Raw genomic sequence first — 57671 nt, forward strand, 5'->3', positions numbered from 1 at the left:
GTGGAGTACGAAGAACGAGCTACCGGTAATTAAATCGTCCGTTTTATTGGGGGAACCTCAGAGTCGCGTGGGTGTGGTGATCTGCTGGAACAGCGGGCCGCGACGTTGACAACCAGGTCACAAGTACCTGTATACAGCGACTCCGACCCCGATGGATTGAGGGGTCGGAGTCGCGCGGGTGTGGTGATTTGCTGGAACAACGGGCCGCGACGTTGACGACCAGGTCAAATGTACCTGTAGACAGCGACTCCGACCCCGATGGATTCTGGAACAGCGGGCCGTGACGTTGGCGACCAGGTCAAAAGTACCTGTAGACAGCGACTCCGACCCCGATGGATTGAAATGCATCTGTAGGCAGCGACTCCGACCTCGCTGAATCCAATTCACTCCGCGACCTTCGCGTCTCGGCGCCTCTGCGTTGAGCTGTTAAAACCCATGCAGATATGGACATCGCATTACACCTGATCCATCCTACTGGTTCGCTTATAAAAACGCAGACGGTTGGCATTGGTGACCACCGTTACAGAAGACATGGCCATTGCAGCGCCGGCGACCACCGGGTTGAGGAGGATGTCCATGAGCGGGTAAAGTACGCCAGCAGCCACGGGGATGCCGAGACTGTTATAGACAAAGGCACCGAACAGGTTCTGGCGGATATTGCGCACCGTCGCCCGCGAGATACCAATCGCATCACTGACGCTCTGTAGTGAACCGCGGATCAGTGTCACATCAGCGCTCTCAATGGCAACATCGGTACCGGTGCCAATAGCAAAACCCACATCCGCCTGGGCCAGGGCCGGGGCATCATTAATGCCGTCACCCACCATGCCGACGATTTCACCCCTCTTCTGCAGGGCGATGACCTGGGTGGCCTTGTCCTGCGGCAGGACCTCGGCAAGCACCGTATCGACGCCGACCTGTTTTGCTACCGCCTCGGCCGTGGCACGATTGTCACCGGTCAGCATGACCACATGTAAACCCAGTTGATGCAGCTTATCAATCGCAGCTTTTGAATCTGCCTTTATCGGGTCACTGACCGCGATAATGCCGACGGCCTGTCCGTCGATGGCAAGGAACATCGGCGTCTGGGCCTGGCCCGCCATGTCCGCCGCCATATTTAACAACTCGTCGAGATCGATGTTGCGGCTTTCCATCAGGCGCTGGTTGCCAAATAAAAGTGTTTTGCCGTCAAGCGTTGCCCGGACACCCTGACCGGTGATGGCCTCGAAGCCCTCGACCTCCTGTAAATCCAGTGACCGCTCCCTTGCTGAAGTCAGGACAGCCTCGGCCAGCGGGTGCTCGGAACCCCGTTCCAGGCTGGCGGCCATCGTCAACAGGTCAGACTCTGTATGCTCACCCAGGACCTTTATCGCCGTTACCTGTGGACTGCCCGCCGTGACCGTACCGGTCTTGTCGAGGACCACCGTGGTTAGCCGGCCGGCCTGTTGCAGGGCATCACCGTTGCGGATCAGGATGCCGAATTCGGCGGCCTTGCCAACGCCGACCATGATCGAGATCGGTGTCGCCAGACCCAGAGCGCAGGGACAGGCAATGATCAGCACCGTCATGGTGACGACCAGCATGTAACTGATCTTCGGATCCGGGCCGACGTTATACCAGGCCAGGGCTGTCACTACGGCGATGATTAACACCGTTGGCACAAAGATGGCCGAGATACGGTCGGCGAGGCGGCCGATTGCCGGTTTGGAATTCTGGGCGGTACGCACCATGTCAATGATCTGCGCGAGCATGGTCTCGCTACCGATCTTCTTCGCCTGCATGAGGAAACTGCCGGTCTTGTTCAGGCTGCCACCGACCACCTCGTCGCCTACCTGTTTACTCACGGGAATGGGTTCGCCGGTAAGCATCGACTCATCGACACTGGAATGACCGTCGATGAGTACACCATCGACCGGGATCTTTTCCCCGGGCCGCACCCGCAGGGTTTCTTCCAGGCCGACTTCTTCGATGGGAATGTCCGACTCTTTGCCGTCACGGATCACACGCGCAGTTTTTGGCTGCAACCCGATAAGGCGCTTGATCGCCTCCGAGGTCTTGCCGCGCGCACGCATCTCGAGTGCCGAACCAAAATTGATCAGGGCGATGATAATGGCTGCCGCTTCAAAGTAGACATGCTGTGCTGAAAGCGGCACGAGGGACGGCCAGAGGCTGATCAACATCGAATACAACCAGGCGCTGCCTGTACCCAGTGCGATCAGGGTATCCATGTTGGCGTTATGATTCCGAAAGGACTTCCATGCCCCCTTGAAGAAATTTCTGCCCGAGTAATAGAGCACAAACAGGGTGATCAGGCCAACACCGATCCAGAAAGGCTGGTGTCCGGCAAGATCAGGCATTTTACCCAGCAACCCGGAGATAAACAGCGGCCCACCAACCACTGCCGCGACCAGGCTCTTGCGAATGAACTGCCGGAACTGCACATATTCCCCGGCCTCTTTGCTCTCGGCATCCTCGGCAGTCTTTAACTCGGCCGCCTCGTAACCGGCATCGGCCACGGCCTTAATCAAGGCGTCCACGGCAACATTACCCTGCACCTCAGCGGTATGCTCGGCAAAGTTCACACCCGCAGCGTCAACGCCGGCGACCTGTTGCAGTGCCTTTTCCACGCTCGCCACGCAACCGGCACAGCTCATGCCGCCTATAGACAGACGTATAGTTTTCGGTTTAGTCATAATGGTATGTAAATAACGTTTGCCCTGATAAGAGGCGACAGTGGAATGACGGCGTGATGATAATTGACCTGCCCTCTTCGGCAAGGCACAGGTCCGGGCAATACGCTGTCGCCGCCACGGCAAGCACAATAACGGCGATGGCTAGGCCGGCACAGCAGGATAACCGGCATCGGTGACCGCTTTCGCCAGCACCCCGGCATCGGCCTGGCCGGTGATCACGGCGCTGGCATTATCGAGGCTGACCTCAACCGACTCGACGCCGGCCTGTGCTCGCAGGACCTGCTCGACAGTCGCCACGCAACCACCGCATTTCATACCTGATATGCTGAGCCTTGTCTCGGCCATGACATTTTCTCCCGGTTGATTATTTCAAGGCGTCACGCACACGTTCTAGCTTTTCCTTTACCTGGCCGGCGAGTGCTTCAACTTCCGGGCGGTTAACCAGCTGCAGGACAGCGGCCGGGTCCATGAAGGCCACGGTAACAGAGCCATTCTCTTCTTCACGTACCAGCACGTTACAAGGCAGCAACAGACCGATATCCGGTTCGGCATCGATGGCCTGGTTGGCGAGTCCCGGGTTACAGGCACCCAGGATGGTATAGGGACGCTTGTCGATATCGAGTTTCTTTTTCAGGGTGGCCTTGACATCGATCTCGGTCAAGACGCCGAAACCTTCCTTTTGCAACTCTTCGGTGACGCGAGTGATTGCATCGTCAAACTTGTCCGTAACTGTGACTGAAAAACCGTACATATCGTTCTCCTGAAAAATATTGAAAATAATGAGGCAGATGCCAGACCTGCAAGTGTACCGCCTCGGACGAGAGACTCAATGCCTAATCGTCCTTGCCGCCTTTTCCTGTCAACAAACTCACGATGACAAGGATAATCAAGCCCCAGAACAGCAGGCCAAATCCCCAGTGCCCCAGACCAAAAGTAAACCAGATGCTGTCATGCATAATATTTCTCCTTCATTGTTTACGTTTACGTGCCCGTTGATCGATGTCATACCATGCTGCATAGGCCTCGTCGGGCCATTGCGACTGAAACCAGGCAATCACGGCATTGATGTCCGCGTCGCTGAGCTTGTCCTTCCAGGCAGGCATACTGCCGCCGATAGCCTGCGTGCCGTGGCGAATCGTATAGCGCAGGGCTCTTAGCGGGTGATGCCAGGTATGCCCGCCGCCTGTCAGCGGCGGCGGCGGAAAGCGGTCATCAGCATCACGCTGTCGCCAGTTCGGCGCGCCTTCACCCTTGACGCCATGACAGGCCGCGCAATTCTGCTCGTAGACCTCGGCACCACGCCTTAACTGCGCGATGTCAAAATTACGTGCAGGCACCGCAGGCTCCTGTGTTGGCGGTGTCGCAGGCTGTTGTGCTGTCTCATTTTTAGCGTCGTTGGCGGGTTGACCGCAGGCCACCAACAGCACACTGGCCGCGATGACTATAACCATTTGTCTCATATCTTTGCCTCTTCAAGTCCACGCCGCTTCCAGACCAGGAAGACGGCCGGGATGACCACCAGGGTCAGCAAGGTGGCGGTAACCATACCCCCGACCATGGGTGCCGCAATGCGGCTCATGACCTCGGAGCCGGTCCCCCCACCGAGCATAATCGGCAGCAGGCCGGCAATGATCGCCGCCACGGTCATCATGATCGGGCGTACGCGTAACAGCGCCCCTTCGATAACCGCCTCGCGTAATTCAGCCAGGCTCATGACGCGACCGGCATCAATAGCCTGGTTCCGTTTCTGGTTGTAGGCGATATTGAGGTAGACCAGCATGAGCACGCCGATCTCGACCGCCACCCCGGCGAGAGCAATAAAGCCCACGCCAACGGCTACCGAGAGATTGTACTCCAGCAGGTAGAGTAACCAGCCGCCGCCGACCAGCGCGACAGGCAGGGTCCCCATAATAATGAATACCTCGATGAAGTTCCTGAAGTTCAGATACAACAACAGCATGATAATGGCCAGCGTCAATGGCCCGACAATGGTCAGCTTGTTGATGGCCCGTTCCATGTATTCGTACTGACCCGACCAGCTGATCGAATAACCGGCCGGCAGCTTCACACCATTGGCTACGGCAAGTTTGGCCTCATTCACATAGGAGGCAATATCACTGCTATCGATCGAGACATAGATCCAGCCATTCAGGCGTGCATTTTCACTCTTGATCATAGCCGGGCCACCTTCGATCTCGATACTCGCGACTTGTGATAGCGGCACATGCGCGCCCATCGGTGTTACCAGTGGCAGGTTACGGATCTTCTCCAGCGAGTCACGCACACCCTGCGGGTAACGGATATTCACCGGGTAACGCTCCAGGCCTTCCACTGACTGGGTGACGTTCAGGCCGCCGACCGCGGTACTGACGACATCCTGGATATCCATGATGTTCAGTCCCAGGCGGGCACTGGCAACGCGATCAATATCTATCGTGACATAACGGCCACCGGCAACGCGCTCGGCATACACTGAGGCGGTTCCCGGTACCTTATTCATAACCGCCTCGATGTCCTTGCCGATATCCTGGATCACATTCAGGTCAGGGCCGGCGACCTTGATACCGATCGGGGTCTTGATACCGGTTGCAAGCATATCGATACGCACCTTGATCGGCGGTAGCCACGAGTTGGCCATGCTCGGGTATTTCACAAGACTATCCAGCTCCCGAACGATATCTTCGCGCGTCATTCCTTCACGCCATTGCTCTTCCGGTTTTAACTGAATGATGGTTTCGATCATGGTCAGTGGTGCCGGGTCGGTCGCGGTATCGGCACGCCCGACCTTGCCGAATACCGATTTCACTTCAGGCAGGGTACGGATCAATTTGTCAGTCTGCTGCAGGATTTCGCCGGCCTTACCAATCGATACGGCAGGAAAGGTTGACGGCATGTATAACAAATCGCCTTCATCCAGTGTCGGCATGAATTCGCCCCCCAGTTTCGTGACCGGCCAGATACCGATGACAGTTATCAGCAGGCCTGCCAGCAGCACTGATTTGGGTCGCCGTAAGACAAAGTTAATCACCGGTTTGTAGGTGGCCACCAGCACACGGTTCACCGGGTTCTTGTGCTCCGGCGTGATGTGCCCACGAATTAACAAACCCATGAGCACCGGCACCAGCGTGATCGACAATGCCGCCGCCGCCGCCATCGCATAGGTCTTGGTATAGGCCAGCGGCGCGAACATCCGCCCCTCCTGCGCCTCGAGGGTAAACACCGGCAGGAAGCTCAGGGTAATAATCAAGAGCGAGAAGAATAACGGTGGGCCGACTTCCGAGGCGGCATCACCCATGATCCGCCAACGGTTCTTGTCGGTCAGTTCTTCTTTCTCGAGGTGCTTGTGCACATTCTCGACCATGACAATCGCCGCATCGACCATCGCCCCGATCGCAATGGCAATGCCGCCAAGCGACATGATGTTGGCGTTAATGCCCTGTGACTCCATGACGATGAAGGCCGCCAGAATGCCGACCGGCAAACTGATAATAATCACCAGTGCGGAGCGGAAGTGAAACAGAAACAGGGCACACACGAGGGCCACAACGATAAACTCTTCAATGAGTTTGTAATTGAGATTACTGACTGCCCGTTCAATCAGGGAGGAACGGTCATAGGTCGTGACAATCTCGACACCCGCCGGTAAGCCGCTCTGCAACTGCCTGAGCTTATCCTTCACACCCTGGATCGTGGTCAGGGCGTTTTCACCAAAGCGCATAATGATGATGCCGCCAACGACTTCACCCTCGCCGTTGAGTTCAGCAATCCCCCGCCGCATCTGTGGACCAATGCGAATATCGGCAACATCCTTGAGCAGGATTGGCGTGCCCTGCTCGTTCATGCCCAGCGGTACACTTTCCAGATCCTCGACACCCGTGATGTAGCCGGTGGCGCGTACCATGTACTCGGCCTCGGCCATCTCGATCACTGCGCCCCCGACCTCCTGATTGGCACGCTGGATCGCATTTTTCACCCTGGCCAGCGGAATGTTATAGGCGCGTAACCGGTTCGGGTCGAGCACAACCTGGTACTGGCGCACCATGCCGCCGATCGTGGCGACCTCGGATACTCCCGGCACGGTCTGCAACTCGTATTTCAGGAACCAGTCCTGCAGACTGCGCAACTGGGCAAGGTCATTCTTGCCGGTGCGATCGACCAGCGCATATTCATAGATCCAGCCCACACCGGTAGCATCCGGCCCCAGTGCCGGGCGTGCCTGCCGGGGCAGGCGCGATTCGACCTGGCTCAGGTATTCGAGCACCCGCGAGCGCGCCCAATATGGGTCAGTGCCATCCTTGAATATGATGTAGACATACGAATCACCGAAGAAGGAATAGCCGCGCACCGTGACCGCGCCCGGCACCGACAACATGGCCGTGGTCAGGGGATACGTCACCTGGTCCTCGACCACCTGCGGAGCCTGCCCCGGATAAGTCGTCTTGATGATGACCTGTACGTCGGACAGATCCGGGATCGCGTCAAGCGGGGTCTTCTTGACCGCATACACACCCCAGCCAATCAACATGGCGGTCAACAACAGGACCAGGAAGCGGTTGGCAATAGACCATCTGATTATTTTTCCGATCATAGCCGCGCCCCTTATTCCGCAACCGGGCGGATGGCTTCGATAATATAGGTATCGTCTTTCTCAACCATATCGAATTCAATCACCTGCCCCGGCTGCAAGCCCTCCAGGCTCACCGCCTCATCAACGCGAAAGTCCATGGTCATGTCCGGCCAGCCCAGCGCGGGAATCGGTTCATGCGACACATTGATCTTTTTCTCATCCGGCATAAGTTCACGCAACACGCCCTTGCCGGTGATGGTTTTTGAATCCGGCATGTTCTCTTGCATATCCATATCGGTCTGCGTTTCCGGCTCACTCATGCGGTTCAGGCCGGCCTTGATGCTAGCCTCGGAGTCGAGCAGGAACTGCGCCGAAGTCACCACTTCTTCATGACCCTTGAGCCCTTTCCGAATTTCAACACGCCCACCGGATTCTATACCGCTGACCACATCGCGGGGGACAAAACGGCCTTCACCAAGACTGATGATGACGCGTTCGCCTTCACCGGTACGGATCAGGGCCTCGCGCGGGATGCTCACCACATCCTGTTCCGCGCCACCGAAAACTGTGACATTGACGAACATGTTCGGTTTCAGGGATTCATCGGGGTTTTCAAAACGCAGACGTGCCCGTAAGGTGCGCGTCTTCGGGTCAAGACTCGGGTAGACGTATTCCACCGTGCCTTCCCAGGTGCGTCCAGGCAGGTAAGAGACGGTGATCTCGGCGGGTTTACCCGCTTTCACCCAGTTGGCCTGACGCTCGAAGACCTCGACCTGAATCCAGATAGTGGACAGGTCAGCGAGGGCCATTATTTCCATCTGCGGTTTGACGAACATGCCTTCGCGCGCATTGAGTTTGGCGACAATGCCATCCTGGCTGGCGCGTATCTTAATCAGCTGTTCGGCCTTCCGGGTCTTTTTGATCATGTCGATCTGTTGCTCGTCAACACCGAGTGCACGCAGGCGGTCATGTGACGCGGCCAGCAAGCGCTGGTTATTACTCCGCAGGGCCTGCAGGTATTCATCCTGGGCATTGACCAGTGTCGGCGAGTACAGTTCGAACAACAGGTCGCCTTTTTTGACACGCGCACCTTGCGACTTCACAACAAGCGTGTTGATCCAGCCTTCGGTCCGCAGGTGCACATGGCTGATCCTGTTCTCATCAAAGTCAACATAACCGACCGTATCAACGCGCTTCCAGAGTTTTCCACGCTCGGCTTTTGCTGTTCTTACGCCCAGATTTTGAACAATCGCCGGTGAGATGGTAATGGCGTTATCATCGCCGCCTTCCTCACCGTAGAACGGGATCAAGTCCATACCCATCGGTGACTTGCCCGGACCCTCCTGACGAAAGTTAGGGTCCATTGGTGCGACCCAATAAAGAATCTTTTTCTCTTTTGGTTTCTCGGCTTCTTTTTCGACCAGTGTCATACCGCAGATCGGGCAGTTGCCCGGTTCATCCTGCACAATGTTCGAGTGCATCGGGCAGACATACTTCGGGTCGAAGTGTTTCTCCGCATGTTCGATGGCCGTTTCCTCCTGCATGCCGTCAGCAGCCGGTGCCTGGTCGCTGCTATCACAGGCCACCAGTGAAACAGACAGCGCTATGGCACTGATCAGTAATGTGTATCGCTTTATCATTGTGTGCATTATTCTTCTCCAGCCAGGTAAAGCAGGCGCGCCTGCGCCTTGGCGGCATCAACATGGATGCGCATTGCCTTGAGGTGAGTCTCCAGTTCAGTGATCTTTGCCCGCATCAGGGTCGGGAAATCAGTTGCATCATTCTGGTAAGCCAGTAAAGAGGCTTCGCTGTTTGCTGTGGCCTGGCCGATCAGCGTCTGCCGATAACGTTGCAGTCGCTGGGACAGGCGCTGCCAGGTCACGTATTCCTTTTCAAGCTGGCTCTGCATGGCGCGCAACCTGTCATCGTATTGCAACCTGGCCGCACCCTCACGGTGCTGCGCGGCGGCCAGGCGACGATCCTGGCGTTTGTTCGTAAAGATAGGCAGATCGAATGTCACCGTTGCCGCGAGCAAGTCTGCCCGCTCCGAACCATCCATGTTATTCCCGTTCCTCGCTCCGTAATCGATACCGACAGTCCAGGCAGGTTTGTAGGCCTCACGGGCGAGAGAAACATTTTTCCGGTTCGTATCGATATGGGCCTGTTGTATGCGCAGGGCCGGGTGTTGGGGCAGGCTTGCCTGAAGCCGGGCCAGGCTCGGCGGTTCAGGCAGCCGCGGGATGTCATCCGGTAGTTCGCGTTGTGCATCGGCACCGAGCCATTTTGCCAGGGCGGCACGGGCAGTCTCCTGCTTTTGCCGGATATCGGTAAGGCGATCCTCAAGCAGGCCAAGTTCCAGATCGGCACGCAGCACATCCTGCTGGTTGCGCCGGCCGGCGGCATACTGCGACTCGGTAATATCAAGCATCTCGCTGAACAGGCGCTTGTTGGCCGCGACAATGCGTTCGGCACGCCGCCAGTAAAACGTCTCGTACCAGTTTGCCCGTACATCGCGTCTCAGTTTGCGCGTTTCATCCGCTACCCTGGCGCGTTCGCCACCTGCCTGAACGCGGGTCCGCTGGTTGCGCAGTTCCAGCGTGTCGCCGCGCGGAATCGCCTGCTGCACACCGAAGCGTAATTGCGCCATGGGTTCCTGCTTCCGGTCGAATGTATCGGTAGGGAAATTGAACAGGCTGACTTTCGCCTTCGGGTCGGGCAACTGGCCATCGGCAATCGCCGCCTCATCCAGCGCCTGCGCCGTAGCATCGATATTACCGAGCATCGGGTCGCCCTGTATGGCAAGCTGCTCGGCCTCTTCCAAAGACAGGACATCGGCATGGGCGGGCAGGCTATTCGCCATCAAGCCAATGGCAATGAGCAGGCTGATGAGCTGGTACAGCCGCAAACAGCGGGTACGATTGGTAAACATAATCTTGACTCCACAACAAAACACGAATCATGCCGCGAACGGCATTCGCTTTGTTACACGTATGACAACGTGTAATCGTTATGAAGTCAGGCTTTGGGAGGACGGAACTCGGTGTGCTGGACGATACCGTGAATCGACGTCGTCAGCGCATCGACTGAAGACTCAGGGCTTGTCGGGACAAACTGGAAGATACTGTTGATGCCGGGGCTGATATGGGCACTGGCACAACTGACCTTGCATTGCTCGGGACATTCGCAGTTATCCTGCCCCATGCTGTGATCCATGCTTGCCGCATCATGCTGCATATCATGGCCGGCATGCATATCCATCATCTCGCACTTCATCCCGGCATCGTCGAGCACTGCGATCTCGGCCGCGACAAACTGTAACGGGGCCACCAGCAGGGATAACATCAACCAGCAATGTGCGAAAAATCTCAGCATAATAATCTTAATATACCATCCAAAAAGGGACTGTACAGTCTAACGAGCAACTTTTCTGACTCCGGCTCCTGCCACAAGTTCCGTTCAGGCCTGTCCGGCTATAGCTCCAGCTCATCGAGGCCCGTCTCCATGTCACCATGATTGAGGCGGATGCGCGTTTTGACATTGCCCGGTGAGTTGGCGTTTCTCAGAGCCTCAGCGGTGCTCACCTTGCCCTCAGCATACAGGTCATAGACGGCCTGATCGAAGCTTTTCATGTTCTTGTCGCCACTTTCATCCATGGCCTTCTTGATCTTTTCCATTTCGCCATGCTGTATCAGGTCAGAAATATGCGGCGTGTTCAGCATAACCTCTACCGCCGGCAGGCGTTTGCCATCCTTCCCCGTAAGCAGCCGCTGCGAGACGATTGCCCGCAGGTTCAGTGACAGATCCTCATAGAGCTGCCGGTGCGCGCTGTCCGGGAAGAAATTCAGGATACGTTCCAGGGTCAGGTAGGCATTGGTCGCGTGCAGGGTGGCGATGCACAGGTGGCCGGTTTGCGCATAGGCCATTGCTTGCTGCATGGTCTCCATATCGCGGATTTCACCGATCATAATCACGTCCGGGGCTTCGCGCATGGCGTTTCTCAGTGCATGTGCATAGCTGCGGGTATCGGTACCCACTTCACGCTGATCAATCACTGACTGCTGATGTTCATGCATGAACTCAATCGGATCCTCAATGGTCAGAATGTGTCCGGTCCGGGTCTTGTTCCGGCGGTCAATCATCGAGGCCAGCGTGGTTGACTTGCCGGAACCGCTCGAGCCCACCACCAGGATCAAACCTCGCGGCTCCATGATGAGTTCATTAAGAATGTCCGGCAGGTTGAGTTCAGCGATTGTCGGGATAGCCGTCTTGATACGGCGGATCACCATGCTGACTTCGCCGCGCTGCCTGAAAACATTGACGCGAAAACGGCCAACCCCGCTTGCTGAAAAGGCCAGGTTCATTTCAAACTCAGCCTCGAATTCCTGAATTTGATCCGTGGACATAATGCTGTAGGCCAGGGTCTTGACGTCGCCGGGCTGCAGGCGGCTTTCGGTAAGCGGATTTAGCAGGCCTTCGACTTTTGCATTCACCTGGGCGCCGACGCTGAAGAACAGGTCTGATGCTTCCATATCCACCATGACTTTAAGGAAGGATTCGAGGTTCATAATTATTACCTTTGCTGGCCGGGAAGGCCCTTACACATTGACGATACGCTATCCGTTCGTATTCATAAACGTCTATACTATGTCCGCAGCAACGGGTACTGCAGAATCTTGCCAGACTCCTCCAGCACGAAGTCCTTGAAGGCCCGTGCCACGGGAGACAGGCGCTTGCCCTTGCGCTGGACAATATACCAGTGTCGCAAAATCGGGAACGACTCCACATCCAGAACCACCAGGCGCTGCATCTCCAGTTCCAGCTCCAGCGTGTGCAGGGAAACAATTCCCAGGCCCAGGCCGGCCTGCACAGCCTGCTTGATGGCCTCGTTGGAACTCATTTCCATCGCTGTCGTCAGCTGCGCACGCTTTTCAGCAAAAAACCGCTCCATGGCGATCCGCGTGCCCGAACCGGGTTCACGCATGATAAAGGTCTCTTCCTGCAGGCGCTGGATCGTGATGGCCTTCTTCCCGGCCAGCGCGTGATCCGGGGGCGCAATCACGACCAGCGGATTTTCCATGAAGGCCTCGGCTTCCAGTTCCAGCTTTTGTGGCGGCAACCCCATAATGACCATATCCGAGTCATTGGCCTCGAGGTGTGAAATGAGGCCTTCGCGATTCGTCACATCCAGGTTTACGGTGACCGCCTCGTGGCGGGCACTGAAAACGGCCAGCAAGCGGGGGGCGAAATAATTCGCCGTACTGGCGACAGCGATCATCAGGCGCCCGCGCCGCACCCCTTTCAAATCCTCGAGAATCTGTTCCGTCTCGTCAAGCTGGTTATCGACAATCCTGCTGGCCTGATACAGTTCATGCCCAGCTTCGGTCAAAAAGATCTTTTTCCCCAGTTGCTCGAACAGGGCAATGCCAAGGTTGCTCTCTAATTGCTTTATTTGCATGGAGACACCGGGCTGTGACAGATATAATTCCTCGGCCGCGCGGGTATAGCTCTTGAGTCGCCCCACCGCTTCAAAAACACGCAATTGGCGTAATGTGACATTCATGATTTGCCGCCTATAACCATAAGTATTTACTTATCGTTTCAATCAAAACTTATGAGTGTTAATTATGCACTATTGGGCATATATTTCCCAGCCTCAGGTAGTGGAGAGAAAAATAACCTTAAGAATTAATGGTTTATTTTGCCAAAAGGTGCGCCGAACCGCGCCACCTTGTCCACCAGAGACACTGTTTTTTTATCGACCATCAGGAGGCCTACCATGGCTACAAAAGGTTATAGCGCGGGTGTAAAAGAATACCGTGAAACATATTGGATGCCCGATTACACACCAAAAGACACCGATCTTCTGGCCTGTTTTAAAATCACCCCCCAGGAAGGCGTGCCGCGTGAAGAAGTCGCTGCTGCTGTTGCCGCTGAATCTTCAACCGGTACCTGGACCACGGTCTGGACTGACCTGCTGACTGACCTGGATTATTACAAGGGTCGTGCCTACGCCATCGAAGACGTACCCGGTGATGACACCTGCTTCTACGCATTCGTTGCTTACCCAATCGACCTGTTCGAAGAAGGCTCGGTTGTCAACGTACTGACCTCACTGGTCGGTAACGTATTCGGCTTCAAGGCCCTGCGTGCCCTGCGCCTGGAAGACATTCGCTTCCCGGTTGCCTACGTTATGACCTGTAATGGACCGCCCCAGGGTATCCAGGTTGAACGTGACCTGCTGAACAAATACGGTCGTCCTCTGCTGGGTTGTACCATCAAGCCCAAGCTCGGCCTGTCTGCGAAGAACTACGGTCGCGCCTGTTATGAAGGTCTGCGTGGTGGTCTGGACTTCACCAAGGACGACGAAAACGTCAACTCACAGCCGTTCATGCGCTGGCGTCACCGTTTCGACTTCGTTATGGAAGCCATCCAGAAGGCCGAGGCCGAAACCGGCGAGCGTAAGGGTCATTACCTGAACGTTACTGCCCCGACCGCCGATGAAATGATGCGTCGTGCTGAATACGCGAAAGAAATCGGCGCGCCGATCATCATGCATGACTACCTGACCGGTGGTCTGTCTGCCAACACCCAGCTCGCTCAGTGGTGTCAGAACAACGGCATGCTGCTGCACATTCACCGCGCCATGCACGCCGTGCTTGACCGTAACCCGCACCACGGTATCCACTTCCGCGTACTCACCAAGGTTCTGCGTCTTTCTGGTGGTGACCACCTGCACTCCGGTACGGTTGTGGGCAAGCTGGAAGGCGACCGCGATGCAACCCTGGGCTGGATCGACATCATGCGCGATTCATACATCAAGGAAGACCGTTCACGCGGTATCTTCTTCGACCAGGATTGGGGCGCCATGCCAGGCGTGATCCCGGTTGCTTCCGGTGGTATCCATGTATGGCACATGCCTGCACTGGTTAGCATCTTCGGCGATGATTCCTGCCTGCAGTTCGGTGGCGGCACACTGGGTCACCCATGGGGCAACGCTGCTGGTGCGGCTGCCAACCGTGTTGCGGTTGAAGCCTGTGTTGAAGCACGTAACGCTGGTCACGAACTTGAGGTCGAAGGTAAGGAAATCCTTACTAATGCTGCCAAGCACAGCCCGGAACTCAAGATGGCCATGGAAACATGGAAAGAAATCAAATTCGAATTTGATACGGTTGACAAGATCGACGTCGCGCATAAATAAGCGACTTGTTATTGATCATCAGCGGCAAGGTGCCCGATTTTATACCCGGTACCTTGCCGCACGATCCAGTCATACGAATTTAAATTTTTTGGAGTAAATCACTATGAGTGAAGTACAAGATTACAATTCAAGCCTGAGCGATGCTGCCCAGAGCCGTAAATATGAAACCTTTTCCTACCTGCCGCCTTTGAGCAAGGAATCAACACGCGCACAGATCCAGTACATTGTTGATAAAGGCTGGAACCCGGGTATCGAACACACTGAACCGGAAAATGCACGTAGCAACTACTGGTACATGTGGAAACTGCCAATGTTCGGCGAAACCGATGTGGATGCTATCCTGGCTGAACTCGAAGCCTGCCACAAGGCACATCCGGACAACCATGTTCGTCTGCTGGGCTTTGATAACTTTGCACAGTCCGCAGGTACGGCAATGGTAGTTTACCGCGGTAAGTCAGTTTAGTTCCGCAGGGTAATATGATGCATAAAGCCCCTGCCCAACAGAATACGGACAGGGGCTTTTTTTTTGCACCGACAATTAAAAGTCACAAACGACATTAACTGGAATAACCAATGAGCAAACCAAATAAGTACGTAGGCATCAATAATGATCTCAATGGAGGCATGACGACCATTGGCAAGATTATTCGTGATGCGTGGGTATTTGGCCTGATACCAGAATCTGAAACATGTGAAGGCTGGAATCTGGCCCAGATTGACGGGCTGTTACAGAAAGTAAATGCTGAATGGGACAAGTATGGTTGTCTGGTCAGTCACCTGCCTGAAGACTTGCGTCGCCGTCATGAAGAATTCCATGACGCAGCCATTGCCAATGCCAGGGCGGTGGGCTGGAGTGGTGAAGTTGAAACCGATGATGAAAAATGATGGCTGTGGTTAGCCCTATATTGCAAAGAGGTGAGATATGTCTTCTATAGATATTGCACAATACAAAATTCAAACAGAGCCTTACTACCAGACGGTTGCAGATGAAACTGCCTTGTACGAAGCCGCTTACGAGGTGCGCATGCCGATGATGCTGAAAGGCCCGACCGGCTGTGGCAAATCCCGTTTTGTCGAGTACATGGCATGGAAACTCGGCAAACCGCTGATTACCGTTGCCTGTAATGAAGACATGACAGCCTCTGACCTGGTCGGTCGCTTCCTGCTCGATAAGGAAGGTACCAAGTGGCAGGATGGTCCTCTCACCACGGCTGCGCGTCTCGGCGCCATCTGTTATCTCGATGAGGTCGTCGAGGCCCGCCAGGACACCACGGTAGTCATTCACCCGCTGACTGATCACCGCCGGACATTGCCACTCGACAAGAAAGGCGAACTCATTGAGGCACACCCTGATTTTCAACTGGTGATCTCCTATAACCCCGGCTACCAGAGCCTGATGAAGGACCTGAAACAGTCCACCAAGCAACGCTTTGGGGGCCTGAACTTCGACTACCCGGAAGAAAAAATCGAAACCGAGATCGTGGCCAGGGAATCAGGGATTGATAGCGATACCGCCCACAAGCTGGTGCAGATTGCCCACCGGGCCCGCAACCTTAAAGGTCATGGCCTGGATGAAGGTATCTCCACCCGCCTGCTCGTCTATGCGGGAAACCTGATCAATAAAGGTGTGGAACCGGTCGCCGCCTGTAGCATGACCATGGTGACGCCGCTGACCGATGACCCAGACATGCGCGATACCCTGAACGCCGCTGTACAAACGTTTTTTGGTTAACACACGACCCGGAGAGGCGAAGACGGCAAGCGCATATAACCGTTCCTGTGATTTTGTCTTCGCGTGCTGAACATCTTGACGTTAGAGATTGTTATTAAATGTCGATAAAACTTGAAGATTACGAAGACCAGCTGCAAGACGCGGCACCAGAGATCCGGGACGTACTTGAGGGTACGTTCTCGGAAGCCTCCCATGTCATGTCGCCCGCTGGCCTGCAGAATTACCTGGATGGCGCCAAAAGCCTGTGTGGTCTGGGGCGTGGCACGGATCTGGTGGTTTCTTACCTGCAGAATATGCCCCTCGTGGTCAAGGAGTGCGGTGAAGATATCATCACCGACTGCATTACTGCAGCCATGAAACTGGCCTCAATGACCTCGGGCGAAGTCATCTCGCTGCTGTTCAGCAGCTTGCCAACGGCCTCTCGCCGTCTTGGTGATGCTGAACTGCTCCGCGGCTACCTGACATTGATCCATCAGCTATCTTCAACCGCGTCACGTGGCGTACGCCCGATGCTTAACCACATCGATGAGCTGTTATCGAAACTGACCCTGAGTGGTCTGCGCCGCTGGGCAAACTTTGGCGCCCAGGCTTATCGCCGTGATTTTAATAATCTAACGTCTTATTTCAATCTGGAGTCACAAGACAGCCTGGCAATGCTGCAAAAAGAACGCCGTGGCACCTTGTTTATTGATGTCCAGCGCAAACTGAATTTCTACCTGCGCGCACTCTGGGCCCGGGATTTCTTCCTGCGCCCGACCGGCGCCGACTACACCGACTTTCGCCCCTATATCGAGGCGCACATTGTGCACATGCCGGACGCAGTCGATGCCGTAGGCGAGGTCTCCGGCCTGGAGCTGTACCGGGCCACGGCCGCACACATGGCTGCACATATCTGTTATACCACTGCGCCGATTTCAACCGAACAGCTGAGCCCCGCGCAAATGTTCTTTATCGGCTTTATTGAAGATGCCCGTATCGAATACAAAGCCATTCAGGAATTCCCCGGCATGAAGAAACTCTGGCATGCACTTTTGAATGAAGAAGCCGAAGACGATGTAGAGCATCCCACCATGCGTGTCCTTGAGCACGTCGCCCTGATGTTGCTGGATTCATCGGTGAAAAGTGATGACCAGGAACTGAACCGCTTCTGCGAAGACTTCCATGCACGCATTGACGAGGAACAGGACAATAACCAGTTCTCCTGGCACCAGGGGCTGGAGCTGTTTAACCTGTTTTCGAGCCGCAAAGCCGTGCCCAGCCTGCGTATCCTGGAACGTATCGCCATACACTACCGTGATGACAATCGCTTTATCTGGGAATTCGAGGAATTCACCTTCGATACCATGAACGAGTATATTTCCACCCATCAGCGCCAGGTACGCAAGACCGTGAGTGTTGTGGAAATGGCCAACGAGGTTGACTGTGAACTGGCCGGTGACGATGCGCAGGAAATCTGGACCTGTGAAACAGAAATGTTTCCTTACGAAGACGATCTTGAGACCACCAAAAGCTTCAATGAAATGTGGGGTAAGGAAGCCATCTCTGAACCTTTCCACTATCCGGAATGGGATTACCAGATTCAATTACACCGACCCGACTGGGTGAGCGTGTACGAACGTCGCCAGCCCAAGGGCGATCCCGTCATGATCGAAAAGATCCTGGCGGAGTACAAGCCAATTGCTCACCGTATCAAGCAGATTATTGACCTGCTCACACCTGAAGGGGTTCAGCGGGTACGCAATATGGAAGATGGTGACGAGATCGACATCAATGCCGCCATCGATGCCATGATTGCCATTCGCATGGGCGAACAGCCCAATACGCGGATCACGATGCGTAATGTATTAAAGAATCGTGATCTGTCTGTCGTGGTGCTGATGGACCTCTCGGAATCGACCAATGAGAAGATCGGTGGGTCGGACAAGACCGTACTGGAACTCACCCGCGAGGCCGCCACCCTGGTTGCCACCGCAATCGATGGTATCGGTGATCCCTTCGCCCTGCACGGCTTCGCCTCTGATGGTCGTCATGACGTGCAGTACTACCGTTTCAAGGACTTTACCCAGCACTTTGATGATGATGCCAGGTCGCGCCTGGCCGGTATGCAGGGTGGTTTATCGACTCGCATGGGCGCAGCCATGCGCCATGCCGGCCAGCACCTGTTAAAACAACCAGAGCGGCGGAAATTGTTACTGCTTGTGACTGATGGTGAGCCGGCGGACATTGATGAGCGGGATCCGCAACACCTGCGTCACGACACCAAAAAGGCCGTGGAAGAACTCTATAGCAAGGGTGTCCTGTCCTATTGCCTGACGCTCGACCCGAATGCCGACAGTTACGTGAAACGTATTTTCGGTGCGAATAACTACACGGTCATTGACCACGTCGATCGTCTGCCAGAGCAATTGCCGGTCCTGTTTGCCAGCCTGACCGCCTGAACAGGCCGGTAGCAGGTCCGGGGATCTCCCTCAAAACGGTCGCATTTGGCTCTCTATTCCTCCCCCTTCATACCTTGATCGGCTGCCCGCGAGTATTTTTATCTCCCTGGGCACGTCAGCATGCACCGCATAACCTGCATTAACCTTATGGTATATATAAGCATTTTATAACCATAAGCAAATACTTATAGTAACGATGATATTTACTTATTTCTATTGATGCACAAACTCCCCTAGGATTGCCCCTCGATTTTATAGTCATATATTCGACACGGTAATAACGCAGCGTGGCGCTTGGTTATTGCCCGGCAAGCAGAGTGAATACCAACCTGTACCACCGTATCGCTCGCAGCTAATGATTTTACCCGTAACCCCAAGGAGTCCTTAAATGGCTTTATTAGATCAAACAGGCCGTTATTCTGACCTGAGCCTGAACGAAGAGAACCTGCTTGCCGATGGCAAACACATTCTCGTTGCCTACACCATGGAGCCAGCCGAAGGCCATGGTTACCTGGAAGCAGCCGCTCACTTCGCAGCCGAATCTTCAACCGGTACCAACGTTGAGGTTTCAACGACCGATGACTTCACCAAGGGTGTAGATGCCCTGGTTTATGAAATCGATGAAGCCAAGGGCATCATGAAGATCGCTTACCCGAACGAATTGTTCGATCGTAACGTCATCGACGGCCGCGCCATGATCGTCTCGTTCCTGACTCTCGCCATCGGCAACAACCAGGGCATGGGCGACATCAAGAACTCACAGATGTTCGACTTCTACATTCCCCCTAAAATGCTGCAACTGTTTGACGGCCCGGCAATGGACATCTCTGACATGTGGCGGATTCTGGGTCGTCCAATTAAAGACGGTGGTTACATTGCCGGGACAATCATCAAGCCCAAACTGGGTCTGCGTCCAGAGCCATTCGCTGATGCTGCATACCAGTTCTGGCTTGGCGGTGACTTCATCAAAAACGACGAACCACAGGGTAACCAGGTCTTCTGTCCAATGAAGAAGGTTATACCTCTTGTTGCAGATGCCATGAAGCGTGCACAGGATGAAACCGGTGAAGCCAAACTGTTCTCTGCCAACATCACGGCTGACGATCACCACGAAATGTGTGCCCGTGCTGACTACGTGCTGGAAACATTTGCTGAAGATGCTTCTCACGTCGCCTTCCTGGTCGACGGTTATGTTGGTGGCCCGGGCATGGTTACCACTGCACGTCGCAACTACCCGGGACAGTACCTGCATTACCACCGCGCCGGTCATGGTGCCATCACTTCACCTTCATCCAAGCGTGGTTACACTGCTTATATCCTGGCCAAGATGTCACGTCTGATGGGTGCCTCCGGGATCCACGTCGGCACCATGGGTTATGGCAAGATGGAAGGCGATGCATCTGACAAGATTATTGCTTACATGATCGAACGTGATGAATGTCAGGGTCCTGTCTACTACCAGAAATGGTATGGCATGAAGCCAACTACCCCGATTATCTCTGGTGGCATGAACGCGCTACGTCTGCCCGGTTTCTTCGAGAACCTCGGCCACGGTAACGTCATTAACACCTCTGGTGGTGGTGCTTACGGTCACATCGACAGCCCGGCAGCGGGTGCAAAATCCCTGCATCAGGCCTACGAATGCTGGAAGCAAGGTGCCGACCCCATTGAGTACGCGAAAGAGCATAAGGAATTCGCACGTGCATTCGAGTCATTCGAGCATGATGCCGATGCCCTGTACCCGGGCTGGCGTGACAAGCTGGGCGTACACAAATAAATATGCTGAAAAGGCTGGCTGAAATGCCGTTGCTACGCGTTCTTGTACCTGACGCATACCAGTCAGCCTGACTAAAAAGCCCCTGCATGCAGGGGCTTTTTTTCCAACCACCTAACCCGGATAAAAAATCACTATTCCAGAATTTATTGCAGGCTTTAAACGAGAAATTAATTCTGGAATGGTTATCACGATACAGGACGAGACCAATGAGCAACCCGGATCAGAAAATCGATATCGAACAATACAAGATCGAAAACGAACCGTATTACGAGCCGCAGGACAAGGAAGTCTCTTTATACGAGGCGGCGTATAAAACGCGTATGCCGGTAATGATCAAGGGTCCTACCGGTTGCGGTAAGTCACGCTTTATTGAACATATGGCCTGGAAACTGCAAAAGCCGCTCATCACTGTTGCCTGTAATGAAGATATGACGGCTTCTGACCTGGTGGGTCGTTACTTGCTTGATGCGGATGGTACACGCTGGCTGGACGGTCCCTTAACCACCGCCGCACGCATTGGTGCAATTTGTTACCTGGACGAGATTGTTGAGGCCCGACAGGACACCACGGTTGTGATCCATCCCCTGACTGACCACCGTCGCACTCTGCCCCTGGATAAAAAAGGCGAACTCATCAATGCTCATCCCGATTTCCAGCTGGTTATCTCCTACAACCCGGGTTACCAGAGCCTGATGAAGGATTTGAAACAATCAACCAAGCAACGTTTCACGGCAATGGACTTTGACTACCCGGCTGCCGGCGTTGAAGCGACTATTGTTGAAAAAGAAACAGGTATCGATGCCGACACCGCCATGAAACTGGTCAAGATCGGCGGCACCGCACGCAACCTGAAAGGCCACGGTCTGGATGAAGGGATCTCAACGCGCTTGTTAACCTATGCCGCCACCTTGATAATCAATGGTGTTACGCCTGTTGACGCCTGTCGCATGGCACTGGTTCGCCCGATTACGGATGATGTCGATATTCGCAGTACATTAGATCACGCAATTGATGCCGTCTTTGCCTGATTCATGATGCCCATACCGGAACAGCAGAACTTATCATGAGTCTGGCAGGCCCCGACAAGAAAATCAGCACTGAAATCAGTGCTGAAATGCAGGCATTCAGGGAACAATTGAAGTGCGGCTTCAAGGATCTTGATGACATCTTTGTTGACTGTATGTCAGGTGCGCTCGCCGTGCTGAGCACGAATGGCATCAAGGCTTATCTGGAGGGCGCGTCATTAATATGCATGATCGGTCGTGGCTTTGAGCCCGTCCTGGTCTATCTCGAAGAAATGCCCGGGATTGCACAGCGACTCGGTGAAGCAACCCTGTCGATGGTTTCGAAAACCGTCTGGGATATGTCCCGAACACCTAACGGCAAGGCCATTCCTCCCTTTTTGAACACGCTTGCCGAGGCGGCACGCCGCCTCGGTAGCGAAGAGCAACTACAACATTATGTCGAAATCCTTCAGGACATGATGGAGCGCACCACCGGCTCCGTGCACGGTTTCCATACCAGTATCCCCAGCCCCGGCCTGCCGGATCTGTTGAACCAGATGCCCTACCTGCTCAGCGAACTGTCCCTGGAAGGAATCAGAAACTGGATTGATTACGGCATCAGCAACTACAGCAGCAACCCGGAACGACAAAAAGATTATTTTTGCCTGCAGTCAGCTGATAGTAAGGCGATCTTGAGCCGTGAACGGCATGGCACCCTGTTTATCGATCACGAGCGCAAGCTTGATTTATACCTGCAGGCACTTTGGGCACAGAAGTCTTCTCTTCTGCCCTATTCCAATGCCTTTGACCAGTTACGTAAACCCATCCCCTATTACGACAAACTGGGCATTCGTGTTCCGGATGTGTTTGATGATAAGGATGGTGTTACCGGCATAGATCGCTACCGTGCCGTACTCGCGCATATCGCCTCCCACCAGCGCTGGACCACGGCCATTGTGGCCGATAACTTCAGCCCTTTTCAGCGTATCGCCATTGAGACACTGGAAGACTCGCGGGTCGAATACCTGGCCATGCGGGACTACCCGGGCCTGAGAAAAATACTCTTGTCCCTGCATCCGGCACCCGCGGAGGATGCCTGCGACCCGACAGAGGAATCCTGTATTCGCCACCGTCTCGCCATGTTGTCTTACGGCATTCTGAACCCGCAACACGGATACAAGAATTCTGACCTGCTTGATTGCATCGCCGCCTTCAACGACCTTATGCAGCAGGTTGAGACGCAGACAAAGGACATTGTCCAGCTGGCCATCTCCTATATTGCCAGGACCCGTCTGCAGTCCGATCAGTCACCCCGCATGCACTTCAAGGATACCGAGATCGATTACAGGGATGACAATCGCCACATGTGGGTGTTCATTGAAGAAGGCGATGAAGAAGAGGCATTCGAGGACAATCGTGACGCTGCACCCAAAGAAAGCGAATTTGACGGCCTACCACCCCGTCACTATAAGGAATGGAATTACAAGACCATGACTTATCGTCCTGACTGGGTAAGTCTTTACGAGACCCTGCACCCGTCAGGCAACGCAGCCGATATTGATAAGGTTCTGGATAAACATGCCGGCCTGGCCAAACAACTCAGGCATATTCTGGATATGCTGAAACCCCAGCAATATGTGCGCGTACGCTACCAGGAAGAAGGCAGTGAACTCGATCTGGATGTGGCAATCCGCTCCCTGATCGACTTCAAGAGCGGCGCCCAGCCTGACCCGCGTATCAACATGAGCCACAAGCACGATGGTCGTGACATTGCAGTCATGCTATTACTGGATCTGTCAGCTTCCCTGGCCGACACCCCGGAAGGTTGTACACAGACTATTTTACAACTCAGCCAGGAGGCCGTCGCCTTACTGGGCTGGTCGATTGAACACCTCGGTGACAAATTTGCCATTGCCGGCTTTTCATCAAACACCCGGCATGAGGTCCGCTACCAGCACATCAAGGGGTATAGTGAACACTGGAATACCGATGTCAAGGCGCGACTGGCGGCAATGACTGCCGGTTACTCCACCCGAATGGGCGCGGCAATGCGGCATGCCTCTCATTACCTTGGCGCCCAAAAGGCCGATAAGAAATTGTTGCTGGTGTTGACCGATGGCGAGCCATCAGACATTGATGTTGATGACCCGCAACTGCTCATAAAGGATGCGCATAAGGCAGTACAGGAACTGGATCAGGAAGGCATCTATACCTACTGCATCAACCTTGATGCCAATGTAAAACCGGGCGAGGATGATTATGTTACCGGCATTTTCGGTAACCACTATACTATAATTGATAAAATTGAACGTTTGCCGGAGAAACTGCCCAAGTTGTTCATGGCACTGACCGGCTAGTTAACAACCTGATTCCCGGCAAGCCGCAAATAGACGAGCATGCTCATGAAAAACATCATCACCGCCTTGATCGAGTTCAGTTTCAGGGGCAAAAAATTTGCGCCCACGCTTACGCTTGAGCTCGACAGATACATGCAAGCGCATGGCCGCCTGCCCAATCTCTACCCGCTCATTGCTACCGAAAATCATATCGACCATTACTCCTATGAATACGAAATGATGCAAGTCGAGCCGATTAAAATTGCGTATGCAGAAGGCCTTGTTGTGGACTTTGTTGTCGAGGGCTCCCTGGCGACCAGCGAATTTGAGCAAGCCTGGCGAGAACAGGCCACCCTTGCCGGCATAGAGAGTATCGTTAGAAAAAACATGAGTATCAACGATCTACAAGAACATCCCGGACTGAAGGAAACGCTTTTGGAAGTCTACCGATTGGGCGCAAACACCCCCCGCACCAGCTAGGCCCGACTATACGACTCAGCGCCCGGTTCGCTTATTCTTCTGTAGAATTGTGCTAAAATTCAGCCTGTTAATTTACTACTCCCACTTATATTCCGGAAAACCATGAGCATGCAGGACACCCCACAACGTAACCCTTCCCTGGCCGTCATGGCCCAGTTGATCTTCTGGAGCCGCTGGCTGCAGGCACCGTTATACCTTGGTCTGATCGTGGCCCAGGGTGTCTACGTGTTCCTGTTCCTGAAAGAGCTGATACACCTGGTGGCAGATGCGAACACCTTTACAGAGACGCAGATCATGCTCATGGTCCTCGGCCTGATTGACGTCGTCATGATTGCGAATCTGCTGATTATGGTTATTATCGGTGGCTATGAAACCTTTGTCTCGCGCCTGAACCTGAAGGAACATCCCGATCAACCACAATGGCTGTCACACGTAAATGCCACCACCATGAAGATCAAGCTGGCCATGGCCCTGATCGGTATCTCCTCCATTCACCTGCTCAAGACCTTCATCAATGCAGAGCAAATGGATAATGATACGATCTACTGGCAAGTCGTTATCCACCTGACCTTCATCGTTTCCGCGATTGCCATGGCGATCACAGACTACATCATGAACAAGAGTATTGCCGTGGCACACGCTCATGAACACTGAGTAACAGGGGTATTTTGTCAATAATGTATGATCGTCTCGATGCAGTCCCGGTTTACGCGCTACGCCAGGGCAAGGTGAAGGCGATGCATTACAACCATGTACAATTGGCACTCAAGCGCCTTGGTGAAGAAATACGCATGCCTATTCCCGGGCTCAAGCACCTTGACCTGATTTTGCAAAAGAATGCCTGGATCATTGTTGACCGGGTACTTAATGATGTCCCGGTCGTCGCCTGGACGGATTTTGCGACCAGGGAACGCAGCAGCCTCCATGAAGATATCCCCTGCCAGATAAAGCATTATCATGCCAACGCGGTGATGATTATGAACCGCTCTCTGGATGCCATGGAAATGCTGTTAAGTGAAAAACTCCCGGAAATGCTGCCTGACGAACTCTCGGATGTGTTGCCCTTCAGAAAGAAAGATGACTGATACAATTATTGATTTGAATCGTCAGCCACCATCGTGGCCGGCACATCCTGCTGGTAACACATGCCGGGGTGATGCGTGCGATCATTGCCCACATCCTCTGTGCCGGCCCGCTTGGCATGTACCGAATCAAGGTGCACAATGCCGGTATTACACGAATAGTCTCCACCCCGGATGGCGACATGCTCGAATACCATAATCATACACTGAACGCCCAAGACTCCTGATATGGCCGACATACAGACGTACCTGGATAGCCTGCGCAAGGATATTACCTTTGATGTGGAACTGCGCGAACAGGCGCTGCACTTTCGCTCGACCTGGGGACTCTTCTCGCCCCGCGAGATCGATGAAGGCACCCGCCTGTTACTGAGTCATATCAAGATTGCCGAGGATGCCGATAGTCTCGATATCGGTTGCGGCTACGGGCCGATCGGCATCACCCTGGCCAGGCTCGCCCCCAGGGGTAACCACCTGCTGGTCGACAAGGACTTTGTCGCCGTCGATTATGCGAACCGTAACATCAAGGATAACAAGCTGGATAATGCCGAGGCGGTCCTCAGCAATGCCTTCGACCAGGTTGGTGATCGTCAGTTTGATATCATTGTTTCGAACATCCCTGCCAAGGTCGGCAAGGAGATGTTGTTGCTCATCCTCTATGATGCCCTCGCCCATCTGAAACCCGGCGGACAACTGTACGTGGTCACGATTAACGGCCTGCGCAAGTTCATGAAACGCCATTTTGAAGAGGTCTTTGGCAACTACAAGAAACTTAAACAGGGCAGCAATTACACTGTCGCTCGTGCTATCAGGGAACCTGGAGACACGTACTAACCCTATACTCCTCTTTGTCGCTGATGACCGGATTGAAAATACGGCAGGCGCGGCATAGGCTATTGAACATGCATGCCACACGTCTTCCTGTCACAGCCATCCTGCTTGTCCTGCTTTCGGGCAATGCCTTTCTTTTCGCCCATAAGCCGGCAAGAGCTGATGCGCAGGCCTTGCAGCAAGAGTACCAGCGGCTCCAGGGAAAGCTTGCCTCGAATGTCTATGGCATTCCTGTTTATATCAAATCCAGCAGTAATGACGACAACCAGATGCACGGCGAGATATTTGGTGTCATCAGCCACCCTTACGACAAGGTCAGGGATGTTCTGGGTACGCCTGCGACCTGGTGCGATATCGTGCCATTGCATCTCAATATCAAGGCCTGTACCTATCAGCAGCGGGATAAACAATATCTGCTTACCTTCTATACCGGCCGAAAGTTTTATGAGTCACCCGATAACGCATACATTATCCGTTATCTTTATACTCCCCTCGCACGCCACGAAGACTATCTTGATATTCAGCTGACCGCTGATTCCGGACCACTGGGTACGGAAGACTACAACATCAGCGTTGAAGCCATTCCATTAGACGATGATTCGACATTTCTCCATTTCAGTTTCTCATACCAGCACGGTCTGCTTGCCAACCTAGCCATGGGAACTTACTTCCTGACCCTCGGTAGTGGCAAGATCGGCTTCAGCATAGTCGAAGAAGACGAAAGTGGCGAACCTGTTTATGTTAAAGGTAACCGTGGTGTTATCGAGCGTAATGTCGTACGTTATTATTTTGCCATCCAGAGTTACCTGGTCACGCTTGATGTGGCGAGTGAGCAGCGCCTCCAGGCACGTCTCGATCGCTGGTTCGAATTGACGGAACAACATGCCCGGCAACTCCACGAACTCGACAAAGAGAAATATCTGGAGTACAAACACCTGGAGCGCAAGGATCAAATACGACTGCAGGCGGAGATTGACTATGTTCAAAACCGATAAAACAATAGTCAATGCCTGTAGCGATAAAATGGTCTTACTGTATTAGCCAGATCATTTTCCAGCGCCCTTGCTATAATCAGCCCATGACTGTCTTCGAAAAACACCTTACTGTTGCTGACAATAACGAGAGCGTTATAGCTCAACTTGCCGCGTCCAGCGACCTGTCCAGACAGCGCATCAAGCAGGCCATGTTCAAGGGTGCGGTCTGGTTTACCCGCGGCAACAGCACGCAGCGCATACGTCGGGCCACAAAGACCCTGCAACCCGGGGATGTAGTCCATCTCTACTATGATGAAAAGGTGCTCGCACGCGAGCCGCTGCCGGCGGAAATAGTCGCCGATCAAGGCGCCTACAGCATCTGGTACAAGCCTTACGGCATGCTCTCACAAGGCTCGAAATGGGGAGATCACTGCACCATCAGGCGATGGGCCGAGCAGCACCTGCTGCCACAACGCCCGGCCCTGGTCGTGCACCGTCTTGACCGGGCCGCAACCGGCCTGATCCTGATCGCGCATGAGAAAAAAGTCGCTACGGCTCTCGCTGCGCTGTTCGAGTCACGGGCTATCGAGAAATGCTACCGGGCTATCGTGCACGGCAGGTTTCCTGACGAAACACAAACCATAAATTCCGATATTGATGGCAAAACAGCGATCAGCCATGTGCGCCGATTAGACTATGATGAGACTCTCTGGAAAAGTTTAGTAGAAGTAAAAATTGAGACCGGGCGCAAACACCAGATACGCCGCCACCTTAGTGAGGCCGGCTTTCCAATTGTCGGCGATCGTCTCTATGGCGACGTCAAAAAAAATAGCGAGCATGAAGACCTGCAATTGACGGCCTTCACACTCGCCTTCCAGTGTCCGGTCACTGACAAACCGCTAACCTTCCGCCTCGCCGATGACAGACTGCCGCAGCTATCTTCCCCGGCTACCGCATGATTACTTCTTTGATTCCTCAATATAGGCGCGTGCAGTGCTGACCTTGTCGATACAACCCGCGTAGGCGCCAAAACCTGACTGTACCTTGGCCGTTCCCAGCAGGCTTGCCGCCTTGGTGTATTCCCAGCTCCCGCCGAAGCCTGTGGTCTTGGCAAAATCGAGTTCCTTGTAGGCAATCTCAATCCCCTTCTCACATGAACTGGCAAGCTTGTTTTCTGCTGCCGTGTTTTGGCTGGTGCTGGCACACGCAGATATACCTATACACAGTACCCCGAGTAACATACTACGATAAATATTCATTGTTCAGACCTCCATAAAGTTTGAGGTCCTTATGCTAGCGCCGCCGCGCATTTTTTATGTGAGGCAAGTCTTAAAATCAAACCGGCATTGTCAATTGGTTCACAGTTTGAGACTAAAACAAGAATACCCGCAACTGTGCCAGTCTTTCCCCCTTCTGAAAACCGCTATGGCGGTCTTTCTCCCTGGCCGACCGTGTGCCGGCACATTACAGCTGGCTTTACACGGCTTTTTCCCCTGAATCATTCAGGTATACTTTCGTTCTGCCTCGTACTGTTTTTATAAGGAGTAACACTATGGTCCAGACCGAATCCACCATGCTCGCCCTCGGCACCCCGGCACCGGACTTTTCTTTGCCCGAACCGGCCACGGGCAAGACCTGGTCACTCGCCGATTTTACCGGCAACCAGGCATTTTTGGTAACCTTCATGTGCAACCATTGCCCTTACGTATTGCATATTCATAAACAGCTCAACGCCCTCATTCGTGAATACCAGCCCAGGGGCCTCGCCGCCGTGGCCATCAATGCCAATGACGTTGCCGCCTACCCGGCAGACAGTCCAGAGAAAATGGCCGCGCTGTCCAGAGAAATGGACTACTGTTTTCCCTACCTGTTTGACGCCGAGCAGACCGTGGCCAGGGCCTACAGGGCCGCCTGCACGCCGGACTTTTTTCTCTTCGACAAGGATATGAAGCTCGCCTACCGGGGCCAGTTCGATGCCTCGCGACCGGGCAGCGAATTGCCGGTGACCGGTGCGGATATGGGCGCCGCCATCGAGGCAATACTGACCGGAGACCCCATTCCTGCAGAGGCACAAAGCCCAAGCATGGGCTGTAACATCAAGTGGAAGCCGGGTAACGAGCCAACTTGTTCTAGCTAGTATTACTAGTTTTTTATTACATTCCACTGATTTACACTGTATGTTCTAGGTTATGACATGGTTAACAGCCATCTCAGCCTCGCAAATATTTTTTTATTTGCACATAAAGCAAGACTTAACCAAGGATGAAAGACTATGCGTAAATTTCTGCACTTCATTGTTCTTGCAATCGGTACATCCTTACTATCACTGCCTGCATATGGACTGGAAGGCGTATTGCTGGATAGTGCGGGCAATTACGTAACTGATAGCTCTGGTGAATGTGTCTCGGTTGGCAAGCTGAAACATTTTCACCGGGCGGATGGCACCGGCTACTGCGCGGATTTACCCGAGAAGGTGGCCCAAACCGCACCTACACCCGCGCCTGCACCAGAACCTGCCACCTACGAGATCGTGACGACACTCGATGCACATGCCCTGTTCAGCCATGATCGGTCAAACCTGCGACCTGCAGGCAGGAGTGAACTCGATGCGCTGGTCTCCAAGCTGAAGGGTTACTCTTCTCAGAGAATTAGTATTATCGGCCACACCGACAGCCAGGGAACCGACGCATACAACCAGCTCCTCAGCGAGCGCCGCGCGGCATCGGTAAAGAACTACCTCATTAGACAGGGTATCGACGCCGATTCTATTTCGACCGTGGGCAGGGGTGAAAGCCAGCCTGTCGCCTCCAATAGCACCGCCGCCGGGCGGCAACAGAATCGCCGTGTTGAAATTGCCGTGAGTGCCACAAGGTAATCAACCCGCGGGTAGCAGAAACAGGACGGGACGGCATCTGCCGTCCCGTTTTACTTTTTACGCTTCACCAGGCAGGTCTGGATTCGCCAACAACCCGCCGGCGAGTAATTCTTCCGTAAAGCCAAAATAGCGCATATCCCGAATTCGTTGCGGATAGAGAATGCCATCCAGGTGGTCACACTCGTGCTGCACGACCCGGGCATGGAAACCGGTCACCTCTCGCGCCACGACCCGGCCCAGCTGGTCGAAACCCTCGTAATGAAGATACGTAAAGCGGGGCACCAGGCCACGCATACCGGGGACGGAGAGGCAGCCTTCCCAGTCTTCGTCGGTCTCTTCCCTTAGCGGCACAATCTGCGGATTGATGAGTACGGTCTGTGGCACCGCTTCGGCATCGGGATAGCGCGGATTCTGCCCAACCTCGAAAATGACGACCCGCAGATCCACGCCGATCTGTGGCGCGGCCAGGCCTGCACCATCGCAGGCGGCCATGGTCTCAAACATATCCGTAATCAACCTGTCCAGTACCGGCGTATTGAAGTCCTGCACGGCCCTGGCCTGTCGTAACAGGGCCGGCTCGCCCATGCGCAGTATCTCTCTGATGGCCATCGTCTACGCCCTCATCTTGTTCGGTAAAGATTGCTGGTTGGCCGATGCCTCATCCTGTGGTTGAGACCCCGGCGTATCCTTTATTCATTGTGCCCGCCGCCGACAACGCATGGAATATGCTGCGTTTCATGTCGATCGGCCATTCCCGCCGTCAGCCAGGCTTCCAGCGGCTCAAGGGGCAGTGGCCCGGCCTGTCCGGCTTAGACAAAGACCGGCATTTGCGTCTGCCTCGCAGTCACGGCACAATCACGCCTTCATCCCGGAAGCATAAGCAGAATCTCACCATGGCAGCACCCCTTTACGAATCCAGTCTGACCAGCCTGAACCTGATCAATCGCGGCAAGGTACGCGACATCTATGACATCGATGATCAGCACATGCTGATCGTGACCACCGATCGTCTGTCGGCCTTCGATGTCATCATGAGCACGCCGATCCCGGACAAGGGCCGGGTCCTGACCACCGTTTCCAACTTCTGGTTCGACTACCTCAGTGACATCGTACCGAACCATCTCGCCTCGCGCACACTCGAAGACGTCCTGCCCGATGCCGCAGAGCGCGCCAGCGTCGAGGGCCAGGCCACCGTCGTGCGCAAACTGCGCCCGTTACCGGTCGAGGCTATCGTGCGCGGCTATATTATCGGCTCTGGCTGGAAGGACTACCAGGCTACTGGCAGCATCTGTGGCATCCGTCTACCCCCCGGTTTGCGGCTGGCTGACAAGCTCGAGCAGGCCATTTACACGCCATCGACCAAGGCCGACATAGGCGATCACGACGAGAACGTCGATTTCGAAACCACCGTGAAACTGCTTGGCCGGGAACGAGCCGAACAGGTCCGCGACGTGAGCCTGAAACTGTACGCGAAGGCGCGTGACTACGCCGCTGAGCGCGGCATCATCATCGCCGATACCAAGTTTGAATTCGGCCTCGATGACAATGACCAGCTCGTGCTGATCGACGAGGCCCTGACCCCGGATTCGTCGCGCTTCTGGCCGGCCGAGAGCTATGCCCCCGGCACCAGCCCCGAGAGTTACGACAAACAATACATCCGCGACTGGCTGGAGGCCCAGGACTGGGACAAGACCCCGCCGGCGCCCACCATCCCGGATGAGATCATAGCCAGGACCACCGAGAAATACCGCGAGGCCTGCCGGAAACTGACCGGGCAGGAACTCGACTAGGCAGACGGGTTGTTCGGCCTAGTGAATCAGTCGATTCAGTGTCGCGAGCAGTTTTTCGGGGTTAAATGGCTTGGTCACCCAGCCCGTGGCGCCGGCCTCGCGTCCCTGGCGCTTGCTCTCATCCGTGTGCTCGGTGGTGATGGTCAGAATCGGTGTATTCCGGTAACCGGCTTGCTGCCGCAATGACTTGATCAGGGTATAACCATCCATCTCCGGCATATTAATATCGGTCAGGATCGCATCAAAATGCTCATGGTGGGCCATGGATAACCCTTCCCGGCCATTGCTCGCCTGCTTCACCTCAAAGCCGCCCTGCTTGAGCATAAACGTAATAACGTCACGGATAGATTTACAGTCATCAACAACAAGAATGGTTGAAATATTCATAAGACACCCCTTTATTTTGCCTCGAGGTAGCCGCCAGAAAGGCGCCACCCTGCGAAGGCTTCACTATCAAAATGGTTCTGCGTCTGAAAAGGGGAAGGAGAAGAGTCGCATTCTCGGTTCCGGCAGTCCCGCTGTCATAGGCATGAGCCCTTAGACCGGATGACTTTGCGTGCCCATCTTTCGAATGGGGTCGCCCTTGTCAAAACATTAAATAACGCACTTAAAGTATAGCTACTATTTTTCGGGAAAGACAAGTCGGTTTAGAGGGATTTGTGATTAGGCTGCCCTGACCCATCGGAGATGTCCGATGTCCGTGGGGCTTTAAGTTTTTGCGTTTATATGGGCATCTATGGCAGATAATTTCACCACTCATAGATACCCTGATGACACTGGGACAGTGGAATAGGGTACTCATGATGAAGCTTGAAAAGCTTCTATGAGCCACCTTCGAGGTTACACCATAGAACCCTTTCAGGGTTCATTATGGATACCTCACCCATTTCCAATGGGTCGAGGCAATTGTGAGTTGCCCAGACTCACTGGGACAGTGAGTGGGGTATTCATGATGATGCCTGAAAGGCATCTATGATCCTCAACCATCTCCGATGTCCGTGGGTATTCGACCTTTTCGCTGTCTCCTTTGCTTTTATGGCTCGGAATTTCACCACTCACAGAATCCCTTCGGGCTTCATTGTGAGTACCTCAACCATCTCCGATGGTTCGAGGCAAAAAAAGGAGAGGCGTGCGGGGCAGGCCTCTCCATAAAAGCACCCGGGAAGGGATCGGGAGCTTGTCCGTTTTGCGTTGAGGATGATCCTACCCCCACTCGCCTGCCTTGAATATGTGGCATAATGTCGCACCCTTCATAAAATCAATGACTTGGCATGAGCCCGGTGTTAATTTCCTTACCTCTCCAGCGCCGGCGCGCTAGAATAACGGTTTAGATACAAGCTTGTGTACCAATGCCCGTGACCAGCCCAGCTCCACAAAATGACCCGGCCGAGAGACAAAACCTGCGCCGCCTGTTAAGCCTGCGAAGCATTGCCGTTATCGGCTGGGGGCTGACCATCTATGTGGTCGTTGCCTTTGTCGGCATGCCCCTGCCTGCCTCCTCCATGGCCCTGGTGATCATCGCCCTGGCATTGTTCAATCTCGTTACCTGGCTGCGCCTGAAGTGGGGCGGGCGGGTCGGTCAGCTGGAGTTTCTTCTCCAGCTCATGGTCGACGTTGTCGCGCTCACCAGCCTTCTTTACCTGTCAGGCGGGGCGAGCAACCCGTTTGTGCTGCTGTTCCTGTTGCCGATTATTATCGCCACCGCCGTCCTGCCCGCGATCCATATCTGGCTCCTGACGTTATTCACAGGGGTCTGCTACAGCCTGCTGATGTGGCGCTATGTGCCCCTGCCGCATGTCCACGGCGAGGAGCACAGTTTTAGCCAGCACGTCTTCGGTATGTGGCTTGCCTTCGTCGTCAGCGCCGCAGTAATTGCTTACTTCGTGGTGGCGATGCGGCGCAGTCTGCACCGTAAGGACCAGGCATTGGCCGCGGCGCGTGAGCAGCGGCTGCGCGATGAACAACTCGTCGTCCTCGGCACCCTGGCTGCAAGCACCGCTCATGAACTCGGCACGCCACTGGGCACCATGGCCCTGCTCAGCGAAGAGTTAAACACCACCACTGAAGACCCGCAGGCGCAGGCGCTGCTGCATACCCTGGGGGAACAAATTAACCGTTGTACGCAGGCCCTGGCCACCCTCTCGGCCGCGGCCGGTGGCATCCAGCTGGGTGGTGGGCAAATCCTGCCCGTGCACGACTTTCTCAGCGAGATACTCGCAGAATGGCAACCATCACATCCCGCTATTCAACTACAGACAGACTGGCAGGGACCTGAACATGCCCCGGGCATACTCGCCGACCGCACCCTGAAACAGGCACTGGGGAATATTCTCGATAATGCTGCCGAGGCCTCACCCGGCGATGTGGTGTGGCGGGCCAGCTGGGATAAGGACGGCCTGACCATGGAAATCAAGGATCGGGGCGACGGCTTGAGCCAGCAGGCAGAGCAGCTTATCGGCACCCGCCCTTATAGTGAAAAGGATAACGGCATGGGTCTGGGTCTGTTCCTCGCCCATTCTATTATCAGTCGTTTTGCCGGTGAAGTCCGGCTGCTCAACCGCGAGGGGGGTGGCGTAACCACATTCATTCACCTGCCCCTGACGAAGGCCGTATAAGGAGCGACTGCGCGCATGCAACTGCCAGAAAGTATCTTGTTGGTCGATGATGACGAGGCCTTTCGTGATGTCCTCGGCCGCGCCCTCGAGCGGCGTGACTTTACCGTGCACAAGGCAAGTGATCGCCATAGTGCGCTGACCCTGGCCGGCCAACATACGCCGGGGCTCGGCATTATTGATTTGTGTATCGGCGACGAATCGGGTCTGCAGGTCATCGAGGCGCTGGCCTCACGCTACCCTGATATGCGCCTGGTGGTCCTGACCGGGTTTGCCAGTATTACCACGGCGGTTGAGGCGATAAAACTCGGCGCCAGGCATTACCTGACCAAGCCCGCCGCGGTTGATGCCATTCTTGATGCCCTCTACCGGGACAAGGGTAACGCCGACATTGACGCCAGCCGGCAACCGATGTCAGTAAAGCGACTGGAATGGGAGCATATCCAGAAGACCCTGGCCGATCACGATGGCAACATCTCGGCGGCGGCCCGCGCCCTCGGTATGCACCGGCGCACCCTGCAGCGAAAATTACAGAAGCGTCCGGCCCGCCACTGACCAGCAGGCAGATAAGAGGCTAGCGCGCTAATCGTACCAGCTGTCGATCATGTACCCGGCCCATCAGCACGAGGGCCAGCGCCGCCCCCAACAGGGCGGTGCCCATGTCGGCCTGCGTATCCCAGACATAGCCCTGGGTACCAAGGAATGCCTCGGCAGCCTGCTCCGAGCTTACACCTACCGCCCACTCGAGCAGCTCATAGGCGGCACTGATCGCAAGGCAGATACTGAGAACGATAAAATTCAGCCAGACCCGGCCGCTGACAATCGCCTTGCGGATCAATATCTCACGAGCAATGATTGCCGGCACGACGCCCTGGGCAAAATGTCCCAGTTTGTCATAATTATTCCGCTCCATACCCCACAAGCCGTCGAAGAAGGGGACCTCGGCATAGGTATAGTGCCCGCCGATCATAAGGATAATGCTGTGCACAAGAATGAGGCTGTAGGTTAACGGTGTGAGGGGGAAGGTTCGCCTGGTTGCCACAAGAATAAACACGGCAATCAGGGCCGGCATCACCTCGAGTATCCATATAAAAAGATCCCTCGGGTAAAACGCAGACCATGCCAGCACACTGACGAACGCGACTGACCACACCCCTTCCTGTATTGTTAATCTCATTCGTCAGGCCTTGCTGTTATGTTGCTTCCGTCGAATATCTTTAGCATACCTTTATTCCCATAAAAAAGGGGCGTACCTCAGTACGCCCCTTTTTATTCGCTCGTCTGAGCAGTGGTCTTACTTGACCTTCTGGTCAAGTTCGCCCTTGGCATACATCTCGAACATGACTTCCAGGCTCCTGGCCTTGATCTTCGAAGCGTGACCGGCACAACCGAAGGCTTCGTAACGGGCCTTACAGATGTCCTTCATGGCCGCGGTTGAGGCCTTCAGGAACTTACGTGGGTCAAAGTTGGACGGATTTTCGGCAAGGAACTTACGTACCGCACCGGTGCTGGCCATACGCAGATCAGTATCGATGTTTACCTTGCGCACGCCGTTCTTGATACCTTCGAGGATTTCTTCAACCGGCACACCGTAGGTCTGGCCCATCTCGCCACCGTAGCTGTTGATGATCTCCAGCCAGTCCTGAGGTACAGAAGAAGAACCATGCATGACCAGGTGCGTGTTGGGCAGACGTGTATGAATTTCGCGGATGCGGTCGATACGCAGGACTTCACCGGTAGGTTCCTTGGTGAACTTGTAGGCGCCGTGTGAAGTACCGATGGCGATTGCCAGGGCATCAACACCCGTAGCCTTAACGAAGTCAGCGGCTTCTTCAACACCGGTCAGCAGCTGATCCATGTCCAGCTTGCCTTCGGCGCCATGGCCGTCTTCTTCACCCATTTCACCTGTTTCCAGTGAGCCCAGGCAACCCAGTTCGCCTTCTACGGAAACACCGCCGGCGTGAGCCATCTTCACGACTTCACGGGTAACATCAACATTGTACTCAAAGCTGGCCGGCGTCTTCATGTCGGCCATCAGCGAACCATCCATCATCACGGAAGTGAAGCCGGACTGGATAGAACGCAGGCAGACTGCAGGTTCTGAACCGTGGTCCTGGTGCATGACAACCGGGATGTGCGGGTACATTTCGGTGGCGGCGGTAATCAGATGACGCAGGAATGGTTCACCCGCATAGGAACGTGCACCGGCTGAACCTTGCATGATAACCGGGCTATCACACTCATCAGCAGCCTGCATGATCGCATGCACCTGTTCCATGTTGTTAACATTGAATGCCGGCATACCGAAATCGTTTTCTGCAGCGTAGTCCAGCAGTTGTCGCATTGATATCAGGGCCATATGGACCTCCTGTATTTTATCGTTACTGTGTTACTGAAAATAAAAACTTCTTGTTACAAAAACATCAGGCATCAGGTTCTTCCATGGCGCCGACGCGGACAACCTTCATCGCGTTAGTGCCACCAAGCTTACCCATCAAATCGCCCTTGGTAATAATGACCAGGTCACCGTCGCGTACAGCACCGCGGCGAACCAGTTCATCGATCGCTTCTTTGTTGACAATCGCATGGTCATTGCTGGTCGTTTCAAAACTCACCGGATACACGCCTCTATAGAGCGTAACCTTGCGGCGTGTCTTGACATGACTTGTCAGGGCATAAATCGGGATGCCGGAACTGATACGCGACATCCATAATGCTGTCGAACCCGACTCGGTCAGGGCCGCAATCGCCTTTACACCAAGGTGATTGGCGGTATACATGCTCGCCATCGCCACGGCCTCGTCAATATGCTCGAAGCGGGTATTGATACGATGATCGGAGTGCGTCACCTGGCGTTGCTTCTCAACCCCGAGACAGATACGGTCCATGGCCGCAATGACCCGGTCCGGATACTTGCCGACGGCGGTTTCAGCCGACAGCATGACCGCATCAGTACCATCGAGTACTGCATTGGCGACATCAAAGACTTCCGCACGTGTCGGAATCGGGTTTTCAATCATCGATTCCATCATCTGCGTTGCCGTGATCACGACCCGGTTCATATCGCGGGCCAGGGAGATCATGCGTTTTTGCACAGGCGGCAGGGCCTCGTCGCCGATTTCCACGCCAAGGTCACCGCGAGCCACCATAATGGCATCGCTGGCCTCGATGATCTCTTCCAGCTTGTCGAGAGACTCGGCACGTTCAACCTTGGCGATGATTCCGCCCTTGCCACCAGCCTCGCGGAACAGACGACGTGCCTCATTGACGTCTTCTGCATTACGCACAAAAGACACCGCCAGGTAATCGGCCTCAATATCTGCCGCTGCGAGTATATCTTCGCAATCCTTCTCGGTCAGCGCCGGCGCGGAAAGCCCGCCGCCCTGTTTATTGATACCCTTGCGGTCCGAGAGTTCACCACCCTGGGTGACCCGACAGCGAACCTCGGTCCCCTCGACTTCCTCAACCCACAGCAGAATGCGGCCATCATTCAGCAACAGCGTATCGCCACGACCCACATCCTTCGGCAATTCCTTGTAGGCAATACCGACGCGCTCCTGGTTACCCTGATTTGGATCATGGGCCGAGTCCAGAATGAAGTTATCGCCATCGTTCAGTTCGATCTTGCCGTTGGTGAAGCGTTCGATGCGGATCTTGGGGCCCTGCAGGTCCACGATAACGCCGACCTGACGACCATGCGCGCGGGCCCGATTGCGCGCGGTCTCGGCACGTTTTTTATGAACTTCATGGGCATCATGGGAGAAATTCAGCCGCGCCACATCCATGCCGGCTTCAATCATCCGGTCGAGGACCTTGGGGTCATCTGAGCGTGGCCCTAGTGTGGCCACAATTTTTGTTCGTCTGTTCATTAACCTTCTTTGCGTCTTGGGGCTGCTTGTGCAGCGCTTTCAGGGTACTACAATTTGCCCTGCCTGACAGTGACTAACCCCTGCTGGCCACTGTTGATATTCCCTGCTTATTTGGCACGCGCTTCCAGCATCGCCACGGCCGGCAGGGTCTTGCCTTCGAGATACTCGAGGAAGGCACCGCCAGCAGTCGATATATAGGAAACCTTGTCATAAATATCGTATTTCTGGATGGCGGCAATCGTATCACCGCCACCGGCGAGGCTGAAGCCCTGGGCGTTGGCAATTGCCATGGACACGGTTTTGGTGCCCTCGCCAAACTGGTCAAATTCGAACACGCCGACCGGGCCGTTCCAGACGATAGTACCGGCCTTGCTGATGATATCGGCCAGTTCCTGGGCTGACTTCGGACCGATATCGAAGATCATGTCGTCATCTTCAACTTCATCGGCACTCTTGACGACAGCCGGCTCATTCTCGTCAAACTTCTTGCCACAAACAACATCCACGGCAATGGGAATATTCGCACCGCGTGCCTGCATTTTTTCAAGCAGGTCCTTCGCCGTATCAACAAGGTCATCTTCACAAAGCGACTTGCCGACGTTATGCCCGGTAGCCTTGAGGAAGGTGTTGGCGATACCGCCACCCACCACGAGTTGGTCGACCTTTTCAGAGAGTGCCTCGAGTACCGTCAGCTTGGTAGAGACCTTGGAACCGCCAACGATGGCAACCATTGGACGGGCCGGCTCGGCCAGGGCCTTGGCCAGATTTTCCAGCTCGCTGGCCAGCAACAGGCCGGCACAGGCGGTCGGGGCAAATTTGCCCACGCCGTGGGTAGAGGCCTGGGCGCGGTGTGCAGTACCGAATGCGTCCATTACAAACACATCACAGAGTGCGGCATATTTTTTCGCCAATGCCTCATCGTCTTTCTTTTCACCGGCATTGAAGCGCACGTTTTCCAGCAACACACACTCGCCGGCGGCAACATCGAAGCCACCATCAAGGTAATCCTTGACCAGGCGCACGTCCTTGCCCAGCTTGGCTGACATGTCGGCCGCAATCGGCGCCATGGAGTTTTCTTCATCGGCCTTGCCTTCTTCAGGCCGGCCGCGGTGTGACATCACCATGACGGCCGCACCAGCCTTCAAGCAATGCTCCACAGTCGGCATAGACGCGGCAATGCGCGCATCCGAGGTTACCTTGCCGCCTTTAACCGGCACGTTCAGGTCGGAGCGAATCAGTACGCGCTTACCCGCCAGGTCAAGATCAGTCAGCTTGATAAAAGACATGTTGTAACTCCTAACTTGATATTTAAAAACTATTTGCCAAATCATTTATCTGGCTTGGCAAATAGTTTTATTGATTCCGAGTAATAATCGCAGAGACCGCAAAGGCGCAAAGAACGCTAAGAAATTCAAATTTCAAGAGTTCGAAGATATACCCCTCACCCTAACCCTCTCCCGAAGGGAGAGGGAATCTTTTTCCTTGGCGTCCTCTGCGTCTCCGCGACCTTCGCGTTAAAGCTCCAGATTCAAATCAATCTGCAACTTAATTTGCAGCAACGTGCTTGACGAAACGCAGCATGTTACAGGTATAGCCGTACTCGTTGTCATACCAGGAAACCAGCTTGACGAACGTGCTATCCAGGGCGATACCGGCTTCGGCATCAAAAATGGATGAGTTGCCACAACCACGGAAGTCTGTTGAGACGACCTTCTCATCGGTGTAACCCAGGGTTTCGCTCATTGGACCAGACTCAGAGGCCGCCTTCATAGCGGCACAGATGTCTTCGTATGAAGCGTCTTTTTCCAGCTCAACGGTCAGGTCAACAACAGATACGTCTGAAGTCGGGACACGGAAAGCCATACCGGTCAGCTTGCCATTCAGTTCCGGCAGAACCACACCTACGGCCTTGGCTGCACCGGTTGATGAAGGAATGATGTTTTCCAGGATACCGCGACCACCGCGCCAGTCTTTTTGTGAAGGGCCATCAACTGTCTTCTGGGTTGCAGTTGCAGCATGCACAGTCGTCATCAGACCGCGCTTGATGCCCCACTTGTCATTCAGGACCTTGGCAACCGGGGCCAGGCAGTTGGTAGTACAGGAAGCTGCAGAAACAATGTTCTGACCGGCATAGGTGTCATGGTTAACACCATGCACGAACATCGGGGTGCCGTCCTTGGAAGGTGCTGACATCACAACCTTCTTCGCGCCGGCGTCGATGTGCTTCTGGCAGGTTTCTTCGGTGAGGAAGAAACCGGTACATTCGATCACCAGCTCGGCACCGATGTCACCCCACTTCAGATCAGCAGGGTCGCGCTCCGCAGTCAGACGGATGGTCTTGCCATCGACAACCAGGTTGTTACCGTCAACCGCCACATCGCCACCGAAACGGCCATGGACTGAGTCATACTTCAGCATGTAGGCCAGATAATCAGCGTCCAGCAGGTCATTGATACCAACAACTTCGATGTCACCAGCGAAATCCTTGGCAATCGCGCGGAAAGCCATACGACCGATACGGCCGAAACCGTTAATACCGACTTTAATAGTCATGTGATTGTTCTCCTTACTCGTTTACTAATAATTAAAATTAAAGAACTGATTCAACGGCACTCACCACGTTTTCAACGGTGAAGCCAAATTCCTTGAACAACTCGCCGGCCGGGGCAGACTCACCGAAGTGGTCGATACCGACAACCGTATCTGCGTACTTGTACCAGCCGCCTGTTACCGCTGCCTCTACCGCAACCGTAGGGATTCCCTTTGTCAGCACCGAGGCGCGGTAAGCGTCATCCTGGGCTTCGAAGGCATCAACTGATGGCATTGAGACAACCCGAATCTGCTTGCCGCTCATGGCTTCGGCAGCGCCCATGGCCAGGGCCACTTCGGAACCGGTCGCGATGATGATCGCATCTGGTGTGCCATCACAGTCCTTAAGAATGTAACCACCCTTGCTGATGGCGGCAATTTGCGCATCCGTACGAGTCTGATGTGGCAGACCCTGGCGTGAGAAGATCAGTGTTGAAGGACCATCCTTGCGCTCAATGGCCCGGGCCCAACAGACGGCGGACTCAACCGCATCACAGGGACGCCATACTGCCATGTTCGGGATCATACGCAGGGTCGGGATCTGTTCAATCGGCTGGTGGGTCGGGCCGTCTTCACCCAGACCGATAGAGTCATGGGTAAATACAAAGATACTCTGAATCTTCATCAGGGCAGCCATGCGCAGGGCGTTACGGGCATATTCCGAGAACATCAGGAAGGTTGCACCGAACGGTATCAGGCCGCCGTGCAGGGTAATGCCGTTCATGATGGCTGACATACCAAATTCACGCACACCGTAGTTCACGTAGTTGGGAACCTCATTGCTGCACATCGGCTTGTAACCGGACCATTCGGTCAGGTTGGAACAACCCAGGTCAGCAGAGCCACCGAACAGTTCCGGCACTGCAGGTGAATATGCTTCAATCGCGGCCAGAGAGGCCTGGCGGGTAGCGGGGCTCTTGGCCTCGGCATTAACGCTGGCGATGTACTCGGCTGATCTGGTCGCCCAGTCTGCCGGCAGGTCACCCTTCATGCGACGTTCAAACTCGGCCGCCAGCTCGGGGTATTCAGCCGCGTAGGCAGCGAACTTCTCGTTCCAGGCAGCTTCTGCAGCGGCGCCCTTCTCCTTCGCATCCCAGCCGTTATAGATATCGGCAGGGACTTCGAAAGGCCCGTGATCCCAGCCCAGCGCGGCCTTGGTCAGGTTGATTTCTTCGTCGCCCAGTGGCGCACCGTGACAGGCATGGCTGCCGGCCTTGTTCGGGGAACCAAAACCGATCGTGGTCTTGCAGCAAATCATTGTTGGTTTGTCGGTCATGGCCTTGGCCGTCTCGATGGCCTTCTGAAGGGCACTCGGGTCATGGCCGTCCACATCCGGGATCACATGCCAGCCATAAGCCTCGAAACGCTTTGGCGTGTCGTCGGTAAACCAGCCCTCAACGTGACCATCGATGGAAATACCATTGTCATCCCAGAACGCAATCAGCTTGCCCAGGTTCAGGGTACCGGCGAGTGAACAGGCCTCATGCGAGATACCTTCCATCAAACAACCATCACCCAGGAATACATAGGTATGGTGATCGACAATGTCGTGACCCTTCTGGTTGAACTGGCCAGCCAAGGCCTTTTCGGCGATGGCCATGCCCACGCCATTGCTAATACCCTGGCCAAGTGGGCCGGTAGTCGTCTCAACACCCGGGGCATAACCATACTCGGGATGACCCGGCGTCTTTGAATGCAGCTGGCGGAAATTTTTCAGGTCATCCATGCTCAGGTCGTAGCCGGTCAGGTGCAGCAAGGAATAGATAAGCATGGAGCCATGGCCATTTGACAGAACGAAGCGGTCACGATCGGCCCAGCCTGGATTCGCCGGATTGTGCTGCATGTGGTCATTCCACAGCACTTCGGCAATGTCGGCCATACCCATAGGGGCGCCAGGGTGGCCGGAATTCGCTTTCTGTACGGCATCCATGCTCAGTGCGCGAATAGCGTTCGCAAGTTCACGACGGCTCGTTGTAGTTGATGACATACCAGAGTCCTCTCTTTTTTACTTAAAGTTAAAGTTGTAAAAACTGTTGTTCCCCATGACCCCCTCGGGGATATCACGGACTAAATTCATCTCCTGACCCTGTTACCTGTATTAACACAGGATAAAGTCTCCCCGGCCGACCGCCAGCGGACGTCAGAAATGGGGTTAGAACATTGGGTACTCTCGGGCCCCACAGGGCTGGTGCCAGGTTTTTCTGGAGCCGTCGTCCGGAGTTAAGGGACGTATTCTCGCTTACCTGCCCGGGCGGGGCAATACTCGAAGCAAAATAAGTCTGGGGCACCGGGCATCATTATCTTTTTTTTCAACAAGTTAGGTGTGCCGCGTCAATGGCCGTATAAAGAGATATGATGGATAATTGCCAGGCCAGCAGCTGAATCAGACTCCTGACCTCATTCATGTCGGCCAGGCCGCGAAGAAAGCAGTCCGAAACCCTGATATCGCCTTGCAAAACAGACTGGTTGATGACTACACTTTTCGTACAACGTGAACAATTATAATCTTCCCGCAGATGGCAGGATAACTACTGCAACTCACCACAGGAACGATTTACAAAATCATGAATAATGCCATATTTTCAATATGTTACAATAAGTTTTGCCCTTTGTTTCGGGGTTTTCTGGTCGCTGTTACGTTCGGCATTTTTGCCCCCGTCACCCAGGCAGGGGAATATACCTTCGTGGTGCAGCCCATCTTGCCCGCCGAGCAGACCAAAGAGGCCTTCTTGCCGCTCACCCAATACCTTTCAAGACAAACAGGACACGATATCAAGCTGGTCACTTCGATCAATTTTCTGAGTTACTGGGAAACCATGAAAAAAAATACCCAGTATGACCTTGTTCTGGACGCCGCCCATCTGACCGCCTATCGCGTTAAGCGCATGGGTTATAACGTGCTGGCCAAACGTGCCGATGCCGTATCCTACACGCTGGTTACCGGTGAGAATGCCGACGTTCTCGAGCCGGAGGAACTCATTGGTAAATCCATCGCCTCCATCGGCTCCCCGAGTCTTGGCATGTTACGCGTCGAAGAAATGTTTCCCAACCCGCTCCGCCAGCCGGTCATCATCGAGGTCAATAACTCGGTTGACTCGATCAAAAAGGTCATTGAAGGCAAGGCCGTTGGCGCCATGGTGCCAACGCCACTGGTTGGACAGTATCCACAGCTGATAACCGTGACGACTACCGAACAGGTTCCGCATACCGCCATTTCTGCTTCATCTTCCGTGCCAGCGGACGTGCAGAATGCTATCCGTAAGGCCCTGCTTGACGCCAGCAAAACCGAGGCCGGTCAGCAAATGCTCAGCGCCATTAACTTCCCTTCCTTTGAGGCCGCCACGAATGAACAATACAATGGCTATGAATCATTACTGGAAGGTGTTTGGGGCTATTGATCAACAGGCCGCTCTCTGTTGCTCACCGCGGCGAAAAGGCGCTGGCGCTGTCTCGTCTCTCACTCTTTCAGCCGTCTGCAGATAAATAACCCCTGCAAGCAGCCTTGTTTAATTAACAATTGTTTAAACCTTCCACTTTGACTTCTCTGCCGTTGCCCTTATAATCTATTCCAGTACAGCGCTGATTTGAATTCAGATTGCGGGCGCTTAATAAATACGGCTAAAGCGACGTGGTGACCAACATTCCCGAACCCGCTTTAGTCCAGCTGAAGCGGGTTTTTTAATGAGGAATACACAATAATGAGCGAACATCTCTTCACCTCCGAATCGGTTTCGGAAGGCCATCCGGACAAGGTCGCTGATCAGATTTCCGACGCCATTCTCGATGCTATCCTTGAGCAAGACGCAAAAGCTCGTGTTGCCTGTGAGACCCTGGTCACAACCGGCATGGCCATGATTGCCGGCGAGATCACCACCAGTGCCTGGGTCGATATGCCCGAGGTTGTCCGTCAGACCATTAAAGAGATCGGTTACAACAGTTCCGAAATGGGCTTCGACTGGGAATCCTGCGCGGTCATGACCTCTATAGATAAACAATCCGCCGATATCGCCATGGGTGTGGATGAAAGCGAAGATCATGAACAGGGCGCCGGCGATCAGGGCATGATGTTCGGTTATGCCTCGAACGAAACCGACGTATTAATGCCGGCACCGATTGCCTACGCGCACCGCCTGGTTCGCCGCCAGGCTGAAGTCCGCAAGAACGGCCAGCTAGCCTGGTTACGCCCGGATGCCAAGAGCCAGATCACTATGCGCTATGAAGATGGCAAGCCGGTCGCTGTCGATGCCGTCGTCTTGTCGACCCAGCATACCGAGGACATTCAACAAAAGGCGCTGCAGGAAGCCATTATGGAAGAGGTCATCAAGCCGGTCCTGCCCGCGGAATGGCTGCATGCCGATACGCAGTACCACATCAACCCCACCGGCCGCTTCGTGATCGGTGGCCCGGTCGGTGACTGTGGACTGACCGGGCGCAAGATTATTGTTGATACCTATGGCGGCATGGCTCGTCACGGTGGTGGCGCCTTCTCTGGCAAGGATCCGACCAAGGTCGACCGTTCCGCCGCCTATGCAACCCGCTATGTCGCCAAGAATATCGTTGCGGCCGGCATCGCGGATCGCTGTGAGATCCAGGTCTCGTATGCCATCGGAGTGGCCAATCCGACCTCTGTGCGCGTTGAGACATTTGGCACCGGCAAGATCAGTGAGGCGCGTATTATCCAGCTGATCAATGGACACTTTGACCTGCGGCCGCGCGGTATTGTCAGCATGCTCGATCTGCTTCGCCCGATCTATCGCCATACCGCTGCCTACGGTCACTTTGGCCGTGACGATATCGACCTGCCATGGGAACGTACCGACAAGGCCGAGGCACTGAAAGACGCAGCCGGTCTTTAAGTTGGCTAATAAATAAGCTATAGGCTATTCTTTTATCCCCCTGTCAACCTGAGGGACGCTGCAGCGATAATTCTCGCCAGGCTCGGGTTAATAGTTACAGCAGAACGGCGTCCACCGACTTTGAACCTTGAAGGAGGTAGACATGAACGCAGTCGTTGATCCAGGTTTTACTGATTACAAAGTGGCCGATATTGCCCTGGCCGAATGGGGCCACAAGGAAATCGCCATCGCCGAGGTAGAAATGCCGGGCCTGATGGCTATCCGCGAAGAGTACAAGGACGAACAGCCGCTCAAGGGCGCCCGCATCATGGGTAGCCTGCACATGACCATCCAGACCGCCGTCCTCATCGAGACCCTGGTTGCCCTCGGTGCCGAGGTCCGCTGGGTATCCTGTAACATCTTCTCGACCCAGGACCATGCGGCCGCGGCCATTGCCGCCCAGGGTATCCCTGTTTTTGCCTGGAAGGGTGAGACCGTCGAGGAATACTGGTGGTGTACCGAGCAGGCCTTCAACTGGCCGGATGGTCAGCTGCCAAACATGATCCTCGATGACGGTGGCGATGCCACCCTGCTCGTCCACAAGGGTGCGCAGTTCGAAGCAGAAGGTGCTGTACCGGATTCTAAGAAGGGTGATAATGAAGAATGGGTAGCCATCCTGGATGTGCTGCGCCGCAATCTCGATCTGAACCCGACCAAATGGCGCGACATTGCCAAAAGTATCCGTGGCGTCACCGAAGAAACGACCACCGGCGTGCATCGTCTCTACCAGATGATGGAAGACGGTGAACTGCTATTCCCGGCAATGAACGTCAACGACTCGGTGACCAAGTCCAAGTTCGATAACCTGTACGGTTGCCGTGAGTCCCTGCTTGACGGTATCAAGCGCGCCACCGACGTTATGATCGCCGGCAAAATCTGTGTCGTACTTGGCTATGGTGATGTCGGCAAGGGTTGTGCACAGGCCTTCCGCGGCATGGGTGCCACCGTGTGGGTAACCGAAATCGACCCGATCTGCGCCCTGCAGGCGGCAATGGAAGGTTACCGCATCGTCAACATGGATGATGCCTGCAAGGACGGCGATATCTTCGTCACCACAACAGGTAACGTCAATGTTATCGACCATCACCATATGACCGCGATGAAGAACCAGGCGATTGTCTGCAACATTGGCCACTTCGATTCCGAGATCAACATTGCCTCCCTGGAAAAATACGAATGGGAAGAGATCAAGCCACAGGTTGACCATGTCATCTTCCCGGATGGCAAGAAGATCATCGTACTTGCCAAGGGACGCCTGGTGAACCTTGGTTGTGCAACCGGTCATCCGAGCTTCGTCATGTCGGCCTCGTTTACCAACCAGGTTATGGCCCAGATCGAGTTCTTCAAGCATGCCGAAAACTACAAGAACGAGGTTTACGTGCTGCCCAAACTACTCGACGAGAAAGTGGCGCGCCTGCACCTTGAAAAGATCGGCGCCAATCTGACACCACTGACCAAAGAACAGGCCGAGTACATCGGTGTGGCGGCAGACGGTCCTTACAAGACGGACCATTATCGTTACTAATCCAGACCTTTGTAAAACGCGCAAAGTGTCGCGCTTGTGCAGGTATGCACGCCGCGACACTTTGCGTTCTTTTACCAAACAATGGTAGCTCGTGAAAAAACATGACTGAGAATATATCCAGGATATACAGCTGCGAGTTCTTCCCGCCCAAGACCGCGGCAGGCAAAGAAAATCTGGACGCTGCCCTGACTGACTTCAAGCAGTTTGATTTCAGTTATATCTCCTGCACCTATGGTGCCGGCGGCACCACCCAGGAAGGCACTTACGATACAATTCAGCAAATCATGCAACACGGCTTTGCCGCCGCACCGCATATCACCTGTATCGGTTCAACCAGGGAAAAGATTGCCAGCCTGCTACAGCAATACAAGGAGGCGGGGGTTTCGCGCATTGTCGCGCTGCGCGGGGATCTGCCGGAAGGCATGGATGACCCGGGTGAGTTCTGCTATGCGAATGAACTGGTCGAGTTCATTCGCCATGAGACCGGTGACCACTTCCATATCGAGGTCGCGGCCTATCCGGAGATGCACCCGCAATCAACCAGCATGCAGGATGATTTACTGCACTTTGCCCGCAAGATCGAGGCCGGTGCGAATGCCGCTATCACGCAATATTTCTACAATGTCGATGCCTGGGTACGTTTTGTGGAAGATAGCGAGCGTCTGGGCATCACGATCCCGATCATTCCCGGCATTATGCCGATTACCAACTACAAGCAACTGGCACGTTTTTCTGCCGGTTGTGGTGCTGAAATCCCGCGCTGGATCAGGACCCGACTGGAAGGCTATGGTGAAGACCTGGACTCGATCCGTGCCTTCGGTTTTGAAGTGACCCTGCAACTGTGTGAACAGTTACTCGAAGCCGGGGCACCGGGGCTGCACTTCTACTCCATGAACCGTGCGGAACCGACGGTCAGTTTGTTAAAGGAGCTCGGACTCTGATAGGTGCAAATGGTTGGGAGTCTGCTCACAGAACCCTTCGGGTTCATTGTGAGTATCCTAACCATCTCCGATTGTTCAGGGCAAATCATCAATCCGCAATCATAAATCATCAATCTCTATGAGAGTCTCCCGCCTCTTCATTGATATCCCCTTGCAGACAGGCGCAACTGTCTCGCTCGAGGCTGAACGACTGAATTATGTCGCCCGTGTCCTGCGCCTCAAGCCAGGGGCGGAACTTACCGTGTTTAATGGGCAAGGTGGCGAGTACGCGGCCCAACTGGCATCGGTCAGCAAACGCCGCGCCGAGTTGATTGTTGGCGCCTTCAATAATCGTGACCGTGAGTCCCCCCTTGACCTGAGCCTGGTACAGGGTATCTCACGCGGCGAGCGGATGGACTATACGATTCAAAAGGCCACTGAACTGGGCATCAGCCGCATCGTCCCGGTCTTTACCCAACGGAGCATGGTGTCACTGGAGGGAGCGAGACTGGCGAAACGCCTGCAACACTGGCAAGGCATCGTTCGCAGTGCCTGTGAACAGTGTGGCCGTAACCATGTGCCTGTCGTCGAAGCCGCCCTGTCCCTGCCCGAATACCTTGAACAGGAGAACGTGGGCAACAAACTCCTGCTGGACCCGTTGGCCGAGACGGGCCTGACTACCCTGCCGCCGCCCGGCGGCAGGACGCACTTGCTCATTGGTCCGGAAGGCGGGCTCGGGGATCAGGAACGTGTACTTGCACACGCAAACGGCTACATGGGTATTCGACTCGGGCCGCGTGTGTTGCGCACGGAAACTGCCGCAGTAGCCTGTATTGCTGCTCTACAGACCTTGTGGGGCGACCTGCATTAGCCACGGCGGTTATTTTTTCTTTGCGGCCTTCTTTTTCGTGCCGGTCGGCGGCTTCATAGCAAAGGTTTCCGCCACCTGCCGCTCAATCTCGTCAAGATTGGGTATGATCGCCGTCTTGCCCGCAATGACAACATGACAGGCTACCGCGGGATGCATCTCACCAGGTTCCTCGACGACACTGATGGCAGACTGATCGATTTGCATCAATTGCGGAATAGTCCGGGTGGGTACGGCGATGAAAGGCACGCCCGGGACACCCGTTACGACGTTCAATACCGCCAGACGCGTGCGTGACCCCGGCTCGGCATACTTGCCGCCAAACATTGTTTCAAAGGCAATCACCGGTACCGAGAGTCCACGCCAGGCGAGCATCCCCAATAACCATTCCGGGCGGTTCCGCACGGCTGACGGCACTGCCGCCAGCTGACTAAAATCGATGATCTCGGCAATTGCCGTATTCGGCAATACCATCTGCTCATCGTTGAGCGGCACAATCTGGCTGGCGATGGTCGATGCGGCTTGTGTCATGGTTTCACTCCTGTGTAGCGTTACCGCTATTCCTGTCTATCGGGTATGGGTTTCAAAATATGTCGTGAGATGCTCAGACAACAACTCTGGTTCCGCGCTGAAGCTGACGATACCGGCACGCCGGGTCGAGTCGGGCATGCTACTGACAACACAGGTAGCAGAATCCTGGGCCCAGACCTTGCCGCCACGCGACGCAATCAACTGTGCGCCACGTACCCCGTCATTACCCATGCCACTGAATACAATGGCGCTGGTACGCGAACCATAACGTATCGATATATCCGTCATCACGGTATCAATTGATGGGGTATAGATACTCTTGAACTCCATCGCCTTTAAACGAATATAACCCTCGGCATCTATTGTTACCCGCTGTGTAGTCGGTGCAACCACAACTTCATTATGCCGCAACAAGTGGCCCTCGCTGGCCTGCACAACCTTGAAGTGCGAAACCTGGTCGAGCTGTTTCGCCAGCAGGGGAACAAAGTTGCTGCCGATATGCTGCGCCAGTACAAAGGCTACGGGTATATCGGCTTTTATTTCGGCAAGAAAGCGTTTGACCATTTGTGGGCCACCGATCGAGGCACCAATCACCCAGACATTACGGGCCGCAACACCGGCGGTGGAAATCAGTTTTGATACAGTCTTTTTCTCCGCATCAACTTCCAGGCTGGCCTGTAGCAACGCCTGCTTTTTGATCGACTCCAGATACTCGGCCTCGGCCAGGTATTCCGGTGTGATCTCCGCGGCGGGCACTTCGTTCGGTTCCCGGGCAGGCGTTGTATCTGCTGCAGGATCGGCAGGCGCACTGTCGAGCGCGGTGAGCGCACCGGCATTTTTCCGGCTCTTGACCGAGACCTGCTGGACGGCGGCTTCGACAACCTTTTCAACCGATTCGCCAACCATATCATTGAGTTTCCTGGCGAGGTTGCGCCCCCAGTCCCCACCAGGCTGTGCCGCACGCATGCGCGTTGAATTGGCCTCGTTAAACAGGGTCGGTAGCGGACTTTCGAGAAGCTCATCAAAAAAATCGAGATCGCGCTCGACATTATCGTCCAGGTCGACCAGCAGGACATCGGCATCATCGGCGTTTAAACGACGTATGCTTTCGGCACACAGCAACCGACTCTCAATCACTTGCATGCCACTGCCTTCGAGCAAGGTCTTGAGATTGGCGCGTTGGTTATCAGAATCGGACAGTAGAGCGACACGTAGCTGGCTGGTTTCGGCAACGGCTGTCATCTCAGCGTGACTCATTCAGCGTCTCTTTAATGTTCTGCAACAAGTCGCTTTCCTGGAATGGCTTGCCCATATACTGATTGACACCGATGTCCATGGCCCGCTGGCGATGCTTGTCACCGGTACGCGAGGTGATCATGATAATCGGGATAGACTTCAGCTTCTCATCATTGCGGATATGCGTCGCCAGTTCATAACCATCCATACGCGGCATCTCGATATCGAGCAGGAAAATATCCGGTATCTGTTCCTGCAACACGGCTACCGCGTCGACGCCGTCTTTCGCCGTGATGACTTGCATATTATTACGCTCCAGCAAGCGTGTCGTAACCTTGCGTACGGTAATTGAGTCATCTACCACCATGACAGTAAGCGGGCGGTTTGCCGTCTTCGCGGCGGCAGCGACAGTCCGTTCTGCCTCGCTGGTCTCGCGCTCCAGGGCCGGGCGCGCCACGTCCATATAAACGAGTGACGCAATATCCAGGATCAGGGCGACGCGGCCGTCGGCAAGGATCGTCGCACCCGAAATGGACTGAACGGTGCTGATCTGCGGGCCAACCGGTTTCACCACGATTTCACGACTACCACGCAGGGCTTCCACCTGCAGGGCAATGCGATGGTCGCCGGCACGCGCCAGTAGCACCGGCAACCTGCCTCCCGGCCCGGGCAACAGCGGCCGATTCAGGCCCAACTGTGTCCCCAGGTGCATGAAGCGGTAATCATGCCCGCCATAACTATAACGGGCATCATTGCTGGAATAGAATTTTTGCAGTTCTTCGTGGCTGACCCGGGCGACCCCTTCTACGGAGGACAGGGGTATCGCGTAGATATCTTCACCGACGTTCACCAGCAGGGCCTTGTTGACCGACAGCGTCAGCGGCAGGCGCACGGTAAAGCGACTACCCCGCCCCTTTGCGGTATCGATCTGCAGGCTGCCACCAAGTTGTTTGATCTCGCTGTTGACCACGTCCATGCCGACACCGCGACCGGATATCTGGGTAACCTTCTGCGCAGTACTAAAACCGGATTCAAGGATAAAACGCACAACCTCCTTATCGGTGAGATCCGAGTCCTCTTTCATCAACCCGCGGTCCCTGGCCTTGTCACGGATCGCAGCCAGGTCAATACCCTTGCCGTCGTCGCTGAGGCGAATGACGACTTCGGTCCCTTCACGGCTGATGGCAATATGAATCGTGCCTGTTTCCGGCTTACCACTCTTCTTGCGCTGGGCCGGGGTTTCCATGCCGTGGTCAACGGCATTACGCAGCATATGCTCAAGGGGTGGCAGAACGCGGTCGAGGACGTTGCGGTCCAGTTCGCCTTCTTCACCCGTGACAACCAGGTTAACGTCTTTCTTGATCTCGTTACTGGTCTGGCGAACCAGGCGGCGCAGGCGCGGCAGATGCAGGCTGAACGGCACCATGCGCGTCCGCATGAGGCCTTCCTGCAACTCGGTGTTAATCCGTGACTGTTGCAGCAACAGGGTTTCGCTCTCACGGGTCTGGTTATCAAGCAGGCCCTGAATACTGTTCAGGTCGTTCAGCGACTCAAGCAGGGCCCGTGACAACTGCTGCATATTGGAGAAGCGGTCCATTTCCAGTGGATCGAAATCCTGATCGTACTCCGCGCCCGATTCCTCGAAGCGGTACATGATCTGTGCTTCGGTTTCGATTTCGAAGCGACGCATCTGTTCACGCAAACGAGAGATGGTCTGTTCCATTTCCGTCAGGTTATAGCGGAAGGTGCCGACCTGTTGCTCGATACGGGAACGATAGATACTGACCTCACCGGCGAAGTTCACCAGTTCATCAAGCAAATCGGCACGCACACGAACCTGTTCGTGTTGCATCCGGCCGCGTGCCTGCCGTTCAGGCGACTCTGCTGCAACGGCTGGTTGCTCCGGCAGCGGTGGCATAATAACCACTTCTTCCTCTTCCGGCTCAACCGCGTCCGTGGCGGCTTCTGCGGCAATCGCATCGTTTACCACCTGCTCGTCATCAGGGACATCACCGGCGGCCTCGACCGCAGCCGTTGCCCCTTCGCTATCAACTGTTTCGGCAGGCGCGGTGGCTTCTGCCAGTTCATCAAGGCTTTTTCCTGCTGCCAGGGCCTCCAGCTTCGCGACGAGTGCGTCTTCCGCCGTCAGCGGCTGGTTATCCCGTACCTGTTCGAGCATCGTGACCAGCTCGTCATGTGCCTGCTGTACCAGGTCAAACATCTTTTTCGAGACCTGTACGCGGCCCTCGGTAATGGCAATAATCATGGTCTCAAGACTGTGACTCAAATCGCCAATCGCACTGATGCCCGCCATGCGCGCACCGCCCTTGAGGGTGTGAATCTCGCGCTGCAGCTGTTCTACAAGTTCCTTATCATCCTGCTGGTTTATCCAGTTCTGCAGGGTGACCTCGCTGGCGTCAAGTATCTCAACGCCTTCCTCGATAAAGATTTCCAGCAGTTCAGCATCGAAATCGTCATCGTCAGTGACCGCCGACTCGACCGTTGTTGGCGGGCTGAAGTGGGGCTCTTTGCCCCGTGCCGTTTGTCTGGCCGACGCTGTTGTACGGCGCTCAAGGTCCAGCTCCTGCTCGTAGAGTTCGTTGAGCTCGTCCAGCAAGGATAGCTTGTAATCCGTGTCTGCCTCAGGGTCAGCCAGCTCACTTACGCGTTGTCGAACGACCCGCGAGAACCCGGTCATCGCGGCAATGGTGGCCTCGTCAACACTACTGTTATTTCCCTGCAACAACTTGATATATTTTTCCAGCAGGTTGCTGACTTCGGCAATATCGGCAATACCGGCCATGTGTGCACTGCCATGCAGTGTATGCACGGCACGGGTGACTTCTTCGTTGATACGGCAATGCTCGCCCTGCCCCTGGCATTGCTCAACAAAGGCATCAATATCGCCCAGGTGACGTCTGGACTCCTTGGTAAATATTTCCAGCAACACCGGGTCAATGCCGCTGCTTTCTTGCCCGGCATCATCAGCGTCTTCAGTATCCTCGCTCTTGATTGCCTGGCTAGCGGCAACACTTTCCATGCTGGCGATAACGCCTGGTCCTTCACCTTCCGCGGGGACCTGCATATCGCCGGTCTCGACGCGTGGCAGGCTGCCACTCTTGCTCATCACGTTGGCGGCATTCTGCAGGCTGTCAACATCGGTCACCGGCGCCGCACCGCCTTTGAAATGCTCGACCAGTTCCGGCAGGGCCGCCAGACCCTTGTCGATCAGATCCAGGGCATCGGTACTTAGCGGGATTGTCTTGTCGATAATGCGGTTCAGCAGGTTTTCAAAGGCCCAGGCGAATTCCCCGATAGCCATTGCGCCCACCATGCGACCACTCCCTTTCAGGGTGTGGAAGGAACGCCGAACCGTGGTCAGGGCCTCTTCATCATCCGGATTCTGTTTCCATTTCGGAAAGTACTCGTCCAGCGTGACCATTTCCTCGCCGGCCTCTTCGAGGAAGATCTCGATAATCTCATCATCGAGTTCGTCTTCTTCAAGACCGCCCGCCGGGGGCGGCGACGGCGCAGGCTCCGTTACCGGTGCGGCTGTTTCGGTAACTGCTTCGTCTTCGGGCTCGGCTTCCGCCGCGAGAGTGTCCGGGCTGATTATCTCATCACCCTGTTCGTCAACGGCAGCAAGCCCGATGGGGTAACCCAGCTTACTGACCCGGTCGCGGGCGATCTCCAGAATCTCGTTACGATCGCTACGATTTTCTTCCAGCGCCTCGAGGTAATACTCGATACTGGTTATCGCATCGGCAAGGGTTTCGAGCGTGCCCTGATCCGGGATACTCTTCTTTTCGATAAGGTCGTTACTGATATAATCATTGCAGGCTGAGAGCAACTCGGCAGCATCGTCAAGTGACAGCATCGACATGCTGCCACGAACCTGGCGATTCAGTTGCGGCACTTCCAGTAACAAGTCGTGTTCCCACGGCGACGTGATAAACGAAACGATGGCATCCTTGACCCGCGCCATATCCGTCTTCGCCTCGGCGATAACCGCCTTGAGCAGCTCCTGCTGATCGCTGTCCTGTAACAGTGTCGCACTGCCCTCTGTATCGCTCTCTTCGACTTCTTCGCCTTGCAGACGCTTGAGGCCTTGCAACACTGCACTGCCCTGCGCCTCACCACCCGTGCCACCTTTTTTGAGTTCGTCGAGGCTTGATTCGATAAAGATAAAGCCGCTTGCCATTTCCATAAAGGTGGTTTCATCGGGTGGCAACTTACCGGCGATCATGTCATTGACGATTGCCACCTGCTCAACCACGACGTTACGTTGCATGCCAAGGCCAAGCATGCCCAGTGTGTCTGCAACCTTTTTCAGGGCATCGGCAACGGCTTGCAAGCTTGTTATATCGCGCTGCTCTGAGCGCATAAACAGATCGATATCATCCCGGATGCGGGCGAGGTCTTCATGCACGACACTGGCAACGGTTTCGAGCACCTCGAGATTCACGCCACCGAGGCTGGCCTGTTCTGCTGTTTGTGTACCAGTGCCTGATAACAGATCATCAAGCCGGAAGGTTTCACGTAGCGCCGTTACCGTTGGCCCCTGGCTGCTGGCGCTCGCCACATAAAAGAGCAGGTTCTTGACCAGATCAACCGGCTGCTCACTCGCAATAGCCGCTTCACCCTCGTCAATGATCCGTTTTATCTGGCGGTCAACCTGGCCGAGCAGAAGTTTGCTGGAAACACTGGCATCAAGCCCTTCGTCAATCAGGGCTTCAATCAAGCCTCCGGCGACCCAGAACAACTGGTTACCGGCGGGTTCACGCAGGGCGCCACGCAGCTCGCGAACCACGTCTGCCAGCTGCTGCAGTGCCTGGTCAACATTACGGTCACGGAACCAGCTAACCAGGCCCATCTGGTAACGGTGGCGCAGTTTTTTCGCCAGTGCAGAGGCGTCGTCATCGACCGGGTTATTGCTTGCCGGTGTCGTGACGGAAAGGTCTGGAGAGAAAAATGCACCTTCCGAGAGCAGGCCCTGGCCACAGGTGGCGCGCATATCATTCAGCAGCGGCAGCAAGGCCACGGGCACATCCTTGTTACCGGCCTGCAGGTATTCCAGGTAATCCGGCAATTGCAGAATTGCGCGCATGAGGACTTCGTAGGCGTCTTCTTTCCTGGCGATGTTTTTGTCGATCAGGGCGCGCGCAATGTGCTCCATTTCCTCGGCAACCATAACCGCACCATACAACTCCACCATCTTCAGCGTGCCGTGCACCTGGTGAAGATGTGTCGCGCAGAACTGCAATTGAGTCTCGTCTTCAGGATTCTCGACATAGGCCTCAAGGGCCTGCCGTGCCTGATTCAGGGTTTCGTCAATCTCACCCTTGACCCAGTTCAGCGTACTGTAATCGTAGCTATCAGCCATATATTTTCCCGCGCCCTCTGCTTATGCCGATGGTAGTCGGCGGAAGGCCAGCGTATCGTTAAATTCAATCTTCTCGATTATTGGCGGTTGCCAACCGAGGATTTCTCCCGCACCGAGTATCAGTACCCCACCTGGCAGCAAGTGCTCGACCAGGTTGTTCAGAATCTCAATGCGCCGTTTACGGTCAAAATAGATCAACATGTTCTGGCAAATGATAAGGTGCACCTTGCCGATCGGCACATGCTCCATTTCCAGCACATTCAACTGCGCAAAACAAACCCGTTTACGCAATGCCTCGTTCACTTCAAAATGCGTATCACTGACGCGTCTGAAATACTTGCCGCGCAAAACCGCATCCACATCCCGTAGCTTGCGACTGTGATAAACACCCTTGCGCCCTGTTGCGAGTGAGGCGAGGCTGATATCCGATGCCGTTATCCCGAAGTAATACTGGCAGTAATCCGTTTCCCTGAAGTGATCCAGTACCATCGCCAGTGTATAAGGCTCTTCACCTGTAGAGCAGCCGACACTCCAGCACTGAATCGTCCCCGGCGGTTCGTCCTCTGACATCCATTGCGGCAAGACCAGTTCACGCAGCATTTCGACCGACGCCATGTGCCGGAAAAAACGCGTTTCATGTACCGTCAGCCGGTCAACCAGCGTCGCCCATTCGATCGCGCCCTCGCAGCCATTGAGGACGTGTTCGTAATAGAGCTGGTAATCGGTAAAACCGATCTCGCGCATGCGAATACCCAGGCTGGTGGTCAAAAATGAACGCCGTTCATTTGGCAAAATCATGCCAGTGCGATCTTCCAGCAGTGTCTTCCACTGCAGGTAAAGCGCATCATCCATGTTGGACATGGAATCAAGACCTGACCAGGCTGCAATCGCCATGCTTGCTCTATCCTGTTGTTACAGTCCGCGAACCCGTGTCCTTATTCCGGCAATTTGAAGCCGGATACCGAACGGCGCAATTCATTCGCCAACTCGGCCAGGTTACCAATCGAGGTGGCTGTCTCATTGGTCCCGGCGGATGTCTGCGTGGTAATTTCCTGAATCACATTCATGGTCTCGGAAATGCTCGTTGCGGCACTGGACTGTTGATGGGCGGTGCCGGAAATATTATTAATCAGCTCAGCAAGCTGGCCGGACACGCTCTCGATTTGCTCCAGGGCCTGACCCGCGTCCTCGGCCAGCTTCGCACCGGAAACCACATTGGCGGTACTTTGTTCCATGGAGATAACCGCTTCGTTGGTATCGGTCTGAATGGTTTTCACCAGTGCTTCGATCTGCTTGGTAGCGTTCGATGAACGTTCAGCGAGTCGCTGCACTTCGTCGGCAACCACCGCGAAACCACGACCCTGTTCGCCGGCCATGGCGGCCTGGATTGCGGCATTCAGGGCGAGGATGTTGGTCTGGTCGGCAATGTCGTTAATCAGTTCAACGATATCACCGATTTCCTGTGA

Annotated in this window: 50 protein-coding genes and 2 riboswitches (1 of these 52 running past the window's edge); of the genes, 25 read left to right on the forward strand and 25 right to left on the reverse strand. The window is 54.8% G+C overall.

What is annotated here, in order from left to right; translation table 11 throughout:
* Positions 1 to 455 precede the first annotated feature (455 nt).
* The 11 genes from RQ738_RS00710 to RQ738_RS00760 form a co-directional block, all read right to left on the reverse strand.
* Entirely contained in the window at positions 456 to 2693 is a 2238-nt protein-coding gene (locus RQ738_RS00710; RefSeq protein ID WP_314161455.1) for a heavy metal translocating P-type ATPase, read from the reverse strand.
* Positions 2694 to 2834: 141 nt separating this feature from the next.
* Positions 2835 to 3038 (reverse strand): heavy metal-associated domain-containing protein, encoded by a 204-nt coding sequence (locus RQ738_RS00715; RefSeq protein ID WP_314161456.1) that lies wholly within the window; start codon positions 3036 to 3038, stop codon positions 2835 to 2837.
* 19 nt (positions 3039 to 3057) lie between these two features.
* A complete protein-coding gene (locus tag RQ738_RS00720) occupies positions 3058 to 3444 on the reverse strand; it encodes a DUF302 domain-containing protein (RefSeq protein ID WP_314161457.1) in 387 nt (128 codons plus the stop codon).
* Positions 3445 to 3526: 82 nt separating this feature from the next.
* Positions 3527 to 3649: a hypothetical protein gene (locus tag RQ738_RS00725; protein WP_314161458.1), complete on the reverse strand. Its 123-nt coding sequence runs from the start codon at positions 3647 to 3649 to the stop codon at positions 3527 to 3529.
* Between the two features lie 12 nt (positions 3650 to 3661).
* Positions 3662 to 4153, reverse strand: a complete 492-nt coding sequence (locus RQ738_RS00730) for a c-type cytochrome (protein ID WP_314161459.1) — start codon at positions 4151 to 4153, stop codon at positions 3662 to 3664.
* Complete coding sequence (locus RQ738_RS00735; RefSeq protein WP_314161460.1) at positions 4150 to 7281, reverse strand: efflux RND transporter permease subunit; 3132 nt, start codon at positions 7279 to 7281, stop codon at positions 4150 to 4152. The genes RQ738_RS00730 and RQ738_RS00735 overlap by 4 nt, the downstream gene beginning before the upstream one ends.
* Before the next feature lie 11 nt (positions 7282 to 7292).
* Complete coding sequence (locus RQ738_RS00740) at positions 7293 to 8909, reverse strand: efflux RND transporter periplasmic adaptor subunit (RefSeq protein WP_314161461.1); 1617 nt, start codon at positions 8907 to 8909, stop codon at positions 7293 to 7295.
* Positions 8909 to 10189 (reverse strand): TolC family protein, encoded by a 1281-nt coding sequence (locus RQ738_RS00745; protein ID WP_314161462.1) that lies wholly within the window; start codon positions 10187 to 10189, stop codon positions 8909 to 8911. Before RQ738_RS00745 ends, RQ738_RS00740 begins: the two co-directional genes overlap by 1 nt.
* An 86-nt stretch (positions 10190 to 10275) precedes the next feature.
* Positions 10276 to 10632 (reverse strand): hypothetical protein, encoded by a 357-nt coding sequence (locus RQ738_RS00750; protein ID WP_314161463.1) that lies wholly within the window; start codon positions 10630 to 10632, stop codon positions 10276 to 10278.
* Between the two features lie 98 nt (positions 10633 to 10730).
* On the reverse strand, positions 10731 to 11825 hold the full coding sequence (locus tag RQ738_RS00755) for a PilT/PilU family type 4a pilus ATPase (RefSeq protein ID WP_314161464.1): 1095 nt from the start codon (positions 11823 to 11825) through the stop codon (positions 10731 to 10733).
* 77 nt (positions 11826 to 11902) lie between these two features.
* Entirely contained in the window at positions 11903 to 12820 is a 918-nt protein-coding gene (locus tag RQ738_RS00760; RefSeq protein WP_314161465.1) for a LysR family transcriptional regulator, read from the reverse strand.
* Positions 12821 to 13036: 216 nt separating this feature from the next.
* Between RQ738_RS00760 and RQ738_RS00765 the strand changes: the two genes are divergently transcribed.
* The 15 genes from RQ738_RS00765 to RQ738_RS00835 all read left to right on the forward strand — a co-directional run bounded on the left by RQ738_RS00765 (position 13037) and on the right by RQ738_RS00835 (position 28071).
* Complete coding sequence (locus RQ738_RS00765; RefSeq protein ID WP_314161466.1) at positions 13037 to 14458, forward strand: form I ribulose bisphosphate carboxylase large subunit; 1422 nt, start codon at positions 13037 to 13039, stop codon at positions 14456 to 14458.
* A 103-nt stretch (positions 14459 to 14561) separates the two neighbouring features.
* On the forward strand, positions 14562 to 14921 hold the full coding sequence (locus tag RQ738_RS00770) for a ribulose bisphosphate carboxylase small subunit (protein ID WP_314161467.1): 360 nt from the start codon (positions 14562 to 14564) through the stop codon (positions 14919 to 14921).
* Between the two features lie 110 nt (positions 14922 to 15031).
* On the forward strand, positions 15032 to 15343 hold the full coding sequence (locus tag RQ738_RS00775; RefSeq protein ID WP_314161468.1) for a hypothetical protein: 312 nt from the start codon (positions 15032 to 15034) through the stop codon (positions 15341 to 15343).
* Between the two features lie 37 nt (positions 15344 to 15380).
* Positions 15381 to 16190, forward strand: coding sequence for a CbbQ/NirQ/NorQ/GpvN family protein (locus RQ738_RS00780; protein ID WP_314161469.1), 810 nt, complete (start codon positions 15381 to 15383; stop codon positions 16188 to 16190).
* A gap of 98 nt (positions 16191 to 16288) precedes the next feature.
* Complete coding sequence (locus tag RQ738_RS00785; protein WP_314161470.1) at positions 16289 to 18628, forward strand: nitric oxide reductase activation protein NorD; 2340 nt, start codon at positions 16289 to 16291, stop codon at positions 18626 to 18628.
* A 388-nt stretch (positions 18629 to 19016) separates the two neighbouring features.
* A complete protein-coding gene (locus RQ738_RS00790; protein ID WP_314161471.1) occupies positions 19017 to 20405 on the forward strand; it encodes a ribulose-bisphosphate carboxylase in 1389 nt (462 codons plus the stop codon).
* Positions 20406 to 20611: 206 nt separating this feature from the next.
* A complete protein-coding gene (locus RQ738_RS00795; protein ID WP_314161472.1) occupies positions 20612 to 21433 on the forward strand; it encodes a CbbQ/NirQ/NorQ/GpvN family protein in 822 nt (273 codons plus the stop codon).
* 35 nt (positions 21434 to 21468) lie between these two features.
* The gene (locus tag RQ738_RS00800; protein ID WP_314161473.1) at positions 21469 to 23766 is read left to right on the forward strand and encodes a nitric oxide reductase activation protein NorD; all 2298 of its coding nucleotides are present in this window, start codon (positions 21469 to 21471) and stop codon (positions 23764 to 23766) included.
* 45 nt (positions 23767 to 23811) lie between these two features.
* Entirely contained in the window at positions 23812 to 24225 is a 414-nt protein-coding gene (locus RQ738_RS00805; protein ID WP_314161474.1) for a hypothetical protein, read from the forward strand.
* A gap of 102 nt (positions 24226 to 24327) precedes the next feature.
* The gene (locus RQ738_RS00810) at positions 24328 to 24879 is read left to right on the forward strand and encodes a TIGR00645 family protein (protein WP_314161475.1); all 552 of its coding nucleotides are present in this window, start codon (positions 24328 to 24330) and stop codon (positions 24877 to 24879) included.
* A gap of 23 nt (positions 24880 to 24902) precedes the next feature.
* Positions 24903 to 25310, forward strand: coding sequence for a hypothetical protein (locus RQ738_RS00815; protein ID WP_314161476.1), 408 nt, complete (start codon positions 24903 to 24905; stop codon positions 25308 to 25310).
* Between the two features lie 71 nt (positions 25311 to 25381).
* The gene (locus tag RQ738_RS13690) at positions 25382 to 25534 is read left to right on the forward strand and encodes a hypothetical protein (protein ID WP_409929505.1); all 153 of its coding nucleotides are present in this window, start codon (positions 25382 to 25384) and stop codon (positions 25532 to 25534) included.
* A gap of 1 nt (position 25535) precedes the next feature.
* On the forward strand, positions 25536 to 26141 hold the full coding sequence (locus tag RQ738_RS00825; RefSeq protein ID WP_314161478.1) for a class I SAM-dependent methyltransferase: 606 nt from the start codon (positions 25536 to 25538) through the stop codon (positions 26139 to 26141).
* Positions 26142 to 26209: 68 nt separating this feature from the next.
* Entirely contained in the window at positions 26210 to 27133 is a 924-nt protein-coding gene (locus RQ738_RS00830; RefSeq protein WP_314161479.1) for a hypothetical protein, read from the forward strand.
* An 83-nt stretch (positions 27134 to 27216) separates the two neighbouring features.
* On the forward strand, positions 27217 to 28071 hold the full coding sequence (locus RQ738_RS00835) for an RluA family pseudouridine synthase (protein ID WP_314161480.1): 855 nt from the start codon (positions 27217 to 27219) through the stop codon (positions 28069 to 28071).
* Here the strand turns inward: RQ738_RS00835 and RQ738_RS00840 are convergent, their stop codons facing one another.
* On the reverse strand, positions 28072 to 28371 hold the full coding sequence (locus tag RQ738_RS00840; protein WP_314161481.1) for a hypothetical protein: 300 nt from the start codon (positions 28369 to 28371) through the stop codon (positions 28072 to 28074).
* Between the two features lie 293 nt (positions 28372 to 28664).
* On the opposite strand from RQ738_RS00840, the gene RQ738_RS00845 reads away from it, so the two are divergent.
* Both RQ738_RS00845 and RQ738_RS00850 read left to right on the forward strand, forming a co-directional pair.
* The gene (locus RQ738_RS00845) at positions 28665 to 29249 is read left to right on the forward strand and encodes a thioredoxin family protein (RefSeq protein WP_314161482.1); all 585 of its coding nucleotides are present in this window, start codon (positions 28665 to 28667) and stop codon (positions 29247 to 29249) included.
* Positions 29250 to 29384: 135 nt separating this feature from the next.
* The gene (locus RQ738_RS00850) at positions 29385 to 29987 is read left to right on the forward strand and encodes an OmpA family protein (RefSeq protein WP_314161483.1); all 603 of its coding nucleotides are present in this window, start codon (positions 29385 to 29387) and stop codon (positions 29985 to 29987) included.
* A 57-nt stretch (positions 29988 to 30044) separates the two neighbouring features.
* Here the strand turns inward: RQ738_RS00850 and def are convergent, their stop codons facing one another.
* Positions 30045 to 30596: a peptide deformylase gene (def, locus tag RQ738_RS00855; RefSeq protein ID WP_314161484.1), complete on the reverse strand. Its 552-nt coding sequence runs from the start codon at positions 30594 to 30596 to the stop codon at positions 30045 to 30047.
* 284 nt (positions 30597 to 30880) lie between these two features.
* On the opposite strand from def, the gene RQ738_RS00860 reads away from it, so the two are divergent.
* Positions 30881 to 31777, forward strand: a complete 897-nt coding sequence (locus RQ738_RS00860; RefSeq protein WP_314161517.1) for a phosphoribosylaminoimidazolesuccinocarboxamide synthase — start codon at positions 30881 to 30883, stop codon at positions 31775 to 31777.
* 18 nt (positions 31778 to 31795) lie between these two features.
* Here RQ738_RS00860 and RQ738_RS00865 read toward each other — a convergent pair whose 3' ends face one another.
* A complete protein-coding gene (locus RQ738_RS00865) occupies positions 31796 to 32164 on the reverse strand; it encodes a response regulator (protein WP_314161485.1) in 369 nt (122 codons plus the stop codon).
* A gap of 118 nt (positions 32165 to 32282) precedes the next feature.
* Positions 32283 to 32369: riboswitch (cyclic di-GMP riboswitch) on the reverse strand.
* 763 nt (positions 32370 to 33132) lie between these two features.
* Here RQ738_RS00865 and RQ738_RS00870 point away from each other — a divergent pair.
* Positions 33133 to 34392, forward strand: a complete 1260-nt coding sequence (locus RQ738_RS00870; RefSeq protein ID WP_314161486.1) for an ATP-binding protein — start codon at positions 33133 to 33135, stop codon at positions 34390 to 34392.
* Between the two features lie 15 nt (positions 34393 to 34407).
* Entirely contained in the window at positions 34408 to 34944 is a 537-nt protein-coding gene (locus RQ738_RS00875) for a response regulator transcription factor (RefSeq protein ID WP_314161487.1), read from the forward strand.
* 19 nt (positions 34945 to 34963) lie between these two features.
* On the opposite strand, the gene RQ738_RS00880 is transcribed toward RQ738_RS00875, so the two are convergent.
* From RQ738_RS00880 to tkt, 6 genes are all read right to left on the reverse strand, one after another.
* The gene (locus tag RQ738_RS00880; RefSeq protein WP_314161488.1) at positions 34964 to 35566 is read right to left on the reverse strand and encodes a DUF2238 domain-containing protein; all 603 of its coding nucleotides are present in this window, start codon (positions 35564 to 35566) and stop codon (positions 34964 to 34966) included.
* A 117-nt stretch (positions 35567 to 35683) separates the two neighbouring features.
* Complete coding sequence (fba, locus tag RQ738_RS00885; protein WP_314161489.1) at positions 35684 to 36748, reverse strand: class II fructose-bisphosphate aldolase; 1065 nt, start codon at positions 36746 to 36748, stop codon at positions 35684 to 35686.
* 64 nt (positions 36749 to 36812) lie between these two features.
* Positions 36813 to 38258, reverse strand: a complete 1446-nt coding sequence (gene pyk, locus RQ738_RS00890; RefSeq protein ID WP_314161490.1) for a pyruvate kinase — start codon at positions 38256 to 38258, stop codon at positions 36813 to 36815.
* Positions 38259 to 38365: 107 nt separating this feature from the next.
* The gene (locus RQ738_RS00895; protein WP_314161491.1) at positions 38366 to 39544 is read right to left on the reverse strand and encodes a phosphoglycerate kinase; all 1179 of its coding nucleotides are present in this window, start codon (positions 39542 to 39544) and stop codon (positions 38366 to 38368) included.
* A 259-nt stretch (positions 39545 to 39803) separates the two neighbouring features.
* Positions 39804 to 40811, reverse strand: a complete 1008-nt coding sequence (gene gap, locus RQ738_RS00900) for a type I glyceraldehyde-3-phosphate dehydrogenase (RefSeq protein WP_314161492.1) — start codon at positions 40809 to 40811, stop codon at positions 39804 to 39806.
* 37 nt (positions 40812 to 40848) lie between these two features.
* Positions 40849 to 42834, reverse strand: a complete 1986-nt coding sequence (gene tkt / locus RQ738_RS00905) for a transketolase (RefSeq protein ID WP_314161493.1) — start codon at positions 42832 to 42834, stop codon at positions 40849 to 40851.
* 622 nt (positions 42835 to 43456) lie between these two features.
* Here tkt and RQ738_RS00910 point away from each other — a divergent pair.
* From RQ738_RS00910 to RQ738_RS00930, 5 genes are all read left to right on the forward strand, one after another.
* Positions 43457 to 44245, forward strand: a complete 789-nt coding sequence (locus RQ738_RS00910; RefSeq protein WP_314161494.1) for a phosphate/phosphite/phosphonate ABC transporter substrate-binding protein — start codon at positions 43457 to 43459, stop codon at positions 44243 to 44245.
* Positions 44246 to 44545: 300 nt separating this feature from the next.
* Positions 44546 to 45703 carry a methionine adenosyltransferase gene (metK, locus tag RQ738_RS00915; RefSeq protein WP_314161495.1) on the forward strand — a complete coding sequence of 386 codons (1158 nt, stop codon included), beginning with the start codon at positions 44546 to 44548 and terminating at the stop codon, positions 45701 to 45703.
* A gap of 44 nt (positions 45704 to 45747) precedes the next feature.
* Positions 45748 to 45823, forward strand: a riboswitch (S-adenosyl-L-homocysteine riboswitch).
* 22 nt (positions 45824 to 45845) lie between these two features.
* Positions 45846 to 47267 (forward strand): adenosylhomocysteinase, encoded by a 1422-nt coding sequence (ahcY, locus tag RQ738_RS00920; protein WP_314161496.1) that lies wholly within the window; start codon positions 45846 to 45848, stop codon positions 47265 to 47267.
* A 101-nt stretch (positions 47268 to 47368) separates the two neighbouring features.
* A complete protein-coding gene (gene metF / locus RQ738_RS00925; RefSeq protein ID WP_314161497.1) occupies positions 47369 to 48208 on the forward strand; it encodes a methylenetetrahydrofolate reductase [NAD(P)H] in 840 nt (279 codons plus the stop codon).
* A gap of 118 nt (positions 48209 to 48326) precedes the next feature.
* Complete coding sequence (locus RQ738_RS00930; RefSeq protein WP_314161498.1) at positions 48327 to 49058, forward strand: 16S rRNA (uracil(1498)-N(3))-methyltransferase; 732 nt, start codon at positions 48327 to 48329, stop codon at positions 49056 to 49058.
* 9 nt (positions 49059 to 49067) lie between these two features.
* On the opposite strand, the gene RQ738_RS00935 is transcribed toward RQ738_RS00930, so the two are convergent.
* The 5 genes in view from RQ738_RS00935 to RQ738_RS00955 are tightly spaced (at most 41 nt apart) and all read right to left on the reverse strand, a layout consistent with a single transcriptional unit that may run on beyond the window.
* Positions 49068 to 49586, reverse strand: coding sequence for a chemotaxis protein CheW (locus RQ738_RS00935; protein ID WP_314161499.1), 519 nt, complete (start codon positions 49584 to 49586; stop codon positions 49068 to 49070).
* Positions 49587 to 49622: 36 nt separating this feature from the next.
* Positions 49623 to 50843: a chemotaxis protein CheB gene (locus RQ738_RS00940; RefSeq protein WP_314161500.1), complete on the reverse strand. Its 1221-nt coding sequence runs from the start codon at positions 50841 to 50843 to the stop codon at positions 49623 to 49625.
* The gene (locus tag RQ738_RS00945; protein WP_314161501.1) at positions 50830 to 56205 is read right to left on the reverse strand and encodes an Hpt domain-containing protein; all 5376 of its coding nucleotides are present in this window, start codon (positions 56203 to 56205) and stop codon (positions 50830 to 50832) included. Before RQ738_RS00945 ends, RQ738_RS00940 begins: the two co-directional genes overlap by 14 nt.
* Before the next feature lie 21 nt (positions 56206 to 56226).
* Positions 56227 to 57099 carry a protein-glutamate O-methyltransferase CheR gene (locus tag RQ738_RS00950; protein WP_314161502.1) on the reverse strand — a complete coding sequence of 291 codons (873 nt, stop codon included), beginning with the start codon at positions 57097 to 57099 and terminating at the stop codon, positions 56227 to 56229.
* A 41-nt stretch (positions 57100 to 57140) separates the two neighbouring features.
* Positions 57141 to 57671 carry the 3' portion of a methyl-accepting chemotaxis protein gene (locus RQ738_RS00955; RefSeq protein WP_314161503.1) on the reverse strand. It continues 1497 nt past the right edge of the window, so only the last 531 of its 2028 coding nucleotides appear in the window; its start codon lies off the right edge, out of view — the gene reads right to left on this strand; the stop codon is at positions 57141 to 57143.

It is taken from the genome of Sulfuriflexus sp. (genome assembly GCF_032250955.1).
In the GTDB taxonomy this organism is placed as follows: domain Bacteria; phylum Pseudomonadota; class Gammaproteobacteria; order AKS1; family AKS1; genus Sulfuriflexus.

Bases quoted from the DNA above. Each gene is read 5' to 3' on its own strand.
- RQ738_RS00710 (WP_314161455.1), bottom strand. From the start codon at position 2,693: ATGACTAAACCGAAAACTATACGTCTGTCTATAGGCGGCATGAGCTGT.
- RQ738_RS00715 (WP_314161456.1), bottom strand. From the start codon at position 3,038: ATGGCCGAGACAAGGCTCAGCATATCAGGTATGAAATGCGGTGGTTGC.
- RQ738_RS00720 (WP_314161457.1), bottom strand. From the start codon at position 3,444: ATGTACGGTTTTTCAGTCACAGTTACGGACAAGTTTGACGATGCAATC.
- RQ738_RS00725 (WP_314161458.1), bottom strand. From the start codon at position 3,649: ATGCATGACAGCATCTGGTTTACTTTTGGTCTGGGGCACTGGGGATTT.
- RQ738_RS00730 (WP_314161459.1), bottom strand. From the start codon at position 4,153: ATGAGACAAATGGTTATAGTCATCGCGGCCAGTGTGCTGTTGGTGGCC.
- RQ738_RS00735 (WP_314161460.1), bottom strand. From the start codon at position 7,281: ATGATCGGAAAAATAATCAGATGGTCTATTGCCAACCGCTTCCTGGTC.
- RQ738_RS00740 (WP_314161461.1), bottom strand. From the start codon at position 8,909: ATGCACACAATGATAAAGCGATACACATTACTGATCAGTGCCATAGCG.
- RQ738_RS00745 (WP_314161462.1), bottom strand. From the start codon at position 10,189: ATGTTTACCAATCGTACCCGCTGTTTGCGGCTGTACCAGCTCATCAGC.
- RQ738_RS00750 (WP_314161463.1), bottom strand. From the start codon at position 10,632: ATGCTGAGATTTTTCGCACATTGCTGGTTGATGTTATCCCTGCTGGTG.
- RQ738_RS00755 (WP_314161464.1), bottom strand. From the start codon at position 11,825: ATGAACCTCGAATCCTTCCTTAAAGTCATGGTGGATATGGAAGCATCA.
- RQ738_RS00760 (WP_314161465.1), bottom strand. From the start codon at position 12,820: ATGAATGTCACATTACGCCAATTGCGTGTTTTTGAAGCGGTGGGGCGA.
- RQ738_RS00765 (WP_314161466.1), top strand. From the start codon at position 13,037: ATGGCTACAAAAGGTTATAGCGCGGGTGTAAAAGAATACCGTGAAACA.
- RQ738_RS00770 (WP_314161467.1), top strand. From the start codon at position 14,562: ATGAGTGAAGTACAAGATTACAATTCAAGCCTGAGCGATGCTGCCCAG.
- RQ738_RS00775 (WP_314161468.1), top strand. From the start codon at position 15,032: ATGAGCAAACCAAATAAGTACGTAGGCATCAATAATGATCTCAATGGA.
- RQ738_RS00780 (WP_314161469.1), top strand. From the start codon at position 15,381: ATGTCTTCTATAGATATTGCACAATACAAAATTCAAACAGAGCCTTAC.
- RQ738_RS00785 (WP_314161470.1), top strand. From the start codon at position 16,289: ATGTCGATAAAACTTGAAGATTACGAAGACCAGCTGCAAGACGCGGCA.
- RQ738_RS00790 (WP_314161471.1), top strand. From the start codon at position 19,017: ATGGCTTTATTAGATCAAACAGGCCGTTATTCTGACCTGAGCCTGAAC.
- RQ738_RS00795 (WP_314161472.1), top strand. From the start codon at position 20,612: ATGAGCAACCCGGATCAGAAAATCGATATCGAACAATACAAGATCGAA.
- RQ738_RS00800 (WP_314161473.1), top strand. From the start codon at position 21,469: ATGAGTCTGGCAGGCCCCGACAAGAAAATCAGCACTGAAATCAGTGCT.
- RQ738_RS00805 (WP_314161474.1), top strand. From the start codon at position 23,812: ATGAAAAACATCATCACCGCCTTGATCGAGTTCAGTTTCAGGGGCAAA.
- RQ738_RS00810 (WP_314161475.1), top strand. From the start codon at position 24,328: ATGAGCATGCAGGACACCCCACAACGTAACCCTTCCCTGGCCGTCATG.
- RQ738_RS00815 (WP_314161476.1), top strand. From the start codon at position 24,903: ATGTATGATCGTCTCGATGCAGTCCCGGTTTACGCGCTACGCCAGGGC.
- RQ738_RS13690 (WP_409929505.1), top strand. From the start codon at position 25,382: ATGCGTGCGATCATTGCCCACATCCTCTGTGCCGGCCCGCTTGGCATG.
- RQ738_RS00825 (WP_314161478.1), top strand. From the start codon at position 25,536: ATGGCCGACATACAGACGTACCTGGATAGCCTGCGCAAGGATATTACC.
- RQ738_RS00830 (WP_314161479.1), top strand. From the start codon at position 26,210: ATGCATGCCACACGTCTTCCTGTCACAGCCATCCTGCTTGTCCTGCTT.
- RQ738_RS00835 (WP_314161480.1), top strand. From the start codon at position 27,217: ATGACTGTCTTCGAAAAACACCTTACTGTTGCTGACAATAACGAGAGC.
- RQ738_RS00840 (WP_314161481.1), bottom strand. From the start codon at position 28,371: ATGAATATTTATCGTAGTATGTTACTCGGGGTACTGTGTATAGGTATA.
- RQ738_RS00845 (WP_314161482.1), top strand. From the start codon at position 28,665: ATGGTCCAGACCGAATCCACCATGCTCGCCCTCGGCACCCCGGCACCG.
- RQ738_RS00850 (WP_314161483.1), top strand. From the start codon at position 29,385: ATGCGTAAATTTCTGCACTTCATTGTTCTTGCAATCGGTACATCCTTA.
- def (WP_314161484.1), bottom strand. From the start codon at position 30,596: ATGGCCATCAGAGAGATACTGCGCATGGGCGAGCCGGCCCTGTTACGA.
- RQ738_RS00860 (WP_314161517.1), top strand. From the start codon at position 30,881: ATGGCAGCACCCCTTTACGAATCCAGTCTGACCAGCCTGAACCTGATC.
- RQ738_RS00865 (WP_314161485.1), bottom strand. From the start codon at position 32,164: ATGAATATTTCAACCATTCTTGTTGTTGATGACTGTAAATCTATCCGT.
- RQ738_RS00875 (WP_314161487.1), top strand. From the start codon at position 34,408: ATGCAACTGCCAGAAAGTATCTTGTTGGTCGATGATGACGAGGCCTTT.
- RQ738_RS00880 (WP_314161488.1), bottom strand. From the start codon at position 35,566: ATGAGATTAACAATACAGGAAGGGGTGTGGTCAGTCGCGTTCGTCAGT.
- fba (WP_314161489.1), bottom strand. From the start codon at position 36,748: ATGGCCCTGATATCAATGCGACAACTGCTGGACTACGCTGCAGAAAAC.
- pyk (WP_314161490.1), bottom strand. From the start codon at position 38,258: ATGAACAGACGAACAAAAATTGTGGCCACACTAGGGCCACGCTCAGAT.
- RQ738_RS00895 (WP_314161491.1), bottom strand. From the start codon at position 39,544: ATGTCTTTTATCAAGCTGACTGATCTTGACCTGGCGGGTAAGCGCGTA.
- gap (WP_314161492.1), bottom strand. From the start codon at position 40,811: ATGACTATTAAAGTCGGTATTAACGGTTTCGGCCGTATCGGTCGTATG.
- tkt (WP_314161493.1), bottom strand. From the start codon at position 42,834: ATGTCATCAACTACAACGAGCCGTCGTGAACTTGCGAACGCTATTCGC.
- metK (WP_314161495.1), top strand. From the start codon at position 44,546: ATGAGCGAACATCTCTTCACCTCCGAATCGGTTTCGGAAGGCCATCCG.
- ahcY (WP_314161496.1), top strand. From the start codon at position 45,846: ATGAACGCAGTCGTTGATCCAGGTTTTACTGATTACAAAGTGGCCGAT.
- metF (WP_314161497.1), top strand. From the start codon at position 47,369: ATGACTGAGAATATATCCAGGATATACAGCTGCGAGTTCTTCCCGCCC.
- RQ738_RS00930 (WP_314161498.1), top strand. From the start codon at position 48,327: ATGAGAGTCTCCCGCCTCTTCATTGATATCCCCTTGCAGACAGGCGCA.
- RQ738_RS00935 (WP_314161499.1), bottom strand. From the start codon at position 49,586: ATGACACAAGCCGCATCGACCATCGCCAGCCAGATTGTGCCGCTCAAC.
- RQ738_RS00940 (WP_314161500.1), bottom strand. From the start codon at position 50,843: ATGAGTCACGCTGAGATGACAGCCGTTGCCGAAACCAGCCAGCTACGT.
- RQ738_RS00945 (WP_314161501.1), bottom strand. From the start codon at position 56,205: ATGGCTGATAGCTACGATTACAGTACGCTGAACTGGGTCAAGGGTGAG.
- RQ738_RS00950 (WP_314161502.1), bottom strand. From the start codon at position 57,099: ATGGCGATTGCAGCCTGGTCAGGTCTTGATTCCATGTCCAACATGGAT.